Origin of the sequence: Dactylosporangium sp. CA-139114 (assembly GCF_050955725.1) — a bacterium.
Taxonomy (GTDB): Bacteria; Actinomycetota; Actinomycetes; order Mycobacteriales; family Micromonosporaceae; genus Dactylosporangium.
In genome coordinates this window covers 4,716,116-4,772,475 of record NZ_CP192080.1, presented here as the reverse complement: position 1 = coordinate 4,772,475, position 56,360 = coordinate 4,716,116, and the positions used below count along the sequence as shown (strand labels likewise).

Here is a 56,360-nt window from a genome sequence, read left to right as displayed (position 1 = left end):
GACCATCGGCGCCCCCAGCAAACGGTCCCTCATCGCCTACGACCACTGAGCCTTCAAGGCATCAATCATCTAGGCCGTGGCCTTGCACCAGGGGGACCGCCGTGCCGCGGGACTGGGCCCGCGGGCGCTGCTCGACCAGCATGAACTCGCCGCCGGTGTAGTCGGTGCCGTACCCGCTCAGACCGATCACCACCTGCAGCGGGAAGACGAGCTCGCCGTAGAGGTCGCGGTGCAGGGCGTTCCAGTCGCCGGACTCGTAGCGCAGCAGGATCGCGGTCGAGCGGCGCTGCCCGGCCTCGTGGCACATCGCGGTCCACTCGTCCAGGGTGTTGGGCCACGGGGCCGGCCGCCGCAGGCGGGCGGCCCAGTCGCGGGCGATCGGCAGCAGCTGCGGGTACAGCTGCTGCCGTAGTTCCTCGATCAGCGTCGGGTAGGGGCGCCGGAAGTATTTGTAGCGGCCGGAGCCGAAGCGGTGGCGCGCCATGTCGACGGTCGAGCGGAAGTGTTCGTCGTGCTCGAACAGCGCGGCGAGCTCGCGGCAGTCGGCGTCCTCGAGCAGCCGGCCGATCGGCGCGCAGGCGACGTCGTCGAGGTCTGCGGAGATGGTCACGTCCCCATCGTGTCGCGGGCGGGGACCTGCTGGCATGCGGGAATCAGACCTTGCATCGGGGCGGCTGGCTCGCGCAGGGTGCGCCACGAGCCAGCTCGCGACCGGCAGGACCAGTCAGCGAGGCGGGCACCCTAACAATCACGACCGACGGGCTCGTTCGGGGTTCGGACCGCCGGGTGCGCGCGGAGCATGATGACCTGCGACAGCTCGTCGGCGGACATCGGCGGGACCATCCCCGCGTGCGCGGGGACCACGGGTCTGCTCATCCGCGTCCACGGGGGCGGTCCGGACCGTCCCCGCGTGCGCGGGGAGCACCGGAGGACGTCGGCGACCATGAGCAGCCGCGGGGGACCATCCCCGCGTGCTCGGGGACCCCTCCCACGGCACCGTCGGCGTGCTGCGCACGTCGGGACTATCCCCGCGTGCGCGGGAAGCACCGCTTGTACTCGGCCCGGCGGGTGAGCCGGTCCGGACCATCCCCGCGTGCACGGGGAGCACACAAGGTCGGTATTGATGTGCGTCGTGGTGTGAGGACCATCCCCGCGTGCGCGGTGAGCACTACCGGCTGGTTTGGCGGATGGCGATCTCATGCGGACCATCCCCGCGTGCGCGGGGAGCAGGCGCCGTCCTCCTCCCCGAGGAGCGCGAGCACCGGACCATCCCCGCGTGCGCGGAGAGCAGATCTCCTCGTCCTGGAACGCCGCGTCCACGATCGGACCATCCCCGCGTGCGCGGGGAGCAGCTTCGGCGTGAAGACCGGCTCGCCGTGCTCGACCGGACCATCCCCGCGTGCGCGGGGAGCAGCTGATGTGCACCTGAAGGGCCAGGTCACGGATGGGACCATCCCCGCGTGCGCGGGAAGCAGGTACCCGTCGTGGCCCTGCTCGACCATCCAGGTGGACCATCCCCGCGTGCGCAGGGAGCAGGACGCGCTCGAGGGCCAGATCACCACGGCCGCCGGACCATCCCCGCGTGCGCGGGGAGCACAGGGCCTGAGCCCGGTCGAGGCCACCCGGCAGCGGACCATCCCCGCGTGCGCGGGGAGCACGGGTAGGGCGTGGCGGCCAATCCCAACTGGCCGGGACCATCCCCGCGTGCGCGGGGAGCACGTCGAGGTCAGCGGCACCGCCGGATTCTGGATAGGACCATCCCCGCGTGCGCGGGAAGCACCCGTCTTCAAGCCCGGCGGACGGAACGTCGTCGGGACCATCCCCGCGTGCGCGGGGAGCACCGACTCCAATCCACGATGAGGGTGAATGCGGGCGGACCATCCCCGCGTGCGCGGGGAGCACTACCCGGTGCTGCCCGTGCCGGTGGAGCACCGCGGACCATCCCCGCGTGCGCGGGGAGCACATCTCCGCGCCGGGCTGAAGGCCGAAGTCGCGGGGACCATCCCCGCGTGCGCGGGGAGCACGGAAGCAGGATGACTGGACCGCCGCGAGCGCGGGACCATCCCCGCGTGCGCGGGGAGCACCTGTCACCTTTCCAGTTTCTCCTAACGTTCGGAGGACCATCCCCGCGTGCGCGGGGAGCACCCAGGTGCTCCATCTCTCTACGGGCGCTTCCGGGGACCATCCCCGCGTGCGCGGGGAGCACAGGTCGACGAGGTGCTCGGCGTCGTCCTGCCACGGACCATCCCCGCGTGCGCGGGGAGCACAGGTCGACGAGGTGCTCGGCGTCGTCCTGCCACGGACCATCCCCGCGTGCGCGGGGAGCACCGCCGTCTACAGCCACAACCACGGCGGCGTGTGCGGACCATCCCCGCGTGCGCGGGGAGCACTCTCGGGCGTTGGCGGGCGAGTTCATCGACCTCGGACCATCCCCGCGTGCGCGGGGAGCACGGCGCCAGGGTCCGGGACACCCTCCGCGAGCAGGGACCATCCCCGCGTGCGCGGGGAGCACAGGGACCGTCGGAAGCCCGTCCAGTGCAGCCCGGGACCATCCCCGCGTGCGCGGGGAGCACTGACCGCCCCGCAGGGCGCCGACTTCCACGCCCGGACCATCCCCGCGTGCGCGGGGAGCACTGGTCGTCGGCTGAGCCGATGGCCGATGTCGAAGGACCATCCCCGCGTGCGCGGGGAGCACCGTCTTCCTCGAGGTGCCCGGCAAGGGCCACTTCGGACCATCCCCGCGTGCGCGGGGAGCACCCACTCACGAGTACGACGACGATGGCCGCCTCAGGACCATCCCCGCGTGCGCGGGGAGCACTCGGCGCGGTCGCCGGCGTAGAGGCGGATGACCGGACCATCCCCGCGTGCGCGGGGAGCACCCAACCGCGCAGCGCTCGGCTCGCCCTCGGCGCGGACCATCCCCGCGTGCGCGGGGAGCACCGGCGATGCCGCGCTGAGCACCTCGGCGACCGCGGACCATCCCCGCGTGCGCGGGGAGCACATCCGCTGCTCGGTCAGCAGATACCGGGCGGCCGGACCATCCCCGCGTGCGCGGGGAGCACACCACCAGCTGGCCCGGCCAGCCCGAGCCGCTCGGACCATCCCCGCGTGCGCGGGGAGCACACTTCTTGACCTGCGGCGCAGAAGATCAGCTTGGCTCTTTTTCTTCACTTTGCCTCGACGCTGGGTGGGGGCGGCGACCGAATCGGCGGCGCCGGGCTGCCTTGCTCCAGCCCGATGGCATCGCCGCGTTGTAGATCGGGTCGGCGGGCCGTCGGATGAGGGTGATGCCGTCCAGGTTCACCGGCGTCCAGTGGTGGTCGTGTACCTCGAATGAGAGTCGCTGTTCGCCGTTGGTCTGGTAGAGCATCAGGGCACGCCCCGGTCCGGCCATGTCGATCACCCGTGACCACAGCCTGCGACGGACGCGTGTGCTGACGTGTCCGATGTACACACCGGCGGAGATCTCCAGGAGCCATTGGGTCAGGTGGCCGCGGAGGCCGGGTGGGCACGCGGTGAGGATGATGACGGTCATCAGAAGTCGACATCCTCTGCGCCGCCTGCATAGTTTCGGCCGGCGGGTATCTCGATGTCGTTGTCGTCCCACAGCCTCAGCGCGTCATCTTCGTCGATCGTACCGGTTGGCTGCGGTTGCAGGAGCAGTGCTCGAATGTCGCGGACGCAGCGGGTGAGGATCGCGCCGTCGTGGACGCGGTCGCGGACTGCGCGGCGGGTGTCCGCGCCGATGTCGGCGGAGTCGCTGGCGGCGACGTCGAACGCGACTGGAATGGTGATGTCGGCCTTGTACAGGTCGGCGATGTCGTAGACGAAGGCTCGCTCGTGTCCGGTGTGGACGAAGCCGAGGCCCGGTGCCGCGCCCAGCGCGACGATGACAGCGTGGACGATGCCGTACAGGCAGGCGTGAGCGGCGGACAAGGCCTGGTTGATCGGGTCGCCGGCGGCGAAGTCGTCGCGGTCGTACTCGCGTTGGTTCCATGGCAGGCCGGTCCGGGCGGCGTGCTCGCGATACGTCCGGCGTACTCGCGCGCCTTCCTTGCCGCGGAGTTGCTGCATGGTCAGCTTGCTCGTGTCTTCTCCCGGGAACCGCATCGCGTACATGCTGCGCGCCACGGCAAGCCGGCGGTCGCGGTGGCTTACCGCCGTGGCTTGAGCGATCAGCAGCCGGCTGGAGGCGGCGAGGGATCTGCCGTGGGCGTAATAGCGAACGCCCCGCTCGCCGACCCAGACGGCGGTGGCGCCGTGGTCGGCGAGCAGAGCTATGGCCTGGTGCGTGACGCTGGTACCAGGGCCGAGGAGCAGGACTCCGATGGTGGCGGCCGGGATGTGGATGATGCCGCGGTCGTCGGTGGCGGTGATGGCGTTGCTGTCGCGGTGGATGACGGCGCGTTCGAGGTAGATGAAGCTGATCCGGTCCTCGGCACGGGTCAGGTCGGGCAGGTCTGCCGGTGGGACGCCGGGGATCTGCATGGTCAGGTTGCTGGGGCGATGGTGAGCAGTCCGCAGCCGTAGGCCTTGGCGTGGCCGATGCCCTGGCTCAGCGCCTGCCGGAAGGCCTCCGGGTCGGTGACGTCGAGGACACCGTCGAAGGTGGCGGTGGTGAGGGTGACGGTGCTGGTGCGGCGTTTGAAGGTCAGCGTCTGGCGGCGGCGTACGACGACGTTCGGCTGGCCGTCGTGCTGCGCGCCGATGGTGAAGCCGCATCGCGTCGCACGGTCGAGCAGCCACTGGATCTGCTCGGCCGGTCGCAGGCGGCCGAAGCGCTGGGTGTCGGTCGAGGCGGGGGTTTTGCGGCCGTTGTGGACCGGGTTTGCGGTGAGCCGGAATGCCCATCGCTGGCCGGGCTGGAGGGCAGCGAGGAGCCCGTCGTAGGCGCGCGTGGTCCACGCCTCAGCGGTACCGAGGGCGCGGGCGCCGGCCTGGTCGACGATGTGCGTGAGGTCAGGGCGGCCGGGACTGACGAGGTAGAGCTGGACGGTGCCGTCGGCGGTGGTGTCGAGGCGCCAGAGTGCGCGGGCACCGGGACGGTCGTGGTCTTCGGGGTTGGTGAAGGCCGCACGGACCGCGGCGTGCATGGCCTGTGGTGAGGCGAGGAGTTTGCGGGCTCCTCGGCGCGCGGTGTCGATGGTGAACCGTGTCAGGTACAAGGTCAGCCTCCCAGCAGGCTCAACGGGTCGTGTTCGGCTGTGTCGGCTCGTGTGCTGTCGGAGTTGGTGATGGTGACGTGGCTGCGGTGGACGGCCCGCCACGTGTGCTGCCGGTGCGCCGGGTCGAAGCTGACCGGCACATCGGGAATCGTCTCGTCGATCGGCTCGCCCGGGCGGGCGTCACGGATGACTTCGAGCCGGACGGTGTTCGCCGCACGTTGGCGGTACCAGTCGGCAGCCAGCCAGGGCCAGGTGGTGAGTGCGTCGTCGAGCGTCGAGTCGTGGACCCCGAGGCTGACCGGGCCGCCCGGCGGGAAGCTACGGCGGCCGAGGTAGAGCGGAAAGTGCGGGCGGTGCAGCGCTTCGTCGAGGCTGGTGAGCAGCCGCAGGTCGCCTCTGACGGCAGCGAGGAATGCCGCGTCGGCGAGGTAGAAGCGGTAGGTGAGTGGTGCGGACTTGCCGTCGGCGGTGTGCGCGGTCTGGAAGTCGCGCATGATCCGGCCCGGCTGGTCGAGCCGGACGCCGAACTCGAGGCCGAGAAGGTCGGTGAGCGGCTCGGTGCGCCGGATGCCCTTCGCCGCGGCGAGCAGGCCGATGACGCCGCTCTTGGTCGGAGCGATCTCGGTGTTGCGGCGGGCGAATCGGCTTCCGGCTCCCCACGCCTGCATCGGCCCCGCGAGGCGAAGCAGGAGCACGCTCATGCCGGTACGCCGAGCGCCGCGCCGACCTGCTCCCCCACGCTCGTGACGAGTGTCTGGAACGGAACGGCCTCGGCGATGTCCGCGAGTGCGGCGGTGTTGTCGCCGACATGGGTCACCCAGCTGCGTACCGGCTGTTCGCCGTAGGCAGTCTCGACGTCGCGGACGTGCGTGGCCAGCGCGGAGGCGGCGAGGCGGATCCGCCCGGCGGCGTCGCTCGCGCCGATCGGCGTCTCGAACGCCCCGACGAAGTTGATCGGCTGGGTGTCGCGGACGCGGACGAGCACCGCATCGGGCAGCGTCCGGTGCGCGAACGTGTTCTGTTTGCCGGTGGGCACGCTACGGGCGAACGCGGTCACGAACGCTTCGACGGCGGCGCGGGTGGCTGCGGCGTCTCCGAGGGTGTCGAACAACGCGTCCACGTTGATGGTCGCGTACCGGTAGAGGGTCGAGGAGTTGAACTCGACGGTGCCAATCATGCCCGCCCCGGTCTCGGCGGCGTCGTGCTTGCGGTCGTCGACGGCGGTGAAGTAGTCGTACTCGTTGTCGACGGCGTGGACGCTGATGGCGTGGGCGACCTGGCAGGCGGCGTCGACGTTGATGTCGGCCATGTCGGCAAGCATCCGGCCGAACATGGCGATGTCGACCGAGTGGTCGGTGTTCGCCAGCTTCTTCAGCGTCGACTTGTCGAGGGTGCCGCCGGCGCGGGTCGTCTCGACGGTGTAGGCGGCGATGTTGTCCAGCTGGCGGCGGCTGAGGAACAGCAGGTAGCTGGACTCGGCGTCTTTCGTCTCGCCCTTCTTCTTCTCGACCTTGGCGAGGCCGGCCGCGACGAGCGCCTCGGCAGCCAGGGCGGATGACGTGGCGCCGTCGCGGTCGGGGTCCAGGGCGGCGATGCGGGCGGCGAGGGACTCACCGACCCGTTTGGTGCGTTCGCCGAGTTGCGAGGCGTCGAGCAGGTCGCCGAACGCGAGCCGGACGGCGCGCTTCCAGGCCTGGCTCGATACCCGGGCCCGCCGGACGCCGCCGTACATGGCGGTCTTCGGTGAGCCGGTGTCGTCGCGGTTGAGGTTGCTGGGCGGCACGGTCTGCAGAATGTGCAGGTCGATGATGGTGCGGTTCATGCGGAGCGCTCCTCGGGGTTCGTGGTCGCCGGCTGGTCGGTGCCGTTCTCGTTCGGCTGGCTGCGGAAATACTCACGTCCCCAGATGGCTTGGATGTCTGGGCGACGTTCTGGCTTGCGGAGTTTGCGCAGGTCGTCGGCGATGAGACCGTAGTCGAGCGGGATCTGGTGCTCCCGCAGCATCGCGACGAGGCCGCGAAGGTGGTAGATGCTCTCGGGGTAGGTGCTGGCAGTGCCGAGGGCCGCGAAGCGGCGGCGCACGCCCTCGGGCCCCGTGCTGGCCCGTGCGAGTCGCGCCAGCGCCTGCCCGAGGCCTTGGCCATTGGTGTGCATCCGTTCGCTGCGGGACTGCTGGTGCAATGCGAACAGGGTGATGGCGTCGTGGACGGCGTACTCAGTGTCGGCCGGGATGGCATCGTCGGCCGGCCGGAAGCCGAGGAGGTCGTCGGGAACGGCGAGGTGGGTCGCGAGGGTGTAGTCAAATCCGGGGGTTCGCCCGACGCCGCGGCGGAGCCGGGCAAGGGTGCTGACGGCCTCTGGACGGGGCGGCTGGCGCAGGACCTGTTCCTGTAGCGCCACAACGACGCGCGCGACGTGGTCGCCGAGCGCCTCTCGGCGACGGCCGGATCTTCTCGGCGGTCCGGCGACTGGTTGGTCGGTGGCCGTCGTCATGGCCGTACCTCCTGTGGCTGGGTCGGGTCGCGCTGAGCGGGGATGTCTGCCGCCATGGGCAGTGCGCGCGCCAGGCCGGACCGGAACCACGCCTCGGCCTGTGAGCTCGAGTAGTGCAACTCCCGGCCGTTGCGGTCCTGCTGTACGCGGCCGACCCAGGCGGCGGGGCCGGCGGCGTCGACGAGTTCGCGGCCTAGGCGGGCGATGGCCCGGCGCACCGTGCGCTGCCAGGCGGCGCGTTCGGCCGCGGCGTCGCTGGAGGGCCCGAGTCCGGCGAGCCAGTGCCGGAACGCCCGGTCCAGGAGTGCGTAGCCGCGTTCGGCGGCTCGTTCGGCGGTACCGTCGTCGGTCGACCCGCCCGCAGCCCGGGCGAGGTTGGCGGCCAGGGTGCGCAGCACCTTGACGGCCTGCTCGGCGTCGGTGGCCGCGTCCACCGCGGCGGTCCGCAGCGCTGAGCCCTCGACCAGCACCAAGACGTTCATGGTCAGGGCGTCGCCGTAGACGTCGTCGACGACGGCCTGCTGCGTGCCGTAGGCCATGCCCGTGGCGCGTGAGCGGACCGAATAGGCGTCGGGAATCAGACCGGTGACGGTGAGCTGGGCGAGCCATTGCAAGACCATCGGTGACAGCCGCTGCGCGGGTTCGCGCTCGGGCGTGGGCGGTGGGAGGAGGGTTTGCAGGCCGCGCCACAGCGCTCGTGTGGTGTCGTGCGGCCGGGGCAAGTACACCGGCGTCCGCTTCTGCTGTTTCTCCCGGGCACCGCTGCGGCCCCAGACGCTCATCGGCTCCAGTAGGTGCCGGTCTTGCCAGTCGAACTGGTCTCCGTAGGAGATCATGGCTCCGGTGATGCCGTCACGGTCACCGAACAGCCGAAGCCGCCGCGCCTGCCAGGTGTAGAGGCTCAGCAGTCCACGGGGGCCGCCCGCAGCAGCCGGGTCCGCGGCGGCGCCGCGGGGTGGCAGTTCCCAGGCCGGTACATCGTGTTCGTCCTGCTGCCGCCAGCCCGGGGCGATCGGGATGAGATTGAGCAGCAAGGTCTCACGCAGCGTGCCGCCCTCGAGATGGACGCCGCCGAGGGCACCGGCCGGTGCGACACCGAGCGGCGGCTTGGCATACACCTTGCCGCCTTGGACCCGGGGATCACCGACGGCGCCGGTCTTGATGCCGGACGGGTCGTAGGCCTGGCAGTGCACGAGCCACCGGGCCGCTTCCGCCGGCGTGATGGATGCCAGGCCGCGTCCGGCCCGTGCGGTCAAGAACGGAAGATTGTTGGGGACGTCGGCGATCAGCCGTTCGAGGCCGAATTCACCGTCATTCGCCGCCCGCAGATCCGCGACCTGATAGAAGGGCTGCTCCGCGTGCAGCAGGTCGAACCGGTCACGGTAGGCGTCCAGGTACTCGGAGATGTCGTGCAGCGGCAGAGCCGGTTCCCGCCACAGTGCCTGCCAGCTTGCGATACCTGGCGGGCCGTCGGTAGCGCGGTGGAGGATGGCGAGTACAAGCCGCAGGATGGCGAACGTCTGGCTGGGCAGTTCGCAGGCGAGCATGCGAAGGTCCTGGGCCTGCTGGAACAGCTCAATCAGGCCGACGTCGCGTCGCCGGCCGTCTGTGTCCAGGGCTGGGATCCAAGGTTCGTCGATCAGGGAGAACGCTGGTCGTGGGGGGCTGGTCACGGCACCTCCATTCCGATGGCGGGTGTCAGGCGATGCGCGTCACGCGCAGGCCCTCGGCGGGGTCGTAGTGCAGGTCGAAACCGGAGACGGTGGCATGGCCGCCGGTGTCGATGTCGAGGACGAGCTCGCCGGCCAGCCAGGGATTGCGCTGCCAGGCGCTCAGATTGGTGCGCGATTCCAGGTCGGCGATGACGTCGTCGATGTGCTCGGCGGCGGTCATGGTGCGCGGCAAGGGCAGGGTGCACCGGGCGATCCGGCGGGGCAGGGGCCGCGCGGGCTCGTCAGCAGTCGGGACAAGTGTTCCGCCGTCGTGGAGCCACGGCGGGAGTACCAGGCCTTCAGCGGTGCGGACTAGCAGGAGGACCTCGAGGGTTTCGCCGTCGGTGTCGCGGACATGGCCCTGGGCGATGCGGTCGTCGGTGTTGCCGACGCCGCCGGAGAGCCAGTTGATGAGCGGGGTTCCGCGTTCGGCCGGTTCGGCGAGCCGGAAGGCCTTTGCCTTGTCTTCCTTGGCCGCGGTCGTGTCGGCGTCGCGTTGTGCGGCGGCGGTCATCGACGGTTGCCAGGCCGGGGGGCCGACCGGGGCTTCGCTGTAGGCGGCCTGGGTGAGGGGTGCGATGTCGGCAGGAAGGCGCAGCGGTATGCCGTCGAGGTGCGGCAGCAGGACCGCGGCGGCGCGGAGCAGGGTGGAGGGCTGGTAGACGCGGCGTGAGCCGGCGACGGGCTGTGGCGGTTCCTTGCTCCAGTCGGCGCCCGTGATCCAGCACGTTGGTGTCGTGACCCGGGGCGGGCGTCCGGCGCGTGGATGGCGGTGCAGGCGGCCGATGCGTTGCAGGATCAGGTCCACCGGTGCGAGGTCGGTGACGAGCAGGTCGAAGTCGATGTCGAGGGACTGTTCGGCGACCTGGCTGGCGACGACGATGTGCCGTTCCGGGCGGGTGGTGTCGCCGGGCGGGCCGAAGGCTTCACGGAGCCAGCGGTCTTTGGCGGCGCGGTCGATGGCCATGAATCGGGAATGCGCCACGGATACCGGTGTGCCGTGGCCGAGGGCTGCGCGCAGGGCATCGGCGGTCTGCTGGACCCGGGCGACGGTGTTGCGGACGATCAGCGCGCAGCCGCCGCCGGCGAGCCGTTCATGGAGGAGCTCCGCGAGGGTGGCGGGGTCGTCGTCGAGGCGGCGGAGGTGAACCTCGGTGTCCCGGCCGGAGCCGGCGCAGCTGGTGGCGGTGGCACCGCGTTCGACCGTGGAGACGGTGACGAGCGGATAGCGCAGATCGGTGCGCTGGGCGGCGTACCGGTCCGTGACGGGTTTGCCGCGGTCGCGCCAGGTGGGTTTCGGGGGCGGACCAAGCCGGCCGTGGTCGTAGGCTTCCATCAGGGCAGCGCGCCGCTGGGCGGGCAGGGTTGCGGACAGTACGACAACGGGGACGCCATAGCTGCCGAGCCATTCCAGGGCCCGGTCGAGGAACTGAGCCATGTAGACGTCGTAGGCGTGGGCCTCGTCGATGACGACGACTTTCCCGGCCAGGCCGAGATGGCGCAGTACGAGGTGCCGGCCACGCAGTGCGGCGAAGAGCAGCTGGTCGATGGTGCCGACGACGAAGCTGGACAGCATGGTGCGTTTGGGGCCGGCCAGCCAGGTGTGGACACCGATGTCGGCGCCGCCTTCGTCCTCGGCGATGCCGCTGGGCAGCGCGGTGTACCGCAGTCGGTCGAATGCTGGGTTCAGGGCGGCCTTGCCGTGGGCGAGGCGGACGTCGCGGTTGCCGCGGCCGGGCTCGGCGTCGGGGAGCCGGCGCAACCAGGCGAGGATCCGGCCGAACATGGCGTCACTGGTGGCCCGGGTCGGGAGCGCGAGGTAGCAGCCGGATGCGCCGGTCCGCCGGGCGAGGATCTCGACGGCGGCGAGCGCGGCTTCGGTCTTGCCCTCCCCCATGGCGGCCTCGACGATCATCATGCCGGGCGTCGGCATGGTTGCGGCGAGCTCGGCAACGGTTCGTTGGACCGGGCGTGGGGTTGCACCTGGCGGGAGGTCAAATCGGGCGGCGAACATGGTGGCCAGGTCGGCGGGTGGTACCGCGGGCCGCCACGGTTCGGGCAGGTCCAGGATTTCCCAGCCGGTGTGCAGGCGGCCGGTGTCATCGCGGTCGAGCAGGTATGGGAAATAGCGCTCATTGCTGGCGATCCAGTCGGCGACGATGACGAGACCGGTCAGGGCGGCCTGGACCGGCTGCGACAGCGGTGCGTCCCGCCATTCTGTGAGGCGGCCGCCGGCGCCGGTCCGGTCGGTCATCCAGGTGAGCAGTTCCTGCTGTACCTGCTGCCAGGGTGAATCGCCGAGGAGATGCTTGCGGAGGTTGACGCCCTGGATGAGTTCGTGGGTGGGCGGCACGCCATGGTGGCCACCGACGACCACGGCGTATGGGTGCGGATTCTCCCAGTCCTGGCTGCGAAGCCAGTCGGCGAGGATGACGTGCCCGGCGACGGCGTGCGGGGCGAGGTGCCGGTCGGCCTGAATCTGCGCGGGACGGTAGGTGAGGCCGTGGTCGCGCATGCGTGCGGCGTAGGCAGCCGCCTGGACAGCGAACGCCGGTGTCGCCTTTCCGATGTCGTGGACGCCGGCGAGCCAGGCGGCGAGTGTCCGGCCGTCGGCGGCACCGCCGGGCAGTTCCTCCGCGATGAGTGTTTTGACGGCGGGGCTGAGCCAGTGGTCCCAGAGATTCGCGGCGACGTCGGCGGTGTCGGCGAGGTGCCGCCACAACGGCAGCCAGCCGACCGGCGATGTGCCGGTGCGGTCGGTCTTGCCCCAGACCGAGCGGGTCGCATCACTGAGCGGGGGCCTGTTCATTCTTCTGCCCCTGCGAGTGCCGGCAGGAGCGTGCTGGGGGCGCCGCTGTGGGACAGGTAGACCACGTCGCGGGCCCGGGTCATGGCGACGAACAGCAGGCACCGCTCGCGTTGCAGATCCTGTTCGTGGGCTTGGGCGTCCTCGGCCCGGGGTGTGACCGCGGTCAGCGCGGGCAGCACAGTGGCGTCGAGGCCGACGACGGCGAGGCACTGGAACTCCAGGCCCTTCATGCGGTGCATGGTCGCGACGCAGACGCCGTCGGTGCCTCGCCGGTCGTCGGCGACATCGATGTACGCCTCCTGGAGCACTTTGGTGATCGTGGCGACGAGGCTGTTGGTGCGGGCGGCGACCCCGATGGCGTGCGGCTCGACGCCCTGGTCGATCCACGTGCCGACCCGTTCGATGAGCGCGTCGAGCTCGCCGTCGCGGTCGGTATGGGCGGTCAGGGTCGGCGCGCTGCCGCGGGTGACGGCGTGATAGCCGCGCAGCGTGTCGTCCTCGTCGTCGAGGCCGACGACGGTCTGCCCGTTGAGGATGTCGACCGCGTAGCCGAGGATCTCGCGGGTGGTGCGGTAGTTGACGGTCAGCCGGTGTGACCGGCCGCGGGTCTGGATGCCGAGCTGCGCCAACGACACTCGGTTGTCGTAGATGCGCTGGTACGGGTCGGCGAGCAGGAACAGGTCGTCGGGTCCGGGCGGCACGAGGGCCCGCAGGAGTCGCCATTGGGCCGGATGCAGATCCTGCGCCTCGTCCACGACGACGTGTCGGTAGGACCGCGGTGTCCGGGTCACGATGTCGGCGGCCTCGTCAGCGAGCTGAAGGTGGGTCCGCAGGCCGCGTCTGGCGAGCTGTTCGACGGCGTGCTGAATGGCGGCCCAGACCTGCGTGCGCTGGGGCGCCCGCAGCGTGTCGCCACGGCCGGACCGCACGGTGCCCAGGTACGCCTCGACATCGGTGAGCCCGCGGGCGAGGATCACCTGCTCCCATTCCCGCCGCAGGAACGCGGCGCTGTACTTGGTCACCCGGCCGGCCCGGTTGACGTAGGTGCGGCCTGCGGCGGCCTCCGCCCAGAGCGGATCGAGCACGTCCTCGCCGGCCACCTTGACCTTCCGCGTGGACGCGACGATGTCGTAGGCGAGTTTGTCGATGCTGATGACGTCGATGCGGCTGCGTACCGCGGGATCGTCCGTGAGCCGGTACAACTGCCGGTCCAGCGCCCCTGCGAGCGCCCGGGTGAAGGTGGTGAGCAGGACCTTGGAGCCCGTGTCGGGCAACCGCCCGGCCAGGAAGGTGGCCCGGTGCACGCCGGTGACGGTCTTGCCGGTGCCGGCGCTGCCCGTGATAAGCGCCGGGCCGCTGTAGTGCGCGCGGTAGGCCACGGCACGCTGCAAGGGGTGCAGGAAGACGCGCCACAGGTCGAACGGGCGCGCCAGGATCGTGGCGAGCTCGACCGGGCCTGAGACGAACATGATGCGGTCGGGGGTCCGGCGGGCAGCCGCGGTCAGATCGTCCGGATCGATGTCGCCGGCGTCCTGCCCGGCAAGGATCTGCTCCGCAAGTTCAGCGCCTACCTCGGCGGGGGACATGCCTGACGCCAGCCCGGTCAGGACGGTCGCCTGCACGTCCGGCAGAAGTCGGCACAGTGCTTCGACCTGCTGGTCGCCGTTGACGCGGCGCACGAGCGGGATCAGTTCGGGATCGATGCCGAGTCGCTTGAGGTCTGCGGTGGATGTGCCGTCGAACGTCCCTCCGGCGGCTGCGTCATCGGGCAGGGTGCGGGCGAACTCCTCGATGCCGGCCTGGTCGCGGACCTCGAGTACGCCGAGCGCCTGGTTGACCGTGAATGTCCGGCTGATTGCGTATGCGTTGGCATCGTCGTGCGGTAATACGTCCTTGAGCAGGTACCTTGCCCCGCCGAGGGCCACCACGATGCCCCGCCAGAACCGCGAGATCCGGATGGTGCGGACATTCGGGTCGCGGGCACCGGCCAGCTTCTCCAGGTGCAGCCCCGCATGGGTGTGCTCGGCGAACTTCCGGATCGCGGCGTCGACTCCGTGCTGCACGGAGCGTTCGAGTCTTGCGTAGCGGCGCAGGAACTCCGCATCGATGGCCAGCTCAGCCATACCACCCTCCCCCGCTGGCGTTGCGTGACATCTGCGGCGGTCATCATATTGTGAACACCGACCACAAGCAAATGGCTTATGGCTAGTCTTCACGAAATCCTCGGCTGCGTCGAGGGCCCAAACGGCCGGGTGATTCCGGCTGCCGCCGCTTCGCTACACTCGCCGAGTGCTGGCGGATGCGCTGCTCAACGACCGGTACCAAGTAGCCCGCCTGCCGTTCGCGCACACCGGCATGAGTGAGGTCTGGCCCGCCCAGGACACGCTGCTGGGCCGCCGGGTGGTCGTCAAAGCCGTTGGCAGCGCCACGGACGTGAACCTCATGCGCCGGTTCCGCCGCGAGGCGCGGCTGACCGCGCAGCTCAACCATCCCGGCGTGCCGGCCGTGTACGACCTGGGGCAGCACGAAGGGCGTCTGTATCTCGTGCTGCAGTACATCGACGGCATCACGCTCGATGACCTGATCGCCGAACACGGGCCAATGCCGGTCGCATGGGTAGCTGCGATCGGTGCGCAGATCGCGAGCGTGCTGATGGCGGCCCGACCGTCCGGTCTCGTACACCGGGATCTCAAACCCAGCAACATCATGGTCGAGCCGAGCGGCACGGTGAAGGTCATCGACTTCGGCATCGCGGCGATCCGTGGCGACCAGCGGTACTCGCGCATCACTCGCACCGGCGAGAGCGTCGGCACCTTCGGGTACATGGCACCGGAACAGGTATTCGACCATGCCATCGATCAGCGCACCGACCTGTACGGGCTCGGCGGAACACTGCACTACCTGCTGACCGCCGAACCGCCGTTCGACGACGACATCACCGCAGTGCTGGTCCATCGACAGCTGCAGGAGCCGCCGCCCCGTCCATCAGAACACCGTTCGGACGTCCCAGTCGCCATCGATGATCTGATTCACGCGCTGCTCGCCGCCGCGCCCGACGACCGGCCGGCCACCGCGGAAGAGGTCTACGACGTCCTGGCAGCGCACGCCGGCCCGCCCCCTCGTCTACCACGCGTCATCGCCGAGGGAGTCGACCCGGCGTTCGCATACGTGTCGGCCGCGACCGGCCGTCACACATCCGATGACGACACGGCCGCCGGTACTCCACCGCGCGAGTCCGACCTCCAATACACCACCGCCGAAGCACAGCAACGGATCGAACAGGGCGAGTATCGAGCGGCTGCCCGCCTGTGGCGGCAGCTCGCCGCCCGGCACCGCGACGAACACGGCCCCGCCCACCCGCTGGTCATCGACTGCATGGTGCAGGTTGCCCGCGCCCATGTTGCGCTGCGCGAGCCGGAGCGCGCACGGCGAATCCTCGACCGCCTGCTCCAAGATCGGCTACAGGCGGCCGACCCCGACGATCCGGTGATACGACAGCTACGGGACGAGCTTGCGCGGGTACCCCTTCCCAACTGAGGCCCGCACCGGGTCGCGGTCGATACAGACCGAGCGCGGATCACTGAAACGGCGTGGCAGCAGTACCGCCTTCTGCTCCGGGAAACAGCCACGACCACGGAAGGCCAGGGCACAGGTCTGCCCACGGATTTCGGTGGCCAGCGCCCGGCGCGCCAGCGGCGTATACAACTGGCAGTGCTTCAGCCAGGCCGCTTCCTCGCCGTGCGCATCGAACCCGCGGCCGCTGGCGCCGTGCCCGAACGCGTCGTGTACCGCCCGGAACATGTCGTTCTCGCCGTCGCTGAGGTAAGGATGCGGATTGCCGCTGGCAGCGCTCGCAAAGACGCGCAGCCGCCGGGCGCGGAGATCGTCCAGGAGTGATGCAGCGTCCGGATACGGGTCGTCATCGACGGCTCGGATCGTCATGCCGAGCCCGCCATACTCGATGCGGCCGATCAGGAAGTGGTACTGCCGCACGGTCTGTACGCTCAGCGCAGCGTATGCGTCGAAGGCACACGGGTCACGCGGCGGCGCGCACATGTACGCGTCGGCGATCTCCGCTCCCACGAACGGATCGAGGCGCACCCGCTCGTAGGGAACCGGGTCATGGCCAAGGCCGCCGAGTCTGCGGACCCCGTCAGCCAGATACGCAACGGCCTCGTGCGGCGGAGCCGGAGGTGGCAGCGTCGGTACGAACAATCGTGTTCATGGTCCTCCTTCAATCGTCAGGGCCGGACGGGCTTCGTGTCTCGCCCGGGTGGATTGCAGCACCGCACGGAACGACAACGAGCTCACGGCGCAAGGCTTCGCCGAGGATGCGGATCTCCGAGACTCGGCGGTCGTGCGCAAGCTTCGCGAACTTTCCGACTGTGGTGCTCCGACCTCGCCGCGCCATGGGCCTCTCCCCGCTCTCGAACGTCGCCACGCCAGCATACATCTGTGAACAGTCGCCACAAAGCAAATTCTAGTGGTACTGTTCACGCGTGAGTGAAGATCGGCACGGCCCGACCGGCGACGCCGCCCTGACCGCGAGCGGCATCGCCGAGCTCGCCGGCGTCGGCCGTGCGGCGGTGAGCAACTGGCGCCGCCGGTATGCCGACTTCCCCCCACCGACCGGCGGGACACCGGCCAGCCCCACCTTCAACGCCGCTGATGTCGAAGCGTGGCTTCGCCGCCAAGGCAGGCTCCGCCAGGTCAGCGCCGAGCAGCTCACGTGGCGGCATATCGAGAGCTACCAGCCCGCGGCCCAGATCGGTGATGCTCTCGGCATCACCGGGGCATACCTGCTCGCAGGTCCACACACCGGCACGATCACACCGAAGCAGCTCGTCACCCGCCTCCGGTCGATCGATCCCGCACTCGCCGCGGCGGTCCGGCGCATCATGCCCGACCGTTGGACGCCGCAGCTGCAAACACTGCTCCGGACGGTCGACACACTCGCACAACACCAGGATCCGGAGACCGCGTTCGAGTACCTGCACGGCCGGTACGTCAGCTCCGCCCAGTCCATGTCGGGGCTCGCCACCACTCCCGACCCCGTCGCGGAGATCATGCTCGACATCGCCGGGCCCAGCCCGCAGATCCTCGACTTCACCTGCGGAACAGGCTCAATCCTGCGCATCGCAGCCGACCGGGCACTACGAGCGGGCACCAGCATCGCATGCTTCGGCCAGGAGATCAGCCAGGACTACGCTCTCATCGCGCTCATCCGGCTGTGGTTCATCAAACTCCGCGCGAAGCAGCCCGCCATAACCCCCCACATCCATGTCGGCGACAGTCTCCTCGCCGACGCATACACGGCCATGCGCACCGACGTCGTCGTCGCAAACTTCCCGTTCGGCATCCACGACTGGGGCCACGACCGGCTCGCGTACGACCCCCGCTGGGTCTACGGCATGCCACCCCGCACCGAACCCGAACTTGCCTGGGTCCAGCACGCCCTCGCGCACCTCTCCCCCGGCGGCACCGCCGTCGTGCTCATGCCACCGGCCGCGGCCGTCCGCCCGGCCGGACGCCGCATCCGAGCCGAACTCGTCCGCCGCGGCGCGCTACGCGCCGTCATTGCCCTGCCCGCCGGCCTCATGCCGCCCGTCGGGATCGGCCTGCACCTGTGGGTGCTGGTCCAGCCCGATGAGCAAAACCCACCCACCGATCGACTGCTCTTCATCGATGCCGGCCACGCCGATCAATCGCTGCACGACGTCGTACCGGCCACGTGGCACGCCTTCCGTGAAGGCGAGCTCGCCGAAACACCGGGCCTCAGCGGCGCAGTGCCCGCCATTGCGGTGCTCACGGACGAGGTCGACCTGACGCCCCAGCGCTATCTACCGCCACTACCCAGGCCGGCGACCAATCCCGGCCAGATCAAGGTCGACATGTTCCACTTCGACCAGCTGCTCGTCGACGTCTCTCGAGAACTCCCCGCGGTCGAGCCGGCTAAGTCCGCGACGTTGAGCACCGCGCCGCGGGCAAGCCTCGCCGATCTAGTCCGGGCCGGCAGCATGACCATCCTGCGTGCCATGCCCCGCGGCCGTACGGCCACCGACAGCGCTGCACTCACCGTCGTGGACGTCATGGCCGGCACCGGGCCCAGCGGACATGTCGTCCCGGCCGCGGACCACGACGAGGCATCACCTCGGGTACAGGCCGGCGACATCCTCCTCCCCGTCGCAGGTCGCGAGGTCGTCGCTCGGGTCGCCACTGACGCGCAGGTCGGTGCGGCGCTCGGCCAAGGAATTCAGGCGCTGCGCATCGATCCCAGCCTCTTCGACCCCTGGTTCGTCGCGGGCCTGCTCGCCCGGGAGGACAACGTTCGCGCGGCCATCCGGACCTCCAGCGCCGGCGGTGGGACCCTCCGCGTCGACCTCAGGCGGCTCACCATCCCGGTGCTGACGATTCAGGAGCAACGGGTCTACGGGGAGGCCTTCCGCAGGCTGGACGTGTTCCGGCTTGGCCTTGAGCGGGCGGCGGCTGCGGGCGCCGCGTTGGCTCGCAGCATCGGAGAAGGACTCGCGTCGGGCGCGCTCCGCGTTGACGATCGCGACGACCAGTCACCGAACCGCCGCTAGGCTTTGCCTCCGGGGAGTGCAGGCGCAGCATCTGCACTATGCCGCCGAGCATGCGACCTATGCCCGCCCAAGGGCACAAGGAATTTCTCGGTGTCCAAGATCAGGGGGCAACTCCCCGCGACCCAGCGGACGCTGGTCTGACTCAAGCCCACATCCTGCGTGCACGAAACATCTGCACAGTTGCGGTCGACCTGAGCAGGTCAACGGACAATCCCCGTTACCGCCCCACGCGCACGAGGGGCTGGTGATCGCGGCGGCACCGTGACGCACGGGTCGGGATTGTTGTTGCGTGTACGAAGAGTACGGGTGCGAGGCGCGTGATTCCGTCGTTCATGGGTCCGCCCTCGCGCGCACGGTAACCGCTCACGGACGATCCAAGCGCTGGAGACGTCGACGAGATCAACTCGCGTACGGCGACAGTGCGCCTTGCCGAGACTGGAAGGTTCTTGCGCGCCCGGACACAGCATGGTCCAGGTCTGTCATCTAAGCGGGGATCACTGACAGGCTCTCGACCGTGATCGGCTTACCGCCGGGACCACCCCGTCTGCCCGGGGATCAACCGGCGTGGCACGAGATGCTGACGCCAGGACCATCCCCGCCTACGCAGGGAGCACCTGCCGACCGTCCGCTCGGGTGCAGCAGCAGGGGGCCATCCCCGCGTACGCGGGAGCACCGGGCGAGGATCTCGCCCAGGCACTTCGCGGTCGGACTATCCCCGCGTACGCCGGGAGAACGACGAGATCAGCAACGTCGCCCCGCTGACCTCGGGACCATTCCCGCTTACGCGGGGAGCACAGTTCGGGATCCGGTTCACGGACTCCAACCAGAGGACCATCCCCGCGTACCCGGCGAGCACTCACGGGTCGCCGGGTACGGGTCCCCGTGTTCCGGACCATCCCCGTCGTCGAACGGCCGCGCAGCGCGTTGCCGGACCACCCCCGCGTGCGCGGGGAGCACGGTACCGACCGGCACGGCCCAGGTCGCGCTCGAGGACCCCCCGCGTGCGCGGGGAGCACTCGGCCATCAAGTTGACGAGGCCGCACAGCTGCGGACCACCCCAGCGTGCGCGGGCAGCACGTTCCAACCGTGAACAATCGCCGCCCACATCACGGACCACCCCCGCGTGCGCGGGGAGCACTCGGTGTCGTCGACCTCGGTACGGGAGTCCTTGGGACCACCCCCGCGTGCGCGGGGAGCACGCGAGGCACGCGCCGCAGGTCGGCTCCCCCTCGGGACCACCCCCGCGTGCGCGGGGAGCACACCCTCGCGCACGAGCGCGATTACGTGCTGCCGGGACCACCCCCGCGTGCGCGGGGAGCACTGGGCCCTCTTCGTTGCATGGGGGCGTGGTCCAGGACCACCCCCGCGTGCGCGGGGAGCACTGGCGCGCCTACGGCAAGCCGATCGTCGCTGCGGGACCACCCCCGCGTGCGCGGGGAGCACCGGATCTGGCTCGGGAAGGGCGACGGCTCCTTCGGACCACCCCCGCGTGCGCGGGGAGCACCCGGCTCGGGTTGCGGAGGCCCCGTGGGTGACGGGACCACCCCCGCGTGCGCGGGGAGCACCGAGGTTGCCCGTCTCGCGGGCGGGGCCGGCCGGGACCACCCCCGCGTGCGCGGGGAGCACGGGTCGGCCTCGGCGATACGCCGGTTGAGCTTGGGACCACCCCCGCGTGCGCGGGGAGCACGTACCTTCGGCTTCTGCGGAGCGCTCAGGGGAAGGACCACCCCCGCGTGCGCGGGGAGCACGTTCCACAGCCCGGCGACCGTGTTGAACGCAAAGGACCACCCCCGCGTGCGCGGGGAGCACGTCCCGCCCACCTTCGGCCACTCCGCCGCGAACGGACCACCCCCGCGTGCGCGGGGAGCACTTGGCCTGCGCATTCGCAGCGCCGTTTGATTCAGGACCACCCCCGCGTGCGCGGGGAGCACCTCAACCTGAGCCCCTGCCGCGACAAGCGGTGCGGACCACCCCCGCGTGCGCGGGGAGCACGGGAGCGCGGCGCCGGGAAGCAGCTGGCCCGCCGGACCACCCCCGCGTGCGCGGGGAGCACGAGGTACGGGACCGCATCGCGAAGGCCCAGGCGGGACCACCCCCGCGTGCGCGGGGAGCACCGCATCCACGCGCTGCGCGGCGACCTGCACGGCGGACCACCCCCGCGTGCGCGGGGAGCACTAGGTCTCGGCCCCGCACATGAAGCACAGCACCGGACCACCCCCGCGTGCGCGGGAGCACGGGCTGCAGCAGGCCGAGCGGGAGCTCGGGTCGGGACCACCCCCGCGTGCGCGGGGAGCACGGCCCGGGAGCGCGTGGCGATGCGAGCGTCGGCGGACCACCCCCGCGTGCGCGGGGAGCACGTCGCGAAGCGCTCGTACGCGCCGTCCAGCTCGGGACCACCCCCGCGTGCGCGGGGAGCACTGCCGGCGTCGAACCCGCCGCCGTCGCTGGCGAGGACCACCCCCGCGTGCGCGGGGAGCACGCCTGCGCGTACCCGGCGGACCCGGGCTCGCTGGGACCACCCCCGCGTGCGCGGGGAGCACGACGTGACGGCGAACGACACGTCGGCGAAGTGGGGACCACCCCCGCGTGCGCGGGGAGCACTAGCACGACACCCGCCAGTCGTGGCGCCAGAACGGACCACCCCCGCGTGCGCGGGGAGCACGAGCCACACGACCCGCACCGCATCGTCGGATCGGGACCACCCCCGCGTGCGCGGGGAGCACGGCCTCATCGCCGGCGACGTCGCGATCGAGTCCGGACCACCCCCGCGTGCGCGGGGAGCACCCGAGAGGTACCACGCGGCGCTCTGGCTGCTGCCGGACCACCCCCGCGTGCGCGGGGAGCACTCCTGCTTCCAGCCCAGGATCAGCATGAGGCTGGGACCACCCCCGCGTGCGCGGGGAGCACATGACGGTGTCGTGCGGGTCGAGGTCGTCGACGGGACCACCCCCGCGTGCGCGGGGAGCACGACCTTCCAGCCGCTGCCGAGCTCGCCGCGCCAGGACCACCCCCGCGTGCGCGGGGAGCACGAGGTGGGGGTTGGCGACACGGTGCCGGGCGGCCGGACCACCCCCGCGTGCGCGGGGAGCACCCGATACCGACCGCACCGGCGATGAGGCCCGGGGGACCACCCCCGCGTGCGCGGGGAGCACGCTTCGCCGGGCGCGTGCGCCTTGACGACGCCGGGACCACCCCCGCGTGCGCGGGGAGCACTACTTCCAGGGCGACCCGCGCGGCTCCGAGGAAGGACCACCCCCGCGTGCGCGGGGAGCACGCCGGCGATGGCGGCGACCTCGCCGACGTCGAGGGACCACCCCCGCGTGCGCGGGGAGCACGACTAGTCGGAGAGTGACGCCGCCCGTGGGTGGGGACCACCCCCGCGTGCGCGGGGAGCACGTCGCTGAGTTGCTGCGGAGGAACCCGGGCAAGGGACCACCCCCGCGTGCGCGGGGAGCACCGTCGGGTGCCCGCGCCGCCACGATCAGCTACCGGACCACCCCCGCGTGCGCGGGGAGCACCCCGGCACGAGGATGCGGCCGGTCAGCTCCTGAGGACCACCCCCGCGTGCGCGGGGAGCACGAGTCCGACACGCCGATGAGCGCCGCCGCTGCCGGACCACCCCCGCGTGCGCGGGGAGCACCCTCGATTTGCTGCTTGGCCTGGTCGTAGGCGAGGACCACCCCCGCGTGCGCGGGGAGCACTCGCCGCGGCCGGTTGCGGGCCGGCAGTTGCCGGGACCACCCCCGCGTGCGCGGGGAGCACACTTCTTGACCTGCACCGATGAAGATCGACTTCACCGATTTCGTTCACTAGCAAGTTGTGACAGATCGTCCGAAGGCCGGTCAAGCGTAGAGCCTTGTTTCGCCTCGGACGATCCTAATGCCTTGCCGGCAGGACGAGCGACGGCCCGGCCGGATCGCTCACACGATCGACCGTAGTCGCCAGGGTTGCGTAGACGTCCTTGCCGACGAGCGGGGACACATTCTCAAGACTCGTGCGGCCGTGGCGAACGCCACGGCCGACAAACTCGACTCGAGCGCCATTGCCGCGCGGCATGCGATGCCCGCGGCTCCGGCGTCGTCACGGCCGGGGCTCGCGGAACGGGCGGACCATCGCGTCGAGCAGCGAGTGCTGGTCGTCGTCGCCGCCGAGGTGCCACGTGAAGGCGCCACGCAGGCCGTGCTCGGCGGCGAAGGCCGCGCGTTCCTCGATGGACTCCGCGTCCTCGTAGGAGACGAACGTGCGGGTTTCCGGATGGTACAGCCATGGCGAGCGGGCCTCCGGGTGCCGGTGGCGCTCCCAGGCCGGATCGGGCAGCAGGTCCCGCGCGATGTCCCGGTAGTCGCCGACGTGCACGGCACCGGCCTGCGGCTGGAACAGGCCCGGCGGCTCCGCGCGGAAGCCCCGGCCGTAGAACGGCACGCCCAGCACGAGCTTCTCCCGCGGCACGCCCTGGCTCTCGTAGTAGCCGACGGCGTCGGCCACCTCGGGCAGCGCGGCGTTGAAGGTCGCGATCGGAGAAAAGACGGTGCCGAAGTCGTACGTCATGAGGCACACGAAATCGAGCAGCCCGGCGAACGCCTCGAGCTCGTAGCTCTCCGCCGGGTCGTAGGGGCCCGCGGACTGCAGGCGCCCCGCGGGCAGGGCGGCGGTCAGCAGCCGGTCGGGGCCGAGGCGGTCGCGCAGCTCCCGGGCGAGCAGGGTGGCGTTGCGCCGGTCCTCGGGGCGGTGGACGACCTCGGCCGGGCCGCCGGAGACCGGGAACTCCCAGTCCAGGTCCACGCCGTCGAAGCCGGCCGCCAGGGTCAGGCACTCCTCGGCGAACGACGCCCGCGACGAGGCCGTGAGCGCCGCGTCCGAGAAGCCGTCCGCGCCCCAGCCACCGACCGAGAGGACGACCTTCAGGTGCGGGTGGGCGCGGCGCAGGTACGCCAGGGTCGCGGGCGCGGCGGGCGGCAGGGTCAGGTGGCCGTCCTCGATGGTGGCGAAGGCGTAGAAGAGGTGGGTCAGGCGATCGGCGGGGATCGCCTCGATCGGGCCCGAGTAGTAGTAGCCGCCCAGGACGGTACTCGTCGGCATGCGGTGCTCTCCCTGGTCGTGCGGGGGTTCCGTACACCGACAGCGTACGGAACCCCCGCGGCCGGCTCAGGTGACGGCGAAGACGGTCAGCACCGCGGCGTGGTCGGACGGCCAGGCGTCGCCCGCCGGGTTCGACTGCGACGGGGTGCCCTCCCGCAGCGTGTCCGAGGACAGCACGGTCAGCGGCCCGCGGTAGTGCACGAAGTCGATGCGGTCCTGCGGCTCGGGCTCGCCGGTGCGGGAGTCGTAGCCGGTTCCAGCTCAGCACCCGCACCTGCGGGACGAGCACGCCGGACTGCACCCGGATGGTGACGGTCGCGGTCGCGGTGCCGCCGCTGGTCGTGGCGCGGATGCCGACGGTCGCGGTGCCGGCCGCGGCCGGGGTGCCGGTGATCGCGCCCGTGGCGGAGACGTTCACCCGACGGGACGGGCACGACGGCGACGAGCACCGCGAGCACGACGAGGAGGAGTCTTCGCACAGGATCTCCCGGGGATCGATGTTCGGCGATCACCGTGATCCTCGGCGCCGCCTCGCCTCGGGCGCAATGCATGGCCAGCCGGACTGTCGATGAACGCTTCATGAGCGCGCCCGGTTGCCGACTGTCGGTTGATCGACTTCGAGCGGACCGCCGGGGCTTCGACCGACATCATGGTCGGCCATGTGGTTGTTGATTTCCCTCGGGGTGATCGTGATCGGCACGAGCGTCACCGTCAGCGGCATAAAGCGCATCAACAGTTCCCGGAAGTTCCGCGCCCGGGCGGTCCGCGTCAACGGCATGGTGATCGACAACGCGTGGCGGCGGGTCGACGGCAGCGACCTCGCGATGCCGGTGTTCGACTACCGCACCCGCGAGGGGCACCCGATGCGCGCGACCGAGCAGGTCGGCACGAACCCGCCCCGCTACCGGCCCGGGACGCCGGTCGTCGTGCTCTACGACCCGGCCGAGCCGTACCGGGCCCGGCTGGAGGGCATGGCCGCCGCGACGAATCTGCTGAACGGCGTGTTCGTCGTGGTCGGTCCGATGGCCGTCATCGGCGGCCTGATCACCCTGGCCATCAACCTGATGCTGTGACACGCCCGGCTCCAGCGGTCCCGGCGGACGGCCACCGGGACCGCTGCGGCCATCGTTCAGCGAACACCCAGCTCCGCCGCCAGCGTCGACGCGGGTGGACGCGGTACATGGGTGTTCACCGTGGAGCAGGCGGAGAAGGTTACGCCGTCACCGGGCCCATCTCGATCCGGTGACTGGCGCCCTGCTCGGTCGCGGCGGCGGCGATTTGCTGTAACGCGGCCACGTGGCGGCCCAGCGCGGCGCGGCCGGTGGTGCTCAGCCGGATCCAGGTGCGCTGCCGCTTGCCGGCGGTGCGCTTGTCGACCTCGACGAACCCCCGCCTCGCGAGCGTGGTGACCTGCTTGGACAGCGCCGAGTCGGACATCTCGACGGCGTCGCGGACGAAGCCGAACTCGGCCCAATCGGTTGCCGCCAGCAGCGCCACGATCGAGAAGCGGGTCGGATCGAGCAGGCTCTGCTCCAGCCCGTCAGCCGCCCTCTCAGCCGCCATCGCGCCTCATCTCCCCATGTTGCCGGTAAGCCTGTTCGATGATCCAGGGCATACCCAGCGCGAGCAGCGGGCCGACGACGACCCCGGTGATCGTGTGGCTCCAGTGCGAGTGGATTCGGTCCGTCAACTGGTGCAGGGCGAACTCGACGGCGCCGATCGCGACGACCGCGCCGGCGGTCACCACCGAGACGCCGGTCGGCGGCCGGCCCCGTACCGACGCGCGGTAGCCCAGTGCGGCCCCCACTGGGCGGTGGCGAACCGAGAGCGCGAGGGCCAGCAATGCGACGATCACGCAGAGGCTGATCAGCCAGGCGGCCCGTGGAAACACGTCCTCAGCGAATCCCACGGCCAGGAACCACATGCCCGCGAGCCACCACGTCCTGCGCGGCGCTCGGAAGCGCAGCGCCTGATGACGGCGTGCGGTCAACTCCCGCAGGGCCCGCGCCGCCTGCTGGGGCGTGGGCTCATCGTCACGCGGAGGCACGTTCGGCGGCATTGTCGGGGGCTCTTTCGGATCTTTCGGCGGCACGCTCGCTCTCCCTCCGCAGGGTCCGCAGGATCAGCCACTGGTCACACCAGATACCCACCGGCACCACCACGAGCATGATGAGCCCGACCACGAGGTGGTGGTGCGGGCCGGCGTAGAGGTGGCCGAGCAGCACGCCGAGCAGACTACGCAGCACCGCCAAGCCGAAGGCGAGCAGCCGCGTGCGGGGCGAGCGCAGCACGGCCCGGGTATAGCGCATACGTCGACGCAGCACGCTGACCCAGAGCACGAGGTGCAGCAGCAGGATCCCCAGCGGCACCAGCCGGCGCGCCGGGCTGCCGCTCGGGAACTCCTGACTGATGTCAAAGCTGGCCACAAGCACCCCGGCAAGCACCAGGTACCACACCGGGAAACCCTGGATCCGCTGGTCCGGCCGTTCGGCAGTGGCTGTCACCCCGACATCTCTCCCTCCTCGTCGCTGACTTTCCTGCAAGGAAAGGTAGTCCTCATTTTCCGCTCAGGCAAGTGAGACGCCGCTCGGTCGCCGGTCACGGCACACTGCCCGGGCGGATGGGGCGCTTCCGTAGGCGATCACCACCAGGTGCGCCTCTGTCGTGCGCCAGGCATGGCCCTCGCACGGTTGGCGTCGGCAATCACCGTGTGCGGCCTGACCGTGAAGTGCCCTACGAAGTCCTTATTGGACAGTGCGGACCCGGTCAGCGCGAGCCGGCAACCGAGACATGGCCGAACTGCCCAGAGAATCGCTATTGATCCCCAGGTCGTAAACCGGGGCGGGGTCAACAGTTCCATACCCGCCCCGGCGACTCGGGCCCGGCGGACATCGCTTCCTGGGTCAGCCGCGGGTAGACCGAAGAGAGCGCATCGAATGCAGACCATCGCCAGTAGAGCGGCGGCCGGCCCCGACGTCAGCCTCGCCCGGCCCACGGTGGCCGTCCGCCGCGCTGCCCGCTCGGGACATGAACCGCCCCCGGCCCGCACGTCGCCAAGCCGGCCCGACGCGAACGGTTCCAGTGCAGGCGTTGCACGACGCTCAGGCAGCCAGGCTCCACGCCAACAACCCGTAGCAGTCCCGTCAACACCTCGGCAGCGCCTCCGGCGACACCATCAGTTGGTCAGAACCCCGTCTCCCGGAAGCGACAGACGCCGTCCGTGCCGTCATGCCGCCCAGACATCGACTTCGGAAGCTGCGGAATACCGCACGGTTCGAAGACATGCGCTCCACCGGTCGAATGGAGCGGAGCATGGCAGGTATGGCGACGGAGCAGACCGGGATCACCGACGACGACACCTCGCCCGTGGCACGACTGCGCCGGGCCGAGCTGACCGCCGCGCACACCGAGGCCGCCGAGGCGGCGGCCACCGCCCGCGAGGCGCAGGCCCGCGCCGAGGAGCGCCGCCTGCTCATTGACGAGCTCCGGCGGCAGCTCGCCGCCGCCCAGGCGAGCGAGGCGCCCGTCGCCGCGGACGCCAAGGGGAGCTGGCTGAGCCGACGGCGCTGAGCCCTGCCCGCAGGCAACGGAAACGCGCCCGGGACACGTCAATCGTCGTGAGAGGAATGGGAGGGCCGATGCAGCACGATGCCGAGCCTGGTCCGCCGGACGACGATTTCGACCGGGGCGCGACGGAGGAGCTGGAGCAGTGGGCGCGGCGGCTGCTGGCGACCTGCGACGCGGTGACGCTGCTGCGGTGCCTCGCCGAGGCCGACCCCGATCCGTTCGCCCGGGGCCCGCTCGTCAAGGTCCGGACCGTCCGGCGGGTGATCACCATGCCGGGCGGCCGGCTCGTGGCACTGGAGTTCCCGGCGATCCGGCGCCGCCGGTACGGGTGAGTCAGCGTGCCCGGGGTGGCCGAATCGGCCGCTCCGGGCACGCGCGAGCGCCATAATCCAGCCATGCGGGTGCTCTTCGACGACACGGTCCGGGTCCATTACCGGCAGCTCTACGTCGAGAGCCGCGAATCCGGAACGCGCGGCCCCAGCGACCCGACCGAGGCTTTCGGCATGCACAACGGAATGTGCGGCGCCGACATCCCCGGGTTCCTGTTCCTGCGCACCGGCAAACACAGCGGCTACATCGCACTCCGAATAGAACGGCACGACACCGAACCGCGGCCCGACGATGTCTGGGAAGACATCGTCGAGGCATCATTCCGCCCCGCCACGGCTACCGTGCAACTCATGCAGTGGGCGGGGGAACGACGGTGGCCGCTCGAGCTCGAACAGCAGCACTACCGGGTCCGGTACCACGCTTACGGCATGGACTTCAGCGAGGAGGGCTTCGACGAACCCGAAGAACCCGACGAGCACTATCTGCTGCAATTCTGGCCCGCACGCCCCGAGCCGGACCGAGTCGTGCGCCAGCAGTCGAGAACGGCCGGGCAATGCAACACCGACATGCCGTGGTCCCCGAGACGCGGCCGAGACTCAGAGTCCTAGACGGCAGTGCCTCCTTGGTGCACTGCGCGTCGGCGGCTGAAGACGCGCGCCGACTCCACCGCGCGGGATACCGAGCAGAGCAGCCAAGAACGGCAGGAGATCGTCGAAGGCTGCGATGCGGACGGTGCAGCCGGCATCGCGGGGCGACACTATCTGCCGGTACGGCCCGACATGACTGGACATGAGCGCCAACTTGGGGGCGGGTACGAGTTCGGGGTGATGTGACCACGACCGCGCTCGCGTGGGGCGCCGAGAGCTTCGACCGCGGCCGGCACCACAGCGACCGGCGCGGCGGGGTTGATCACCAGTCGCGCCACGCACCGGCCGCCTCGTCGACGCCGCGGCGTTCCAGCAGGGCCTCGACGTCGATGCCGGCGTCGGCCAGGACGTCTTCGATGTACTCGCTCAGCTCCTCCCGCGTCATGGTCTCGATGTGATGGTCGAACGCCGAGTCGACGTCGTTGAGCGCTTCCACGACTCGTTCGACCGCGGCCCACACCGCCTCGTCCGTCGGCGGCCGCAGGCCCGCGACCTCCCGCTCGTACGCCTCCAGGGCCGCGTCCACCGCGGCGACGAACGCCGGCGGGAAGAACGTCAGCGCATATGCCTCTTCCCGCGGCATCGTCCCGGCGGCGACCGCCGCCTCCTGCTCCGCCGTCTCTCGCCGCCACCGATGGGTCAACCGCTCGATCATGGCGACAGCGTAGGCGGCGACGGCGACCACGACGAGCCCGCCGAGGCGATCCAGGTCATGTCCGGCGTTGCCGTTCGCGGGCGGCGAAGTCGTCGAGGATGGTCTCGGTGGCGGTCGCGCCGAAGCGGGTGGCGCCGGCCTCGTGCAGGGTCAGCAGCGTGTCGAGGGTGCGGACGCCGCCCGCGGCCTTGACCTCGACGGACGGGGACACCGTGGCCCGCATGAGCCGGATGTCGGCGAGGGTGGCGCCGCCGGGGGCGAAGCCGGTGCTGGTCTTCACGAAGTGCGCGCCGGCCCGCTCGGCGAGCCGGCAGCCGGTGACCTTCTCGGCATCGGTGAGGTACGCGTTCTCGAGGATGACCTTCACGGTCCGGCCCTGGGCGGCGGCGACGACCGCGGCGATGTCGTCGTGGACGTAGCCGGCGTCGCCGTCGCGGAGGCGGCCGATGTGCAGGACCATGTCGATCTCGTCGGCCCCGGCCTCGACGAGCGCGCGGGCCTCGGCCGCCTTGACGGCGGTCGTGGTGTCGCCGTGCGGAAAGCCGGCCACCGTGCCGACGAGCACGCCGGTGCCGGCGAGGGCGGTCACGGCGAGCGGGACGTCCGACGGGCGGACGCAGACCGAGGCGACCTCGCGCCGGGCCGCGATCTCGCAGCCGTGCCGGACGTCGGCGGTGGTCAGCTCGGGGCGCAGCAGCGAGTGGTCGATCATCTTGGCGACGTTCATGCGGGTGCCTGCACGTCGAACGTGACCCGCAGGGCATAGCGGGAGCCGACATAACGGCTGATGGTGTACTCCAGCGGCGCCGCCTGCTGGTCGACGATGCGCCTGGTTTCCACGAGCAGCGGTTCGGCCTCGGGCACCTGCAGCCGGCCGCCGTCGGGGCCGGCCGGCTGGGCCGTCAGGGTCGAGGAGCCCAGCGTCGGGCGCAGCCCGAGACCGTGCAGCGCGCGGTGCAGGGACCCGCCCTCGAGGTCGGCGTCGAGCAGCGCGGTCAGGTGGGCCGGGAAGCAGGCGTACTCCACCGCGAGCGGCGTGCCGTCCGCCAGGCGCACGCGGACGATCGAGACCACGCGGGGGGCGGGCGCGGTGAGCCCGAGCGCCTCCGCCTCCTCGCCGGACGCGGCCCGGACCTCGGCCTCGATCAGCCGCGACGAGGGTGTGCGGCCCCAGCTGCGCACCTGGTCCTGGAAGCTCATCAGGGTGCCGGCGGCGCGGGGTGCGGGCCGCTGCCGCACGAACGTCCCCCGGCCCTGGATCCGTTCGATCAGCCCGTCGGCCTCGAGCGCGTTGAGCGCGGCCCGCATGGTCATCCGCGCGACGCCGAACTCCTCCGCGAGCACCGCTTCGGCCGGCAGCGCGTCACCGGGCCGGGCCCCGGCCAGGCGCGTTCGCAGCTCCCGCTCGATCCGCACGTACAGTGGCGCCTTCAGCACACGTCCTCCAAGTCATCTAGACAACCTAGATGTTGGCATGGTCGCGCGGGAGCTGTCCAGGTGCCGGCCCGGTCCGGGTCAGGAGGCCGCGGGCGAGCGGTACGAGACGCCGTGCGAGTCCTCGCAGTGCGGGCCGTCCATGCTCGCCTCCCGGCCCGTGAACACGGTGGGGCCGGTGCCGGCGTGGTCGACCTGGAGCGTGCTGTGCGTGAGGCAGTACTCCCGCCGCAGCATGATCTCGATGGCGGCGCGCACGGCGTGGCAGTCGCGGCCCGCCGTGACGAGCACGTGGGCCGACAGGGCCGGCTCGCCGGAGGTGATCTCCCAGACGTGCAGGTCGTGGACCTCGACCACACCGTCGACCGCGGCCAGCCGCTCCCCCAGGGCGGGCGGGTCGATGCCGGTCGGGGCCGCCTCGAGGAAGATGCGCCCGGACGCGCGGATGAGCCCGATCCCGGCCTTGAACATCAGCGCCACGACCACGAGGGTGGCGATGGGGTCCGCCCGGGTGAAGCCGGTCAGCACCATGACGAGCCCGGCCGCGGCGGTGGCGATGAACGCGAACAGGTCGTTGAGGATGTGCTGGAAGGCGCCCTCGACGTTGAGGCTGGACCGGTTCGCCCGCGACATCGCCCACGCGGCGGCGACGTTGACCACGATCCCGGCGAGCGCGGTGACGAGCACGAGCCCGCCGGCGACCTCCGGCGGGTGCATGAGCCGGCGGATCGCCTCGAAGCCGAGCCAGCCGCCAAGGATGATCATCGTGAGGCCGTTGGCCTGCGCCGAGAGGATCTCGGCCCGTTTCAAGCCGAAGGTGTACCCCCCTTTCGGCGGCCGCGCCGCCAGCCGCATGGCCACGAGCGCGAGGACGATCGCGCCGGCGTCGGTCAGCATGTGCGCGGCGTCGGAGAGCAGGGCGAGGGACCGGGCGAGGAGCCCGACGACGACCTCGCCGGCCATGAAGACCCCGATCAGGCCGAGCGCGAGCGTGAGCCAGCGCCGGTCGGCATCGGCGGCCACGCCGTGACCGTGGCCGTCGTGCCCACGACCAGTGTGCTCATGGCGCTGCTGACCATCGTGCTGGTGGCCGTCATGCTCGTGGTCATGACGCTCGGTGTCGCTGCTGCTCATGGCAAGCGGCCTCTCGTGACCCGGGACCTCGACGTATGCGCGATGCCGCATATGTCACCACCGTACTCTCCCATAACAACGCACGCTGGAGGCAACGGCGACACCCGCGGGAGGCGGCTGACCGAAAGGCGTCTCCGGCTCGAACGTCGAAGGACCGTAGTAGTACGGTACCGAGGCTCGATGCTGAATCTTGAGGAGTTGCCGTCATGGCGAACGGTGGCCCGCGGCGCCTGGCCGCGTACAGCGCGGCGATCGCGGCCGGCCTGATGGCCACCCTGCTGCCGGCCGCCCCCGCGTCCGCGCACGTGAAGGTCAGCGCGGACAAGCCGCACGCGAGCGCCCGGAACGTGACGATCACGTTCACCAGCGAGGGTGAGTCCTCGCGGGCCGGCATCAGCGCCGAGCGGGTCGCGCTGCCCGACGGCATCAAGATGGGCGACGTCGAGCTGGTCGACGCCCCGCAGGGGTGGTCGTTCAGCGCCGGGACGGAGGGCTACACGATCTCCGGCCCCGCGCTGAAGCCGAAGGCCGACGCGGTGCACACGATCCGCATCGCCCAGTTGCCGGCGGCGGCCCGCATGCTGGCCTTCAAGACGCTGGAGACGTACAGCGACGGCAGTGTCACCCGCTGGATCGACCTTCCCGAGGCGGGGAACCCGCAGCCCGAGCACCCGGCCCCGGTGCTCATGCTCCAGCCGGCCGCGGCGGCCCCGGGTGCCGCCCCGAGCGCCGCTGCCAGCGCCGCGGGAACCGAGCCCGCGGCCGGGAGCCCGACGCCGGTCGCCGCGAACCAGGACACGGGCAAGAACACCGCGGGCACGGTGACGGCGATCGCGCTCATGACCGTGGCCCTGCTGGTCGTCGCCGGCGTCCTGGTCCTCGTCGTGCGCACCCGCCGGCGCCGCACCGCCCCGTAGAGCCCACCCTCAACAGCTCCCGCACACCCCGGATGCGCGAGCGGGGCCGGCAGGACGTGGGCGCCGTCAAGCCTCCACGGGCGGGTCCACCGTGGCGGCGATCTCCCGCGGCACCGGCCGGGCGCTGATCAGCAGCAGGCAGCCCGCGGCGCTGATCACCCCGCACAGCAGCAGCGCCGCCCGGTATCCGAGGGTCTGCGCGGCCGCGCCCGCGACGAGCCCGGAGATCAGCGATGCGGTGATGAACGCGTTGCCGAAGAGCGCGGTCGCACGGCCGGTGGCCTCGGGCATCAGGTCCTGCATGTACGTGATGCCGAGCGCGTTGACCGCCGCGATGGCCACGCCGCGGGCCACCTGGGCGGCGAGCAGCAGCGGCAGGCCGGCGGTGGCGGGGACCAGCGCGAAGTACAGCACGAACAGCAGCATGCCCAGCAGGAGCACCCGCTGCTGGCGCACCCGGGCCGGCAGCAGCATCAGGCCGAGCGCCGCCGGGATCTCCGCCACGGCGCACACGCTGGCCAGCAGCCCCACGTCCGCGCCGGGCCGCCCGAGGGTGCGTGTGACGTACAGCGGCAGCGCGACCGAGCCGGCGCACATCGCGGTGTTGAACAGCGCGAAGCTGGCCGCCACCAGCAGCACCGGCCGCGGCAGCCGCGACGGCGTCCGCGGTCGCGGCTCGGTCCGGGGGGTCACCGGCCTCGCGCCCAGCAGCAGCAGCGGCGCCGTGATCACCGCGAACGCCAGGGCCGTCAGCAGCAGCAGGCCGCTGTACCCCCGCCACGCCAGCGCCGCCGCCCCGAGGATCGGGCCGACGGCCCAGGCCAGCGAGAACGCCGAGCGCAGCGCCAGGGTTCCGCGGCGCGCCGCTTCGCCGGAGGCGCGGTCCAGGTGGGTGCGGGCCAGCGCGAACACCTGTGAGAAGGCGGCCAGGCCGGCGCCGAGCAGTCCCGCCCCGATGAGCAGCAGCAGGGCGTAGCTGGTGGTCGTGCTCAGCGCGAGGTACCCGGCGGCCGGCGCCAGCACGGCGACCACCGCGGGCCACCGGCCGGCACCGCGGTCGAAGCGGCGGCCGAGCCAGGGCGTCACGAGCAGTCCGCTGACGGCGATGACGGACAGGAACACCCCGACCCGCAGCGGCGACAGGCGGGCCCGGTCGGCGCCGAACAGCACCAGATACGGCCCGATCATGGAGTCGGCGACGCCCAGCAGCAGGACGCAGACCAGCAGGTGGGGCAGCTTCGCCTCGACCACGCGCCTCGCGCCGAAGACCATCTGCATCCACATCCCTGGATCGCGACGGCAGCACCACCCGCCGCGGACGCTACCGGCCCGCCGGGGTCCCGTCACCACAGCCCGGCGCCGCGCGATGACCGCGCCGGCAAGTCAGCCGGTCACCGGCGAGCCGCGCACCCGCAGACGTTGCAAGTTTCCCGGCCGCGGCACCGTCGGCCTGACCGCGACCACCGCCGTGCGGCCGGGCCGCGCCTATCGGCGCCGTTCGTCCGAGCCGCGCACCTCCGCGTCGATGACGCGCTGGTCGGCCTCCCGGTCACGCTCGTTCGCGTCCCGTTCCCGCACGTCGGCCAGGGCGGCTCGCCGGTCGGCCCGCTGCTCCCGCTCGACGATGCGCCGGCTCCGCTCGTCGAGGTGCCGGTCGCGTTCGTCGGCCAGCGCGCCCCGCCGCTCCAGCGCACCCTCCTGCACCGCGGCCACGGTGCGCCGGCCTTCGAGCTCGATGTCGCGCTGGTCCGCGGCGGCGTCACGCGCGTCGGCGCGCGCCTCGCGTTCGTCGGCGACTCGCTCCCGCGCCGCGACGAGGTCCTCGCGGCGGGTCAGGTCAGCGGCCTTTTTGCCCGGTTCCACAACCCAGAAGTCTAGGCGCCGCCGACGGCCGTGGCCATCACCGGACGGCCGCGCGGATCAGCAGCCCAGCTGCAGGCGGGCCTTGAACCGCAGCGTGCCCGCGGGCACGTCCTCGTCGCACCGTACGGTGCCCACCTCGATGTTGTCGAAGGTCGTGTACGCCTGCGTGCCGAGACCGAAGACGGTGTACAGCGGACCGTACGGCGGCAGGTTCTGGCGCACGCAGCGGAACGAGGTGAACGTCCCGGAGACGGCTCGCGTGCCCTTGTAGAGGCCGTAGTACCCGGGCTGGTTGAAGGTCCAGCGCATGCTGGTCGTCTCGGTGTCGGTGCTGGCGGTGGTGCTCTGCACGGAGAAGCCGACCTTCGCCGAGACCTTGGCGAAGACGGCACCGGCGCTGCTGCTGATCTCGACGCTGGCCCCGATCGTCGTGCTCACCGAGTTGACCTTCGTCAGGGTCTCGGTGCGCTCACCGGTCGTCCCGGCCGCGATGTTGATGCTCATGAAGTGCGTGAGCGTCGGATTGACCTCGGCGGCGTTGATCTCGTACCAGATCTGGTCCGCCGTGCTCGCGTTGCACCAGTCGCGGGGCGGCAGGACCAGGCCGGCCCGGGCCGGGGTCGCGACCGCCATCGCCGCGATCAGGGACGCGGCCGTCACGACGGCGGTACTGCGGGCGAGCCGTGACCGCGAGAGGGAAACCTTCACCGAGCCTCCTACGCCGGGCGGGTACGAGGCAGTATGGATGACCGACGATGCGTCACGCACCGGTGCGATCGTGCGGCATGCGCGAAACCATGCACTCCGCGCGATTGCGGACCTTCAGACGGTGTCGGTGGAAATGGCGTCGCGCAGGTCGCAGCGGAGCCCGTCGTCGCCGCGATGGAGCGGTACCCGGCCACGGTGGCAGATCGACGCCGTCAATCCGCCACCGTGGCCAGGCAATGCCGCGATCGACCTCAGTTCACCACCTGAGATAGATGGACTTGGACACCGTGTAGAAGTCCAGGGCGACGGCTCCTTGCTCCTTGAACGCCGCGTTGGACGAGTCCTTCAGCCCCCCGAAGGGCACGTTGGGCTGGTTTCCGGTGGTCGTCTCGTTGACCTTCACGGTGCCGGCCCGGACCTCGTCGGTGAAGGTCTGCGCCGCGGCCAGCGAGTTCGTCAGGATGCTGGCGACCAGGCCGTACCGGCTGGCGTTGACGCACGCTATGGCCTCCTCCAGGCCGGAGACCTCCACGACCGCGACCACCGGGCCGAACACCTCCGTCTCGAAGATGCGCGCGTCAGGCCGGAGGCCGGTGAGGACCGTGGGCTCGAAGAACGGCGGGGCCGCGGCCCGCGGGGTGTGCCGGACAGCCCCTTGCCGTACTGCCGTGTCGACGATGTCCGCGACCCGTTCGTGCGCGGCCGTGCTGACGAGCGGGCCGATGTCCGCCGACGGGTCCGTGCCGTCCCCGAGCCGCAACGATCGGGCCCGGGCCACCAGCGCCTCCACGAGTGACGCCGCGATGCCCGCAGTGCAGTAGACCCGGCTGGTGGCGGTGCAGGCCTGGCCGGTCAGCCCGAACGCGCTCCGGGCGATCACGTCCGCGGCCGAGACAGGGTCCGCGTCGTCCAGGACCACGGTGGCGTTCGATCCACCCAGCTCCAGCTGGACGCGGGCCATGCGCTGACCGCACACCGCGGCGACGTGCCGGCCGACCTCCGTGGAGCCGGTGAAGCTGATGGCATGCACGCCCGGATGGGCGACGACGGCGGCTCCGATCGTGCCGCCGTCGCCGACGAGGACGTTGAGCACGCCCGGAGGCAGTCCGGCTGCCTCCAGGAGCTCGGCGAGCAGCACGCTCGGGCCCGGTGCTTCGAGGGCGGGCTTGAGGATGACGGCGTTGCCGGCGACCAGCGCCGGTCCGGCCTTCCAGGCGGGGATCGCGAGGGGAAAGTTCCAGGGGGTGATCAGCCCGACGACGCCCAGCGGCTCCCGCCGGGAGGTGATTCTCAGGTTCGGTTCCAGGTTGGCGAATTCCTGGCCCGCGAGGCGCCACCCTTCGGCGCCGAAGAAGGAGAGATAGTCGATGGCGCGGTCGACCTCGGCCCCGGCCTCCCGGAGCGTCTTGCCTTCCTCGAGCGTGATGGTGGTCGCGAACTCGCCGCGGCGCTGCGCGAGCAGTGCCGCGGCGCGGCTGAGGACCTCGCCGCGGCGCGGGGCGGGAGTGCGCTGCCAGGCGTGCTGCGCGTCGGTGGCGGCCTTGACGGCTGCGTCGACGTCCTCGACGCCGCACAGTGACACGTGCGCGACCACGTCCCCGGCCGGGCCGTGCAGCATGCGGGTGCTGCCGCCGACCCGGTTGCCGTTGACACGGCCCGCGATCACCGACGTGTTCGACGTGCGATCCCGGACGCTACTCACGGCCGGGGTCGTCCTCTTCGAGAATGTGTCCCAGGACTTCGCGCACGTGCGCGCGCATCGCGGTCTCGGCGCCGTCCGGGTCCTGGTTGGCGATCGCCTCGGCGACCGTGACGTGCAGATGGGCCGACGCCGCTTTGAAGCCTCGCTGCACGGGCCTGATGTTGCGCAGCGTCTGGGCGAGGTCGAGCGCGTTGCGGGCGTACCGCTCGAGGTGGCTCGAGCGGGCGGCGCCGACGATCGCGAGGTGGAATTGCGCGTCGAGGGTCCGGAACTCGTTCGCCTCCCTGTTGTCGGCCGCTTCGAGGCTGCGGTTCGCCAGCTCGAGGATGGAGCCGGACTGCTCCTCGGAGCGCCGCTGCGCCGCCAGCCTCGCGGTCATCCCCTCGAGGCATTCACGCACCTCGAACGCCTCCGCCAGCGCCGGCTTCGACGGCGTGGCGATCCGGATGCCCTGCGGGTGCACCGAGACCAGGCCCGCTTCGGTCAGATGGATGAGGGCCTCCCGCACCGGCGTGGCGCTCACCCCGCACAGCTTGGCGATCTGCGGGATCTTGAGGTCCATGCCCGGGGCGAGGGTGCCGTCGACGATCGCCTCTCGGAGCAGCGCCGCCGTGCGAACCGTGAGGTTCTGGTGCCTTGCCAGCGGAACAATCCCCGGCGAGGAATCGTCGGCCTTCACTGTTCGTCCCTTCCTGTGGCCCTGGAGCAATATCTCATACGTCATTGCGCCGCCGACAAGACTGTCCGCGGCAGGGTGGTCAGGAACCGCGTCGCGTCCTGCTCGACCGCCAGGATGTCCGTGCAGCCGACGGCCCCCAGGCCCGGGACCCTCAGCGTCGGCAGCAGATGAAACACCATGCCGACCTCGATCGGGCGCGTGTCGCCGGCGCGAATGTCGAGGACGTCGCCTTCGCCGAGCCCCGGCGGGTAGGAGATGCCCATGCTGTAACCGCCGCGGTTCGGCCAGTACGCGGCCGGGAACTCCGCCTCCACCAGGGATCGGCCGGCCCGGTCGACCTCGCCGATCGGCACTCCCGGCCGCGCGGCGGCGCGCATGGCCTCGCCGGCGGCCGCCGAGAGCGCGACCATGTCCCGGAGCTGCCCGGTCGGCTCCCCCCGCGTCACGGTGCGGGTCAGGACGCCGTGATACCGGCCCTTCGAGGCGCAGACCTCCATCCGCAGCGGCTCCTGGTCGCCGATCGATCGCTGCGCATGCGTCGAGTGGGTCACGAGCGAGCTCACGCCCGGCACGATGTAGGCCGGCGATCCGGTGTACTCGCTGCCGCTGCGGGCGAGGGTGGCGAGCACGGCCGCCGCGACGTCGCTGTCGGTCTCGGCGGCGCGAAGGCTCTCGAGCCCGGCGGTGATCGAGCCCTCGGCGAGCCCGGTCGCCCGCTGGATCAGTGCGATCTCCGCGGCCGACTTGCGCGCACGGTGGCGCTCCACCAGGCCGGACGCGTCGATCAGGTCGGGTAGCTCGCCCCGCAGCTGGTCGTAGTACAGCGGCGGCAGGAACAGGCTGCGCCGGTCCACGCCGTTGCGCTTTCCCGCGAGCCCCGCCTGCCTGATCGCCGACAGCAGGGTGGGGATCGGATCGGTCAGGGCCTGCACCTCGATCGGGACCGTGTCCGAGATCCACGGCAGGTCGGGGACGTTGACGCGTTCGGTGTTGCGCACCACGAACCGGACGTCGCCCTCGGCCGGCACGATCAGGCACTGGAAGATGTGGTAGCCGGGCGTCGTGTAGCCGGTGAGGTACGTGATGTTCTCCGGACCCGTGACCAGCAGCGCGTCCATGCCCCGCTCGGCCATGTCCGCCCGCACCGCGGCCAGCCGCGCGCCGTACTCCTCGTCGGTGAAGTACCGATTCATTGCGTTGTTCCTTTCCCAAACGACAGCTGGTTGGTATCGGCGAGTTCCTCGAGGGCGGCCGACAGCCTGCCGAGTCCCTCCTGCAGCTCGGGCCGCGGTATCGAGAAGGTGAGCCGGCCGAACACCGGGTTCCCGAACCGGCCGTTGTGCGCGATCGAGACGCGGGCCCGGGAGGCCCATGCCTCGAAGAAGGACAGCTCCTCGCCGTGGGCGATGCCGAGCTCCTCCGGGACGAGCTCGATCAGCTGGTAGATGGCGCCGGACGGCTTGACCGTGCGGATACCGCGCCACCGGCCGACCGCGCCGTGCGCGAGGTCTCGCAGCTCCTGGTGCCGACGGACGTCGTGGTGGTCCTGCGGCGTGCCGCTGAGCGCGCCCAGGGCGGCCCACTGGCTGATCGAGGACGCGCAGTTGCACAGCGATGCGTGGACCCGCCGGGCCTCGTCGATGACGGCCTTCGGCCCCGCGGCGTAGCCGACCCGCCAGCCGGTCATGCCGTAGGCCTTGGAAACACCGTCGATGGTGACCGTCCGGGCGAGGATCTCGGGCCCCAGCGAGCCGATGCTGTGCGCGGCTCGCCCGTCGTACACGAACCGGGAGTAGATCTCGTCGCTCAGCACGATCGCCGGGCTGTGGTTGACCACCACGTCGGCGAGGGCGGCGAGTTCAACGGCGGTGTACACCGCGCCGCTGGGATTCGCCGGCGAGTTGAGCAGCACCACGCTCGTCTCGTGGTCCAGGGCTTCGCGCAGCTGGGCTGCGGTGAGCTTGTAGCCCGTCTCCGGTGTCGTCGTGACGCCGGCGAGCCGCCCGCCCAGCTGCTCGACCTGGCCGCGGTAGCCCCCGTAGTACGGTACGGGCACCACGACGTTGGAGCCGGGCTTGACCAGTGCGCTGAGCACGCAGAACACGCACAGCTTGGCCCCGGCGGCCACCATGATCTGCGAAGGGTCGTAGGCGAGGCCGCGCTCGTGCAGGGCCCGGCTGATGGCTTCCCTCAGCGGTGCGATGCCCGCCGCGCCGACGTACCTGGTGTCGCCGCGGCGGATCGCGTCGACGGCCGCGGCTGCCGCCGACTGCGGGGATTCGATGTCGGGCACACCGGTTGCCAGGTCGATGGTCTTCATCGGGTCACCCGGCCGACGGAACGTCTGGGGTCGAGACCTCGTCCTGTGTCCCGGAGGTGTCGCGAAGGACCCGGGCGGCCGCGTTGTAGCCCGGGATGCCCGTCACCGTTCCGCCGGGCCAGACGCCCGAGCCGCACAGATACAGGCCTTGCACCGGCGTGCGGTAGCGGGCGAGGCCGGGCGTCGGGCGGTTGCCGAACATCCCGAGCGGCGTCATGTCACCGTGCAGCTGGTGCCCCTCCACAAGCCCGTACTCGCGCTCGAAGTCGACGGGGCTGAAGGTTCGCTGATCGACGATGATGTCCTTGATGTTCGGGATGAACTCCTCGATCGTGTCGATGCAGTTCGCCGCGAACTTGTCCTTCGTCTCCTCGTCCCACGTTCCGGAGGCGAGGCGGTAGGGCGCGTACCAGACGTTGACGCTCATCAGGTGGCGTCCGGGTGGGGCGAGGCTGGGGTCGACGACCGAGGGGGTCAGCCCCAGCAGTTTGGGGCGCCTCGACGGGTGGCCGTACTTGTAGTCGTCGTAGGCCTCCTCGAGGTATTCGACGGTCGGCGAGTAGCGGTACTGGCAGGCCGCCAGCTGCCGCGCCTCCTCGTCGGAGGTGGCCGACCGGTGGATCGGCATGCCGTCGAGGGCCAGGACGAGCTTGAATGCCCCACCGGCCATGCGCAGGTCGCGCAGCCGGTCGGCGAGGCCGGTCGGGATGAGCGCCGCGTTGTCCAGCAGGCTCAGCAGTGTGGTCTTGGGGTTGATGTTGGACAGGACGGTCTGGGCCGTCACCTCGTCCCCGGAGGAGAGCACGACGCCGGTCGCCCGCTCCCCGGCCGTCAGGATGCGCTCGACCCGGGTCTCGAGGCAGATCTCCACGCCCCGCGCCTCCGCCGCCGCGCGCATGGCCTCGGCGATCGTCCCCATGCCGCCCCGGGGCAGGCCGGTCGAGCCGCGCACCATGTGGCGGCGCGGATCGTCGGCCGTCGTGTTCCCGCTCACCAGCGACAGCGGGCGGCGCAGGAGCCCGATCGGCGACCCGGGGGTCGAGGGCGCGACGTTGCCCGCGCTCATGGACAGGCTCGCCAGCAGCGCCTTGAGATGCGGACTCGACAGGCGCCGGTCCAGGAAGTCCTGGATGCTGCCGAAGAACACCTCGGCGAACGCCGCCTCGTCGTCCGGTGTGCGCATCGATGCGGCCAGCTCCGCGAGGCTCGGCGGATCGTCGAAGACCGACACGCCGAGCTTGCGCGCGAAGTCGTTGAAGAACTCGATGACCCCGAAGTAGGCCTCGACGTCCTTGGGGGCCAGCGCGTGCAGGTCGGCCTCGGTCCGCTTCCGGTCCCGCCAGCCCTTGAACGACCGCCCGTCCGCGAGCGGGAAGACCATGGTCGGATCGGGCCGGTCGAAGGTCACCCCGAAGTGCTCGAGCTGCATGTCCTCGAAGATCCGCGGCTCCAGCGCGCTCGGCGTGTTGGTGATCGTGCCGCGGTACCCGGGGAAGAACTCCACCGGCGCGCAGAGTCCGCCGGCCTGGGCGCGCTGCTCGACGATCAGGACCCGGCGACCGGCGGCGGCCAGGTAGAAGCCGGCGACAAGACCGTTGTGACCCCCGCCGACGATCACGGCGTCGTAGTGGGTGCTTCTGGGCTTCATCACGCCTCCATATTCGATATATCGCACTCGGGCGACGCCGACTCGATCAAAGGACCGATGGCTAGTTCGAGAAGCCCGCCCGGGACAGGAACGCCTTGAGGCCGTCGGCCTGCGGATCGCGGAGCAGCCGGCTCGGGGCGCCCGACTCGACGATGCGCCCGTCCTCCATGAACACGATCCGGTTCGCGACTTCCTCGGCGAACCGCAGCTCGTGCGTGACCACGATCATGGTCATTCCGTCGGCCGCCAGATCCCGCATGACGTCGAGCACCTCCCCCACCAGTTCGGGGTCGAGCGCGGACGTCGGCTCGTCGAAGAGGATCAGCTTCGGACGCATGGCCAGCGCCCTCGCGATCGCCACCCGCTGCTGCTGGCCGCCCGAGAGCTGCCGTGGGTACGCGTCACGCTTGTGCGCCATGCCGACCCGCTCGAGGAGCTCGACCGCGAGCGCGACGGTGTCGGCGCGCCTGCGCTTGAGCACCCGCAGGGGGCCCTCGATGACGTTCTCCAGCACCGTCATGTGCGGGAAGAGGTTGAACTGCTGGAACACGATGCCGACGTGCCGCCGGTTCACCGCGGCCTTGCGCTCGGAGAGCTCGACGAGCGTGCCGTGCGACTCCCGGTAGCCGACGTACTCGTCGTCGACCTTGATGATGCCCGAGTCGACCGACTCCAGGTGGTTGATGCAGCGCAGCAGCGTGGTCTTGCCGGACCCCGACCTTCCGATCAGGCAGACCACCTCCCCCTTGCCGACGTCGAGGTCCACCGACTTGAGCACTTCGTTGGCGCCGTACGACTTGCGTACACCGCGGATCGCGACAAGAGGCGTCATCCTCGCACCACCTTCCGCACCATGCGACCACCCGCGAGCACACGGCCGATGCGCGTCGCCCCGGGGCGAGCGACACCCTTGCCGAAGATCCGTTCGATGTAGATCTGCCCCACCATGAGCACCGAGGTGCAGAGCAGGTACCACGTCGAGGCGGCGAGCAGCAGCGGGATCGGCTGGAAGTTCCGGGAGAAGATCTGCTCCGAGACGTACAGCAGGTCGCCGAGCGACAACACACTGACCAGCGACGAGTACTTCAGCATCCCGATGATGTTGTTGAAGGTCGGCGGGATGATGACCCGGACGGCCTGCGGCAGCACGATCCGGCGGAACGTCTGCCATGGCGTCATGCCCAGGCCCATGGCGGCCTCGGTCTGCCCCCTGTCGATGGACAGCAGACCCCCGCGGACGATCTCGGACATGTAGGCCGCCTCGTTGAGGCCGAGCCCCAGCACGCCGGCGACCATCGCCGAGATCAGCGCGTTCGTCGGCCAGCTGTGCAGGTCGGGACCGAACGGGATGCCCAGCGTCACCTTCGGGTACAACGCGCTGAGGTTGTAGAAGAAGATGAGCTGTACCAGGGTCGGTGTGCCCCGGAAGATCCACGTATAGAACCAGGCGAAGCTCGACAGGATCGGGTTCCGCGACATCCTGCACACGGCGATGACGACCCCGAGCACGATGCCCAGCGCCATCGCCATGGCGGTCACTTCCAGGGTCAGCAGGAGTCCGCTGAGGATCGCCTCGCTGAACAGGTACTGGGCGAAGACGTCCCACCGGTACGCATCGTTGGTGATCATCGAGACCACCATGCGGACCACGAGCAGCAGCGCGATCACGACCGAGACCCAGCGCCAGGGGTGGCGCTGCTTGACGATGCGCAACGTGTCCGGCGCCGCCGACCCGAGGTCCCGCCGATCGGTCGTAGCACTACTCATGCCGGTGCCACTCGTCGTCGGCCTGGAGCCACCGCGTGGTACCACCTGCCTTCAGCGCCATCTGGGTGAAGCTCTCCTCCTCGCTGATGGAGCCGTGCCAGTGGTGCGCGTGCGCCGGGATCACCATCCAGTCGCCGGGCAGGAGCTCGTGGACCTCCCCTTCGACGGACACCGCGCCCCGGCCGCTGACGGCATAGAGCACCTGGTCGACGCTGTGCACGTGGGGCAGGGTGCGCGCCCCGGGCGCGAAATAGACGCCGGTGACATCGGTGCCGGCCTCTTCGCCGTGGCGGAAGAGGTCCTTGCGGGAGACCGCCCCGGCAAAGCGTTCCGGCTCGTCGGCCAGCTCGGCCTCGACCGGATCGAAGTGCTTCGGCCGCATCATGTGTGCCTCCGTTCAGTGAGTGTCAAAGACCTCTTGCAGGGATCCGATGTAGGCGGCGGTGGCCCGCCGCTCCGCATCGGTGGGCCGGTCCGGGTCCTGCGCCGCGGGCGCCGCCCCGAACCTGAGCAGGCAGGCGAGCAGCAGCATCCGGGCCTTCGTGGCGCTGAGGTTGCTGCCCGCGACGAACGGCGCCGGCGTCGTGCCGACCGGGTCCTCCGGCCGGCCGCGGCCGCACCAGACGACGGGGAACCCCGAGTACACCGCGGCCGACAGGGATGACTCGACCGCGCGGCTGGCCCATCCGTTGGGGGCGATGCCCTCCAGCACGAAGCCGGCGAGGCCGTGCCGCTCGACGTTGTGCGACACGGCGTCCTTGACGCCGAGGTCCGCACAGCCGCACGCGCCGCCCTGGATGCCGTACCTGCCGTACACGACGATGTCCACGACCGGCAGCACCTCGGGGGCGAGCCGGCCGCTGCTGTCCTTCACCTGGACGAGCCGGCTGCCACCGGCGCCGTCCAGCGCGCGGACCTCGCGGGGCAGCTCGGAGATGCGCACGGCCGAGTCGCGGGTGTGCCGCCGCAGCGGCCGGTACTCCAGCCGGATCGGCCACCGGGTGGTGCAGGTGGCCACCGGGCCGCCACCGGCGTAGCCGCCCGGACGGCCGGCCACCTTGTACGCCCCGCGGGCCGTGCGGACAACGCCGTCGGCGACCAGGACGGCACCCACCGCGTCTCCGCGACCGTCCAGGTTCCACGCCTGCGAGACGATGTACCGCACGCCGTCGACGAGGTTCTGCCCGCCGTCCGATCCGATCGAGCGATGCAGCCGCTGAGCGACCTGACCCACGATGGGCTTGCCGGTGTCGATGAGCAGGCCGAGCCAGTACAGCGTCTCCTCGATCACCGGGCTGCCCTCGAGCCACTGCACCCCCGCGACGTCGGGCGCGCCGACTATCTCCTGGACCTTGTTGGTGATGGTCATGAGCGTGCCGATGTCGGGCTCGGCGCGGCTCTCCCAGGCGCCGTAGGGAAAGTAGTCGACGCCGAGGACCTCCGGCGCGTCGCCGCCGGTGTATCCGGCCGGCGGGCCCGCACGGAAGTGCCGGTACCGGGCCAGCCTGCCGAGCGTGCCGGTGCGGCCCGCCTCATCGGTCCAGAGCGCGTCCAGCTCTTCGTACAGGCGCTCGGCCGACGGGAAGAAGGACTGCTCGGCGGGGCCCGCGCCCGCCGGCAGCGGCAGCGCCACGAGCTGCCCCCGGGCCAGCGTGACCGTGCGCCCGGCCTTGTCCGTCGCACTGTTGAGGTGCTCGTCGATCGGGTGGCCGCTGTGGCCGACGACCTCGATGGAGACGTCCTCGCCCAGGCGCTGCGGAACCAGCGCGGCGGGGTCGGCGCCCATGGGCGGGGTGTTGAGGATCGTCGCGGTGGGACCCGCGACGACCGCAATCACCGGAAGGGAAGCCCCGTCAGGCTGCGTGCCGGGGTGGCTGTTCATCGCGCGGACCCCTAGTTGGTGCCGGCGTTGACGACCGCTTTGTCAGAAGCGATGCCCTGGACGTTCCACTTCTCGAGGATCTTCTTGTAGGTGCCGTCATCCATCAGCTCCTGCAGCGCGGCCTTCATCGCGTCGCGCAGCTCCGGCTTGCTCTTGGCGACCGCGATTCCGGTGTAACCGCCGGCCATGCGCGGCTCCCCGAACAGCTTGAGCGCGCTGCCGGCCTGCTTGACCGCATACGCGGCCGGCGCCGTCGAGGCGAACACCGCGTCGACCCGCTGGCTGGTCAACGCGACGACCGCCTGCGGGTTGCTCGGGTAGATGGCGGACTCGATCGCCGGCTTGCCCGCATCCGCGCACTCCTTCTTGGACAGGTCCTCGATGATCAATGCCTCGGCGCTGCCGGCACCGACACCGACCCGCTTGCCGCACGGGATCGGGTCACCCTGGTAGTCGCTGCGCGTGATGAAGGACTGGGAGACGCGGTAGACGTCGAGGATGTCGACGGCCTTCTGGCGCTCCTTCGTGTCCAGGAAGCTGATGCCCGCGTCGAAGCGGCCGGCCTCGATGCCGGTGATCACGCCGGTGAACTTCGTCCGGGTGAAATTGATCTTCAGCCCGAGCTTGGCCGCGATCGCGTCGAGCATCTCGGCGTTGTAGCCGATCACGTCCTTCTCGTTGGTGTCGAGGAAGTTGTCGGGCGGGAAGTCGCCCGAACCCGCGACCTCGATCGTGCCGCGTGCGGCGATGTCGCTGGGTACGAGGTTTCGCAGGCTGTCGTTGGCCGCCACATCAGCGGCGGGCTTCTTGGCGTCGCCGCCGCCTCCGCAGGCGCTCACCGTCGCGAGAAGAGCCAGGGCCACAGGGATGAGAACACGAGATCGCTTGCGCGTGGAGAGGTTCATAGCGCCTCCAGAAATACGTGATGCGGCGTACGCTATGCGATATATCTCTGCGCGGCAAGAGTCTGAACGTCTGTGAAAAGCCCTGGTCCTCGCCGTGTGACGAGGCGGCCGCCGGCGAGGTGCCGGCGGCCGCGTCGCGTGGGTCAGCGGTGGGGCTTACGCGGTGGTGCAGGCGGAGCCGTTGAGGGTGAACCCGGACGGCTTGGCGGTGTTGCCGGTGTGGGTGGCCTGGAACCCGATGTCCGTGGAGGCGCCGGGGGCCAGGACCGCGTTGTAGCCGGCATCGGTGGCCGTGACCCGGCCACTGGACGGGCTGTAGGTGGCGTTCCAGCCGCCGGTGATCGTCTGTCCACTGGGGAGGGTGAAGGCCAGCGACCAGTGGTCGATGGTCGCGGAGCCGGTGTTGGTGATGGTGATCGTGCTGGTCAGTCCGTTGTTCCAGGCGCTGATGGTGTCGGCGATCCGGCAGGCGCCGGTGCCCGCGGACGGCGGTGGCGACGAGACCGGCGGCGATGACGCCGGCGGGCTCGACACCGGTGGTGTCGACGAGGGCGGCGGGCTGCTCGCGCCGTCGAGCCCGAGGAAGGCGATGGCGTAGGCGAGCTGTCCGGACATGGGCAACTGATGGCCGACGCCGGCGATGCTGATCCCCTCGACGGTCGCCTGGGTGCCCGTGTTCCCGTACCTGGTCCGGGTCCAGCTGGACTGCGGGTGGTCGGTGAACGCCGGGGTCTGGCTCAGCCCGTTGAGGTTGGTCCACTGTTTGAGCTCCTCGCCGAAGTTCGGGTAGGCGAGGGTGGTGTCGGTGGTCCCGTGCCACAGCTGCATCCGCGGGTAGCGGCCGGTGTAGCCCGGGTACATGGCCCGGGCCTGGTCGCCCCACTGCTGCGCCGTCTTGCTGATCGTGCCGCCGGAGCATTGGCTGTTCCACAGCGACCCGTTGGTGGTCGCGAAACAGCCGGCCGGGACGCCGGAGAATGCCGACGCGGCGGCGAACACGTCCGGGTACTGCGCGGCCAGGACGTTGGTCATCATCGCCCCGGACGAGAAGCCGGAGACGACGATCCGGGCCGCGTCGATCGGGTAGTGCGAGCGGGCGTAGGCGACCATCGACATGATGCCGGTGGAGTCGCCGCCGCCGTTGCGCTTCAGCGCGGCCGGGGTGGACACGTCGAAGCAGTGCCCGTCGCGGGTCGCCTCCGGCAGGACGATGATGTACCCGTACCGGTCGGCGGCGGTCACGTAGTCGTGCCCGTTGCCGTTGAAGATGCCGCTCGCCGAGCCGCCGCAGTAGTGCACGAGCACGAGCAGCGCCGGGCGGGACGCCAGCCGGGCCGGGACGTAGATGTACATGCCGAGGTTCGTCGGGTTGTTGCCGAAGCCGGTCACCTGGGTCATCCCGGCGGCGAGCGCGGGTGCGCCGGGCAGCAGCAGGGCCGTGAGCCCGGCGGCGAGTGCTACCGCCGCGGCGAGCAGCAGCCGGGAGATACGTCGCATGGATCCGTCCTTCGTGCTCAGGCGGCGGTGCAGCGCAGGGCGGGCGCGCCGGGGCTGCCGCTGACGGTGCCGAGGAAGCCGAACTGGGTGCTCGCGGCGGCGCCGAGCACGCCGTTGTAACTGACGTTGCGGGCCGTGACCGCGGCGCCGGACGCGGTGACCGTCGCGTTCCACGCCTGCGAGACCGACTCGCCGCCCGTGAACTGCCAGGTGACCGTCCACGACGTGATCGGCGCCGACCCGGCGGTCACCGTGACCGCGGCCTGGAACCCGCCCTGCCACTGCCCCGTGACCGCATATGTCGCGGTGCACGTCTTGCCGCCGCCGCTCGACGCGGACGCGGACGCGGACGCGGATGCGGACGCTGATGCTGATGCGGAGGGCGAGGCGGTCGGGCTCGCGGTGCTGCCGATGCTGCCCGGCACGGAGCGCAGCGCGGTGTACCAGGTGGCGGCCATCTTGTCGTAGCCGCCGGCGGTGGGGTGGATGCCGTCGGTGAGGTCGGCGGCGCTCAGCGCGGCGTGCATGTCGACCAGGTGGACGTGCTTGCCGGCGCCGGCCTTGCTCTGCACGATGCCGGGGATCGCGGCGTTGAACGTCCGGGCGGCCGCTTCCTGGCCGGCGTTGGCGAGCGGGATGATCGTGGCGACGAACACTTCGGCGGTGGGCGCCCCGGCCGTGATGTGGTCGATGAGCGTCGACAGCCGGCCGGGGGCGCCGCTGACGTTGTAGTTCTGCAGCACGTCGTTGGTGCCGATGTGCAGCAGCACGGTGTGCGGGTTCGAGGTGCGCAGCCAGCCGGCGATGTTGGCGTCGATCTGGTCGATGCGCCAGCCCGGGTGGCCCTCGTGGTCGTGGTCACCGAGGGCGGCCGGACCGTTGAACTGCGAGCCGACGAAGTCGACTCGGTAGCCGCCGGCGTTCACCCGCTGCCACAGGCCGATCCGGTAGCCGCCCGGCACCTGCGTGCCTTCGGTGATCGAGTCGCCGAGCGGCATGACCCGCACGCCCCCGTTCGACTCCGCGCCCACGGGACCGGTCGACAGGATCGTGGCGGCCGCCGCGAGCACGGCGGTCAGCGCCACCCCGGTCACCAGTCGATGCAGAGGCTTCATGCGCCCTCCAGGAGACGATGCTGTTAGCGCTAACAGTGCGTCGCCGACGGTCGCAGAAATGCGGATTGCCTTCAAGTCGGCATCCACGTCCGCCAGTGTTAATCAGGCGCGTTCGGATGTAACTTTCCAAAGCCGTGAAGCGCGACCTCAGCCGCCCACGGCCCGTAACGCTTTTTCGGAAACGTCATTCCATGGCATCTGGACGGCGCCCCCAACCGCTATTCGAATCCGCACGGTGTCATGGACGCATTCGGGCAGCACTACCGGACCGAGGGCTTACCGCCGTTCGCGCCGCCGCGGTGCGACGATCTGGGGTCTTCGCAGATGTCGTGGACATTGTGCGGCACCGCTCCTTCGGTATCGCCCGGCAGATGCCGGTCGACGCGTCACCCCGCATCGGCGGAAAGCAGCACCGCAGCACCGTCATCGACGTGCTTGTGGAACCCGACCATCCGTCGACGCGCCCACGACGCCCTCAACCGGCTCGACTGAACGCACGCACACCGGGCCCGCGTCATGCAGGCCCGGCGCAGCGCGCGCTCAGCGGGTCACCGGATCCACGGTCACGCCGAGCCACTGCCGGTCGAGCATCGGCATCCGGGCGATCCGGACGCTTCGGTCGGCCACGTCGATCCGGCGGGGATGGCCACGCCGGCCTTGGGGATTGAGCATCAGCAGCCTGACCGGCGCCTGCCGGGCATCCAGCGCGCCGATGAGCGCAGCTCCTGTGCATGGGGAAAGGCGGTGGCGATGACGGCTTGTGCGCCGCCGGCGCCTCGACGAGGACGCCGGAGGTGGCCTCGAGACGACGATCCGCCGCCGACCCGGCGTATCGATCGAGGCGGGTCAACGCTACTCACCGCAGCACGCGGCCGAGCGGGTCAGAACGAGCCGGTTCGCGTATCGCTGTACGGCGCGAGCCGCGCGCCGACCACGTGCCGGAAGTTCAGCAGCAGCGTCGAGGTCTGCTCGTCACCGAACCGCGACACCGTCAGCGGGTGCACGGACTCCTCGGCCATCCACGTCGTGAGCTGCTCCAGCGACAGGTCGGTCCCGTGCACACGCAGCACGAGTTCCTTCTCCCGGCCGACGGTGAGCAGATACAACAAGCACGTTGGCGGCTCGACGATCATGGCCCAGGTCCCTTCGGCGGATCGCGGCACCGGTCCACCGTCTACAGTGGATGATCCGTCACAGCGCCGGTACATCCGTCCGATGGGCGGCACACCTTCACGGTACATCGGCGGACCGGAGCCGGTCGACCGCGCCGAGCCACCGGGTCGACGACGTCGCCCGCGGCCTGCTGGTCATCTGCCGTGAGCCGGACCCGCCGCCGGACCTGCTCCGCCTCGCCGAGCGGTACCTCGCGTTGCTCAGTGGGCCGGACTCCGCCGGCCGAGCTCGTGCCCGGCCTCCGGCCACGGGTCGTCGCAGGGTACGCGCGCGTACAGGCGTAGGCTGAGCCCGCGGCCCGTCGTCATGCGGCCGCACGTGGCCGGGGCGACTACTCCTTCTCGCCTTCACCCGCCGCTTCCGCGGCGCAGGTTCGGAGGTCTCTGCCCAATGCCGGTCGTGCAGTTCAAGCCCAGGCCCGATCGTCGGCGCGCCTCGACAGGTGCGGCGAGTGTGCAGTCGGCCGGTGCGACGATCCACCCGATCGGCGTCCAGGCCGTGGTCCATGCGCTGCTGGCCGCGGCCAACGCGGCCGGGTTCGCGCCCTCGATCCTCGAGAGCCAGCCGTGGCGGTGGCGGCTGACCGGCAACACGCTGGCCCTGCACCTCGACCGCACCCGCATCGACCATGACGTCGACGTCGACGGCCGTCTGGCGATCATCAGCTGCGGGGCGGCCCTGCACCATGCCCGGATCGCGCTGGCGGCGGCGGGCTGGCGGCTCACCGCGAACCGCCGGGCCGACCCCGCCGACCCGGACCGGCTCGCGTCGCTGCGGCTCGAGGAGCGCTCGCCGGCCGAGCCGGAGGATGCGCCGCTCATGGGCAGCATCCCCCTGCGCCGCACCGACCGGACGCCGGTCACCGGCGCGCCGATCGCAGCCGGGCAGCTCAAGGCCGTCACCGCCGCGGTGCGGGCCGAGGAGACCTCGCTCCACGTGCTCTACCCCGACGAGGTGCTCGAGCTTGCCCGGGTCGCCTCCGGTGGCCTGCCCGTGGCGTCCGGGCCGGCGGACCGCTCAACCGGCGCGGGGCCGGCGGGCCTCGCCGATGGCCGCGGGGCGACGTTCGCGCTGCTGTACGGCCACACCGACGAGCCGGAGGACTGGCTGCGCGCGGGCGAGGCGCTGTCCGCCGGCTGGCTGACCGCGACCGCCGCCGGAGTCTCCGTCCTGCCCCTCAGCGCGGCCGTCGAGGTGGTCGCCACGCGACAGGCGGTCCAGGTGATGATCGGCTGCGTCGGCTACCCGTACCTGCTGCTGCGCCTCGGCCGCGCCACCGTGGCGCCGTCCGGCCCGCGCCGCGCACCGGCCGCCCAGACCATCGATCGACGCTGACATCCCGGGGCTCGCGGTGCCGCCGCCGGTGCCACGGCCACCCCCGAACGCGGACCCGAGGGCGGTGGAACGGCACGGCGCATGCGATGAGGCACGACATCGCATGCGCCGCACCGGCTTCGGGTCAGGCCGTCGGGCCCATCTTCGTCAGGCGCGAGTACAGCTCGGGCCGCCGATCCCGCAGGAAGGGCCGCTTGCGCCGGGTGCGGTCGATCAGGCTCAGGTCCACCTCCGCGACCGCCAGGCCGTCGGCGCCGTCCGCCGCCTGGGCCAGCACGTCGCCGTCGGGGCCGTAGACGGCGCTGAGGCCGAAGTAGTCCTTGGCGCCCTCCTTGCCGACCCGGTTCGAGCAGATCACGAACAGGCCGTTGAAGACCGCGTGCGCGCGCAGCTCCAGCAGGAAGACCTCGCGCATGGGGGCGCTGGCCGAGGCGACCGGCACGCACAGCACCGAGCCGCCGCGCAGGGCCACGATCCGGCTGAGCTCCGGGAAGTGGCGCTCGTAGCAGATGATGGTGCCGACGCCGGTCTCGCCGGTGTCGACGACCTCGGGCTCCGAGCCGCCGGGCTGGAAATAGAACTTCTCCGGGAAGCCGTTGGAGAAGGGCAGGTGCGACTTGCGGTACACCGACTTGAGCTCGCCGGCCACGTAGGTGCAGGCCGTGTTGTAGTACACGCCCGGCACGTCGGCGGCCTCGAAGATCGACGAGACGATGGTCATGTCGTGCCGCCGCGAGCGCTCGGCGGCCATCTCGTTCGAGGGCCCGTCGATGCGCTCGGCCAGCTCGAAGTAGTCGAGGTCCGGCTCCGGCTGGACGAACGGCACCGCGAAGAGCTCCGGCAGCAGCAGGATCCGGGCGCCCTGGCCGGCGGCGTCGTCGATCAGGCCGGCGGCGCGGCCGATCGTCTCCTTGCGGTCGTGGGAGGCCTGCAGTTGCAGCGCGGCGAGTTTCACGCGGGGACCCTCTCGTGGGCGGCCTGGGTCAGGCCGGTGATGGACACCCCGGACCGGGTCTTGTACCGCTTGTTCACCGAGATGAGCACGGCGGTCAGCGGCTCCAGCTGACGGGCCAGCCGCAGCCGGCCCGCGTCGACGCCCCGGCCGCCGGTCACGTCGGCGGCCAGGCCCATCACGAGCTCCTTGGCCTCGCGGTCGTCGCCGCACACCAGGACGTCCTCGTGGCTCAGGTCCGCGTCCGGGTCGAGCAGCAGCGGGGCCGAGAGGTGGTGGAACGCGCCCACCACCGTGGCGCCGCCGGCCAGGGAGGCGGCCTCCTCGGCGGCGCTGCCCGCGGGGACGTCGAGGCCGAACGGGCCCTGCTTGTCGAAGCCCAGCGGGTTGACGCAGCTGATGACGATCTTCCCGGCCAGGGCTGCGGCCAGCGACGACACCAGCTCGGTGTGCCCGTCGTAGGGCACGGCGAGCAGCACGACGGGGGCGGAGGCGGCCGCGTCGAGGTTGGACGCGCCGGTGACGGCCCCGGCCACCCGGCGCGACTCCACGGAGCCGATCTCCAGCTCGTGCCCCAGCTCCACCGCGGCCGACGAAGCACGCGCAGCGTCCCGGGAGCCGAGCACGACGGTGTGTCCGGCGCGCGCCAGGCGGTAGGCCAGGCCGCGGCCCTGGGGACCGGTCCCGCCGATGACGGCGATCGTGGTGAGGCTCATGCCTTGGCCGCCTGCGCGAGCCGGGTGAGGGTCTGCTCCTTGTCGCCCAGCGTCGAGATGATCGGGCTGCGGACGCCGGCCTCGTGGTACGACATCAGCTTCTCGAACACGTCGTCCGTCGAGCCACAGGCGGTCACGTTCTGGACCAGGCTGTTGGGGACGAGCTGCATCGCGCGCTTGATGTCCTCGGGGGTCGCGGGCCAGCCGGCGATCTCCTGCAGCCGGTCGACCAGCTCGCGCTCGACGCCGCAGTGCTCGGCGATGTGGGGCTGCTGGCACAGGTACAGCGTCAGGAAGGCCTTGCAGGCGTCGATGGCCTCCTGCGGGTCGTCGTCGTTGATGCTGCACGAGACGATCTGGGTGAGGTCGATCGACGTCTTGCCGTCGGTGCGCTTGGCCAGGCCGCGCTCGATGGCGGCGTTCGCGCCGCCGAGGTACGACGGCGGCAGCAGGAAGTCCATGTGCACGCCGTCGCTGATCTCACCGGCGAGCTCGAGCATCTTCGGGCCGACGGCGCCGATGTAGATGGGGATGTCGACGGGCTTGTTCTCGCGGTACATGCTGTCGAACCGCACGCCGCGCATCTGCACGAAGTCGCCCTCGAAGTCGACGAGCTCGTTGCGGAAGAACGACTGCAGGACGGTGATGTACTCCCGCATCGACGCGAGCGGCTTGACGAGGGGCTGTCCGACCTTGGTGGCCAGCGGCTCCCACCAGGCGCCGATGCCCAGGATCGCGCGGCCGGGCGCGACCTCGTCGAGGGTCTTGAAGGTGACCGCCATGAGCGCGGCGTTGCGGCTCTTGTTGTTGACGACGCCGGTGCCGATCTTCACGTTGCGGGTCCGGCTCGCGATGATCGCGGCCGGCACGATGCCGTCGCGGGCGAGGCGCCCCTCGGCGACCCAGACCGACTCGAAGCCGTTCTGGTCGGCGAACTCGGCCTGCCAGTAGGTCTGCTCGAGGCTGAGCCGCTCGCCGACGTGGATGCCAAGAGGGATTTTCATCGTGGTGAGGCTCCGTTCAGAAGAGGTTCGGCGCGCCGCGGTCGGCGAACTGGCCCCGGCCCGCACTGCCGGAGAACGAGCCCGACGCGTCGACGAGGTGGTCGCCGCGGGAGAGGACGTGGACCGGCTTGCCGGTCACCCGCATCCCGTCGTAGAGGTTGTAGTCGGTGCGCATGTGGGTGCCCTCGGTCGTGATGACGTGGTCGGCCTTCGGGTCCCACACGACCAGGTCGGCGTCGGCGCCGACGGCGACGATCCCCTTGCGGGGGAACAGGCCGAAGAGCTTGGCCGGCCGGGTCGAGACCAGGTCGACGAAGCGGCAGGCGTCGAAGCGGCCGCTCGCCACGCCGCCCTCCCAGAGCACCATGAGCCGGTCCTCGATGCCGGGCACCCCGTTGGGCACCTTCGGGAAGTACCCGGGGCTGCGCAGCTTCTGCGGGGGCAGGTCGTCGGGCTGGTGCAGGCAGAAGCCCGCGTGGTCGGTCGCGACCGTCGCCACCGCGCCGGTGACGAGCGCCTTCCACAGGCCTTCCTGGTTGCTGCGCTCGCGGATCGGCGGGGAGCACAGGTAGGCGGCGGCCTTCTCGCCCAGGCCCGCGTAGTCCTCGTAGGCGACCTGCAGGTACTGCGGGCAGGTCTCCGCCCACACCCGGCGGCCGTCGGCCCGGGCCCGGCTGATCTCGTCGGCCGCGGCGGCGCTGGAGACGTGCACGACGTACAGCGGCGCCCCGACGGACTCGGCGAGCACGATCGCGCGGTGCACGGCCTCGGCCTCGGAGTCGTGGCCGTGGGCGGTCGCGTGGAAGTGCTCGGCCGTGTCGCCGCGCTCGATGAGCAGCTGGGTCTCGCGGGCCACCATGTGCCCGTTCTCGGCGTGCACCATCGGCAGCACGCCGAGCTCGCGGGCGAGGTCGAAGCCCTCCAGCAGCTCGCCGTCGTCGACCATCTGGGTGCCCGGGTAGGCCATGAAGAACTTCCAGCTGGCCGCCCCCTCGCCGGCGAGCCGGCGCAGGTCGTCGAGCACGTCGGGCTGCTGGACGCGGGGCGGGACGATGGCGTGCAGGCCGAAGTCGACGACCGAGCGCTCCAGGGCCGCGTCGCGGCGGCGCAGGTACGTGTCGTAGAGCGACCGGTCCGGCTCCTTCTTGACGAAGTCCAGGATCGTCGTGGTGCCGCCGTGCGCGGCGGCGACGGTCCCGGTGTAGAAGTCGTCGGCCGTCCTGGTGGTGAACCCGTCGATCGGGTACTCCAGGTGCGTGTGCGCGTCGATCCCGCCCGGGATGACGAGCATGCCGGTCGCGTCGATCACCGTGTCGGCGGTCCAGTCCGAACCGATACCGAGCGCGACGATCCGGCCGTCGCGCACGAGCACGTCGGCGCGGATGGCCGCGTCGGCGTTGACGACCGTACCGCCGCGAATCAGTGTCGATCCCATGGCAATCTCTCCAGTCAGCCCTGGTAGTGCTCGTCGGCGAGGGCGAGGACCTCGTCGAGCACGCCGAGCGCCAGGTCGATCTCGGCGGCGTTGATGACCAGCGGCGGGGTGAGGCGCAGGACGTTGAAGTTGGCGGTGAGGTACACGCCCCGCTCCATCGCCGCCTTGAGCAGCCTGCCCACCGGGGCGGCCGCGGGTCCCTTGGCGTTGAACGGGACGAGCGGCTCCTTGGTCGCGCGGTTCTTCACCAGCTCGACGCCGTGGAAGAGGCCGCGGCCGCGGATGTCGCCGATGCTCGGGTGCCGCCCGGCCAGCTGGGCCAGGCCGGCGCCGAGGCGCTCGCCCATCGCCCGCGAGTTGTCGACGATGCCCTCGTCCTGCATGATCCGCAGCGAGGCCACGCCGGACGCGCACGCGAGGGGGTGACCGGCGTAGGTCATGCCGCCCCAGAACATGTTCGTCCGCAGCCACTCGGAGATCCGCTCGTTCACCGTCATCGCGCCGAGCGGGACGTAGCCCGAGTTCAGGCCCTTGGCGGTGATGAGGATGTCGGGCGTGACGTTCCAGTGGTTGCAGGCGAACCACTCGCCGGTGCGGCCGAAGCCGGCCATCACCTCGTCGAAGATCAGGATGATGCCGTACCGGTCGCAGACCTCGCGCAGCGAGCGCAGGTATCCGTCCGGCGGGTAGATCAGGCCGTTGGTCCCGGTGACCGGCTCGACGATGACGGCGGCGACGGTCTCGGGGTTCTCGTACTGCAGGATCTCCTCGAGGTGCGGCCCGCCCGAGCAGACCGGGCACGGGTCGGGGTGTCCGGCCGGGCAGCGGTACGTGTACGGGTCGAGCATCCGCACCACGCCGCTGATGCCCGGCTCCGCGGCCCACCGGCGCGGGTCACCGGTGAGCGACATCGCACCGGCGGTGGCGCCGTGGTACGAGCGGTACCGCGCGACGATCTTGTGCCGGCCGGTCACGTGGCGGGCGAGCCGCACCGCGTTCTCGTTGGCCGCCGCGCCGCCGGTGGTGAAGAAGCTCATCTTCAGGTCGCCGGGGGTCAGGTTCGCGATCATCTCGGCGAGCTCGGCCCGCGAGCGCTCCGCGAAGCCGGGGCCGATGTAGCACAGCTCCTCGGC

51 protein-coding genes, 1 pseudogene and 3 CRISPR repeat arrays (2 of these 55 running past the window's edge) are annotated in these 56,360 nt (G+C 71.1%); of the genes and pseudogenes, 10 read left to right on the top strand and 42 right to left on the bottom strand.

Annotated elements, in window-relative coordinates:
* Positions 1-49, top strand: a pseudogene (locus tag ACQP2P_RS21650) (IS982 family transposase); it begins 837 nt to the left of the window's first position.
* A gap of 12 nt (positions 50-61) precedes the next feature.
* Here ACQP2P_RS21650 and ACQP2P_RS21645 read toward each other — a convergent pair.
* The 10 genes from ACQP2P_RS21645 to ACQP2P_RS21600 form a co-directional block, all read right to left on the bottom strand.
* A complete protein-coding gene (locus ACQP2P_RS21645) occupies positions 62-610 on the bottom strand; it encodes a 2OG-Fe(II) oxygenase (protein WP_433618600.1) in 549 nt (182 codons plus the stop codon).
* 348 nt (positions 611-958) lie between these two features.
* Positions 959-3,123: a CRISPR direct-repeat array (repeat unit 28 nt; unit sequence GGACCATCCCCGCGTGCGCGGGGAGCAC).
* A 25-nt stretch (positions 3,124-3,148) separates the two neighbouring features.
* A complete protein-coding gene (gene cas2e / locus ACQP2P_RS21640) occupies positions 3,149-3,535 on the bottom strand; it encodes a type I-E CRISPR-associated endoribonuclease Cas2e (RefSeq protein ID WP_433618598.1) in 387 nt (128 codons plus the stop codon).
* The gene (gene cas1e, locus ACQP2P_RS21635; RefSeq protein ID WP_433618597.1) at positions 3,535-4,488 is read right to left on the bottom strand and encodes a type I-E CRISPR-associated endonuclease Cas1e; all 954 of its coding nucleotides are present in this window, start codon (positions 4,486-4,488) and stop codon (positions 3,535-3,537) included. Before cas1e ends, cas2e begins: the two co-directional genes overlap by 1 nt.
* Before the next feature lie 2 nt (positions 4,489-4,490).
* A complete protein-coding gene (gene cas6e / locus ACQP2P_RS21630; protein ID WP_433618595.1) occupies positions 4,491-5,165 on the bottom strand; it encodes a type I-E CRISPR-associated protein Cas6/Cse3/CasE in 675 nt (224 codons plus the stop codon).
* Positions 5,166-5,167: 2 nt separating this feature from the next.
* The gene (gene cas5e / locus ACQP2P_RS21625; RefSeq protein WP_433618593.1) at positions 5,168-5,866 is read right to left on the bottom strand and encodes a type I-E CRISPR-associated protein Cas5/CasD; all 699 of its coding nucleotides are present in this window, start codon (positions 5,864-5,866) and stop codon (positions 5,168-5,170) included.
* On the bottom strand, positions 5,863-6,987 hold the full coding sequence (cas7e, locus tag ACQP2P_RS21620; protein ID WP_433618592.1) for a type I-E CRISPR-associated protein Cas7/Cse4/CasC: 1,125 nt from the start codon (positions 6,985-6,987) through the stop codon (positions 5,863-5,865). Before cas7e ends, cas5e begins: the two co-directional genes overlap by 4 nt.
* Positions 6,984-7,658 (bottom strand): type I-E CRISPR-associated protein Cse2/CasB, encoded by a 675-nt coding sequence (casB, locus tag ACQP2P_RS21615; RefSeq protein WP_433618591.1) that lies wholly within the window; start codon positions 7,656-7,658, stop codon positions 6,984-6,986. The genes cas7e and casB overlap by 4 nt, the downstream gene beginning before the upstream one ends.
* A complete protein-coding gene (gene casA / locus ACQP2P_RS21610; protein ID WP_433618590.1) occupies positions 7,655-9,331 on the bottom strand; it encodes a type I-E CRISPR-associated protein Cse1/CasA in 1,677 nt (558 codons plus the stop codon). Before casA ends, casB begins: the two co-directional genes overlap by 4 nt.
* Positions 9,332-9,356: 25 nt before the next feature.
* The gene (gene cas3, locus ACQP2P_RS21605) at positions 9,357-12,179 is read right to left on the bottom strand and encodes a CRISPR-associated helicase Cas3' (RefSeq protein ID WP_433618589.1); all 2,823 of its coding nucleotides are present in this window, start codon (positions 12,177-12,179) and stop codon (positions 9,357-9,359) included.
* Entirely contained in the window at positions 12,176-14,302 is a 2,127-nt protein-coding gene (locus ACQP2P_RS21600; protein WP_433618587.1) for a UvrD-helicase domain-containing protein, read from the bottom strand. The genes cas3 and ACQP2P_RS21600 overlap by 4 nt, the downstream gene beginning before the upstream one ends.
* A 166-nt stretch (positions 14,303-14,468) precedes the next feature.
* Here ACQP2P_RS21600 and ACQP2P_RS21595 point away from each other — a divergent pair, with 166 nt between their 5' ends.
* Positions 14,469-15,716, top strand: coding sequence for a protein kinase domain-containing protein (locus tag ACQP2P_RS21595; RefSeq protein ID WP_433618586.1), 1,248 nt, complete (start codon positions 14,469-14,471; stop codon positions 15,714-15,716).
* Here ACQP2P_RS21595 and ACQP2P_RS21590 read toward each other — a convergent pair.
* On the bottom strand, positions 15,678-16,394 hold the full coding sequence (locus ACQP2P_RS21590) for a hypothetical protein (protein ID WP_433618584.1): 717 nt from the start codon (positions 16,392-16,394) through the stop codon (positions 15,678-15,680). The genes ACQP2P_RS21595 and ACQP2P_RS21590 overlap by 39 nt on opposite strands.
* A 284-nt stretch (positions 16,395-16,678) precedes the next feature.
* Between ACQP2P_RS21590 and ACQP2P_RS21585 the strand changes: the two genes are divergently transcribed.
* Positions 16,679-18,763, top strand: coding sequence for an N-6 DNA methylase (locus ACQP2P_RS21585; protein ID WP_433618583.1), 2,085 nt, complete (start codon positions 16,679-16,681; stop codon positions 18,761-18,763).
* 928 nt (positions 18,764-19,691) lie between these two features.
* A CRISPR array of direct repeats spans positions 19,692-20,938; the repeat unit is 28 nt; unit sequence GGACCACCCCCGCGTGCGCGGGGAGCAC.
* A 92-nt stretch (positions 20,939-21,030) separates the two neighbouring features.
* Positions 21,031-22,525: direct repeats of the CRISPR family, unit length 28 nt; unit sequence GGACCACCCCCGCGTGCGCGGGGAGCAC.
* Between the two features lie 318 nt (positions 22,526-22,843).
* Here ACQP2P_RS21585 and ACQP2P_RS21580 read toward each other — a convergent pair.
* Complete coding sequence (locus tag ACQP2P_RS21580; protein WP_433618581.1) at positions 22,844-23,842, bottom strand: glycoside hydrolase family 18 protein; 999 nt, start codon at positions 23,840-23,842, stop codon at positions 22,844-22,846.
* A gap of 66 nt (positions 23,843-23,908) precedes the next feature.
* Positions 23,909-24,043, bottom strand: a complete 135-nt coding sequence (locus tag ACQP2P_RS21575; RefSeq protein ID WP_433618579.1) for a hypothetical protein — start codon at positions 24,041-24,043, stop codon at positions 23,909-23,911.
* 104 nt (positions 24,044-24,147) lie between these two features.
* On the opposite strand from ACQP2P_RS21575, the gene ACQP2P_RS21570 reads away from it, so the two are divergent.
* Positions 24,148-24,414, top strand: a complete 267-nt coding sequence (locus tag ACQP2P_RS21570; protein ID WP_433618578.1) for a hypothetical protein — start codon at positions 24,148-24,150, stop codon at positions 24,412-24,414.
* Positions 24,415-24,501: 87 nt separating this feature from the next.
* On the top strand, positions 24,502-24,915 hold the full coding sequence (locus tag ACQP2P_RS21565; protein WP_433618576.1) for a DUF3592 domain-containing protein: 414 nt from the start codon (positions 24,502-24,504) through the stop codon (positions 24,913-24,915).
* A gap of 139 nt (positions 24,916-25,054) precedes the next feature.
* On the opposite strand, the gene ACQP2P_RS21560 is transcribed toward ACQP2P_RS21565, so the two are convergent.
* From ACQP2P_RS21560 to ACQP2P_RS21550, 3 genes are read right to left on the bottom strand one after another with little or no spacing between them, the layout of a single operon-like run.
* Entirely contained in the window at positions 25,055-25,405 is a 351-nt protein-coding gene (locus ACQP2P_RS21560; protein ID WP_433618575.1) for a transcriptional regulator, read from the bottom strand.
* On the bottom strand, positions 25,395-25,901 hold the full coding sequence (locus ACQP2P_RS21555; RefSeq protein ID WP_433618574.1) for a hypothetical protein: 507 nt from the start codon (positions 25,899-25,901) through the stop codon (positions 25,395-25,397). The genes ACQP2P_RS21560 and ACQP2P_RS21555 overlap by 11 nt, the downstream gene beginning before the upstream one ends.
* Positions 25,876-26,346, bottom strand: a complete 471-nt coding sequence (locus tag ACQP2P_RS21550) for a hypothetical protein (protein ID WP_433618573.1) — start codon at positions 26,344-26,346, stop codon at positions 25,876-25,878. Before ACQP2P_RS21550 ends, ACQP2P_RS21555 begins: the two co-directional genes overlap by 26 nt.
* Before the next feature lie 817 nt (positions 26,347-27,163).
* Between ACQP2P_RS21550 and ACQP2P_RS21545 the strand changes: the two genes are divergently transcribed.
* From ACQP2P_RS21545 to ACQP2P_RS21535, 3 genes are all read left to right on the top strand, one after another.
* Positions 27,164-27,412 (top strand): hypothetical protein, encoded by a 249-nt coding sequence (locus ACQP2P_RS21545; protein WP_433618571.1) that lies wholly within the window; start codon positions 27,164-27,166, stop codon positions 27,410-27,412.
* A 68-nt stretch (positions 27,413-27,480) separates the two neighbouring features.
* Positions 27,481-27,741 carry a hypothetical protein gene (locus tag ACQP2P_RS21540; protein WP_433618570.1) on the top strand — a complete coding sequence of 87 codons (261 nt, stop codon included), beginning with the start codon at positions 27,481-27,483 and terminating at the stop codon, positions 27,739-27,741.
* 63 nt (positions 27,742-27,804) lie between these two features.
* A complete protein-coding gene (locus tag ACQP2P_RS21535; RefSeq protein ID WP_433618568.1) occupies positions 27,805-28,347 on the top strand; it encodes a hypothetical protein in 543 nt (180 codons plus the stop codon).
* A 301-nt stretch (positions 28,348-28,648) separates the two neighbouring features.
* Here ACQP2P_RS21535 and ACQP2P_RS21530 read toward each other — a convergent pair whose 3' ends face one another.
* The 4 genes from ACQP2P_RS21530 to ACQP2P_RS21515 all read right to left on the bottom strand — a co-directional run bounded on the left by ACQP2P_RS21530 (position 28,649) and on the right by ACQP2P_RS21515 (position 31,498).
* Positions 28,649-29,041, bottom strand: coding sequence for a DUF5713 family protein (locus ACQP2P_RS21530; RefSeq protein ID WP_433618564.1), 393 nt, complete (start codon positions 29,039-29,041; stop codon positions 28,649-28,651).
* 55 nt (positions 29,042-29,096) lie between these two features.
* A complete protein-coding gene (gene deoC, locus ACQP2P_RS21525) occupies positions 29,097-29,768 on the bottom strand; it encodes a deoxyribose-phosphate aldolase (protein WP_433618562.1) in 672 nt (223 codons plus the stop codon).
* Positions 29,765-30,478 (bottom strand): GntR family transcriptional regulator, encoded by a 714-nt coding sequence (locus tag ACQP2P_RS21520; protein WP_433618561.1) that lies wholly within the window; start codon positions 30,476-30,478, stop codon positions 29,765-29,767. Before ACQP2P_RS21520 ends, deoC begins: the two co-directional genes overlap by 4 nt.
* A gap of 78 nt (positions 30,479-30,556) precedes the next feature.
* Positions 30,557-31,498: a cation diffusion facilitator family transporter gene (locus ACQP2P_RS21515; protein ID WP_433618560.1), complete on the bottom strand. Its 942-nt coding sequence runs from the start codon at positions 31,496-31,498 to the stop codon at positions 30,557-30,559.
* 317 nt (positions 31,499-31,815) lie between these two features.
* Here ACQP2P_RS21515 and ACQP2P_RS21510 point away from each other — a divergent pair, with 317 nt between their 5' ends.
* Positions 31,816-32,526, top strand: a complete 711-nt coding sequence (locus ACQP2P_RS21510; RefSeq protein ID WP_433618558.1) for a DUF1775 domain-containing protein — start codon at positions 31,816-31,818, stop codon at positions 32,524-32,526.
* 66 nt (positions 32,527-32,592) lie between these two features.
* On the opposite strand, the gene ACQP2P_RS21505 is transcribed toward ACQP2P_RS21510, so the two are convergent.
* The 17 genes from ACQP2P_RS21505 to ACQP2P_RS21425 all read right to left on the bottom strand — a co-directional run bounded on the left by ACQP2P_RS21505 (position 32,593) and on the right by ACQP2P_RS21425 (position 49,775).
* Entirely contained in the window at positions 32,593-33,804 is a 1,212-nt protein-coding gene (locus tag ACQP2P_RS21505) for an MFS transporter (RefSeq protein ID WP_433618557.1), read from the bottom strand.
* A gap of 207 nt (positions 33,805-34,011) precedes the next feature.
* Positions 34,012-34,389: a hypothetical protein gene (locus tag ACQP2P_RS21500; RefSeq protein WP_433618556.1), complete on the bottom strand. Its 378-nt coding sequence runs from the start codon at positions 34,387-34,389 to the stop codon at positions 34,012-34,014.
* Positions 34,390-34,446: 57 nt separating this feature from the next.
* Positions 34,447-35,097 (bottom strand): hypothetical protein, encoded by a 651-nt coding sequence (locus tag ACQP2P_RS21495; protein ID WP_433618555.1) that lies wholly within the window; start codon positions 35,095-35,097, stop codon positions 34,447-34,449.
* Between the two features lie 256 nt (positions 35,098-35,353).
* The gene (locus tag ACQP2P_RS21490) at positions 35,354-36,799 is read right to left on the bottom strand and encodes an aldehyde dehydrogenase family protein (protein ID WP_433618554.1); all 1,446 of its coding nucleotides are present in this window, start codon (positions 36,797-36,799) and stop codon (positions 35,354-35,356) included.
* Positions 36,792-37,508 carry a GntR family transcriptional regulator gene (locus ACQP2P_RS21485; protein WP_433618552.1) on the bottom strand — a complete coding sequence of 239 codons (717 nt, stop codon included), beginning with the start codon at positions 37,506-37,508 and terminating at the stop codon, positions 36,792-36,794. Before ACQP2P_RS21485 ends, ACQP2P_RS21490 begins: the two co-directional genes overlap by 8 nt.
* 11 nt (positions 37,509-37,519) lie before the next feature.
* The gene (locus tag ACQP2P_RS21480) at positions 37,520-38,671 is read right to left on the bottom strand and encodes a M24 family metallopeptidase (RefSeq protein ID WP_433618550.1); all 1,152 of its coding nucleotides are present in this window, start codon (positions 38,669-38,671) and stop codon (positions 37,520-37,522) included.
* Complete coding sequence (locus tag ACQP2P_RS21475) at positions 38,668-39,798, bottom strand: aminotransferase class I/II-fold pyridoxal phosphate-dependent enzyme (RefSeq protein ID WP_433618548.1); 1,131 nt, start codon at positions 39,796-39,798, stop codon at positions 38,668-38,670. Before ACQP2P_RS21475 ends, ACQP2P_RS21480 begins: the two co-directional genes overlap by 4 nt.
* A gap of 4 nt (positions 39,799-39,802) precedes the next feature.
* Positions 39,803-41,446 carry a phytoene desaturase family protein gene (locus ACQP2P_RS21470; protein WP_433618547.1) on the bottom strand — a complete coding sequence of 548 codons (1,644 nt, stop codon included), beginning with the start codon at positions 41,444-41,446 and terminating at the stop codon, positions 39,803-39,805.
* Positions 41,447-41,507: 61 nt separating this feature from the next.
* Positions 41,508-42,278: an amino acid ABC transporter ATP-binding protein gene (locus ACQP2P_RS21465; RefSeq protein WP_433618545.1), complete on the bottom strand. Its 771-nt coding sequence runs from the start codon at positions 42,276-42,278 to the stop codon at positions 41,508-41,510.
* Entirely contained in the window at positions 42,275-43,213 is a 939-nt protein-coding gene (locus ACQP2P_RS21460; protein WP_433618543.1) for an amino acid ABC transporter permease, read from the bottom strand. The genes ACQP2P_RS21465 and ACQP2P_RS21460 overlap by 4 nt, the downstream gene beginning before the upstream one ends.
* Positions 43,206-43,598, bottom strand: coding sequence for a cupin domain-containing protein (locus ACQP2P_RS21455; protein WP_433618542.1), 393 nt, complete (start codon positions 43,596-43,598; stop codon positions 43,206-43,208). The genes ACQP2P_RS21460 and ACQP2P_RS21455 overlap by 8 nt, the downstream gene beginning before the upstream one ends.
* 12 nt (positions 43,599-43,610) lie before the next feature.
* Entirely contained in the window at positions 43,611-45,050 is a 1,440-nt protein-coding gene (locus tag ACQP2P_RS21450; RefSeq protein ID WP_433618540.1) for an asparaginase domain-containing protein, read from the bottom strand.
* 56 nt (positions 45,051-45,106) lie between these two features.
* Positions 45,107-45,934, bottom strand: coding sequence for an ABC transporter substrate-binding protein (locus ACQP2P_RS21445; RefSeq protein WP_433618538.1), 828 nt, complete (start codon positions 45,932-45,934; stop codon positions 45,107-45,109).
* Positions 45,935-46,156: 222 nt separating this feature from the next.
* Positions 46,157-47,497 carry an extracellular catalytic domain type 1 short-chain-length polyhydroxyalkanoate depolymerase gene (locus ACQP2P_RS21440; RefSeq protein WP_433618537.1) on the bottom strand — a complete coding sequence of 447 codons (1,341 nt, stop codon included), beginning with the start codon at positions 47,495-47,497 and terminating at the stop codon, positions 46,157-46,159.
* 17 nt (positions 47,498-47,514) lie between these two features.
* The gene (locus tag ACQP2P_RS21435; RefSeq protein ID WP_433618536.1) at positions 47,515-48,612 is read right to left on the bottom strand and encodes a cellulose binding domain-containing protein; all 1,098 of its coding nucleotides are present in this window, start codon (positions 48,610-48,612) and stop codon (positions 47,515-47,517) included.
* Between the two features lie 540 nt (positions 48,613-49,152).
* Positions 49,153-49,284: a hypothetical protein gene (locus tag ACQP2P_RS21430; RefSeq protein ID WP_433618534.1), complete on the bottom strand. Its 132-nt coding sequence runs from the start codon at positions 49,282-49,284 to the stop codon at positions 49,153-49,155.
* Positions 49,285-49,493: 209 nt separating this feature from the next.
* On the bottom strand, positions 49,494-49,775 hold the full coding sequence (locus ACQP2P_RS21425; protein WP_433618532.1) for a hypothetical protein: 282 nt from the start codon (positions 49,773-49,775) through the stop codon (positions 49,494-49,496).
* A gap of 463 nt (positions 49,776-50,238) precedes the next feature.
* Between ACQP2P_RS21425 and ACQP2P_RS21420 the strand changes: the two genes are divergently transcribed.
* On the top strand, positions 50,239-51,120 hold the full coding sequence (locus ACQP2P_RS21420; protein WP_433618530.1) for a nitroreductase: 882 nt from the start codon (positions 50,239-50,241) through the stop codon (positions 51,118-51,120).
* 124 nt (positions 51,121-51,244) lie between these two features.
* Here ACQP2P_RS21420 and ACQP2P_RS21415 read toward each other — a convergent pair whose 3' ends face one another.
* The 5 genes in view from ACQP2P_RS21415 to ACQP2P_RS21395 are tightly spaced (at most 16 nt apart) and all read right to left on the bottom strand, a layout consistent with a single transcriptional unit that may run on beyond the window.
* Positions 51,245-52,075 (bottom strand): carbon-nitrogen hydrolase family protein, encoded by an 831-nt coding sequence (locus ACQP2P_RS21415; RefSeq protein ID WP_433618528.1) that lies wholly within the window; start codon positions 52,073-52,075, stop codon positions 51,245-51,247.
* Complete coding sequence (gene npdG / locus ACQP2P_RS21410) at positions 52,072-52,788, bottom strand: NADPH-dependent F420 reductase (RefSeq protein ID WP_433618527.1); 717 nt, start codon at positions 52,786-52,788, stop codon at positions 52,072-52,074. Before npdG ends, ACQP2P_RS21415 begins: the two co-directional genes overlap by 4 nt.
* Entirely contained in the window at positions 52,785-53,792 is a 1,008-nt protein-coding gene (locus ACQP2P_RS21405) for an LLM class flavin-dependent oxidoreductase (RefSeq protein WP_433618525.1), read from the bottom strand. Before ACQP2P_RS21405 ends, npdG begins: the two co-directional genes overlap by 4 nt.
* A gap of 16 nt (positions 53,793-53,808) precedes the next feature.
* Complete coding sequence (gene hydA / locus ACQP2P_RS21400; protein ID WP_433618523.1) at positions 53,809-55,227, bottom strand: dihydropyrimidinase; 1,419 nt, start codon at positions 55,225-55,227, stop codon at positions 53,809-53,811.
* A gap of 14 nt (positions 55,228-55,241) precedes the next feature.
* A protein-coding gene (locus tag ACQP2P_RS21395) for an aminotransferase class III-fold pyridoxal phosphate-dependent enzyme (protein WP_433618521.1) crosses the window boundary here: on the bottom strand, positions 55,242-56,360 show its 3' portion. It continues 249 nt past the right edge of the window; only the last 1,119 of its 1,368 coding nucleotides appear in the window; the start codon falls outside the window, past its right edge; its stop codon occupies positions 55,242-55,244.

What these genes read in the sequence shown, in the direction of transcription:
- cas2e (WP_433618598.1), bottom strand. Translation starts at nt 3,535, where the DNA reads ATGACCGTCATCATCCTCACCGCGTGCCCACCCGGCCTCCGCGGCCAC.
- cas1e (WP_433618597.1), bottom strand. Translation starts at nt 4,488, where the DNA reads ATGCAGATCCCCGGCGTCCCACCGGCAGACCTGCCCGACCTGACCCGT.
- cas5e (WP_433618593.1), bottom strand. Translation starts at nt 5,866, where the DNA reads ATGAGCGTGCTCCTGCTTCGCCTCGCGGGGCCGATGCAGGCGTGGGGA.
- cas7e (WP_433618592.1), bottom strand. Translation starts at nt 6,987, where the DNA reads ATGAACCGCACCATCATCGACCTGCACATTCTGCAGACCGTGCCGCCC.
- casB (WP_433618591.1), bottom strand. Translation starts at nt 7,658, where the DNA reads ATGACGACGGCCACCGACCAACCAGTCGCCGGACCGCCGAGAAGATCC.
- cas3 (WP_433618589.1), bottom strand. Translation starts at nt 12,179, where the DNA reads ATGAACAGGCCCCCGCTCAGTGATGCGACCCGCTCGGTCTGGGGCAAG.
- ACQP2P_RS21600 (WP_433618587.1), bottom strand. Translation starts at nt 14,302, where the DNA reads ATGGCTGAGCTGGCCATCGATGCGGAGTTCCTGCGCCGCTACGCAAGA.
- ACQP2P_RS21580 (WP_433618581.1), bottom strand. Translation starts at nt 23,842, where the DNA reads ATGCCGACGAGTACCGTCCTGGGCGGCTACTACTACTCGGGCCCGATC.
- ACQP2P_RS21570 (WP_433618578.1), top strand. Translation starts at nt 24,148, where the DNA reads ATGGTGACGGTCGCGGTCGCGGTGCCGCCGCTGGTCGTGGCGCGGATG.
- ACQP2P_RS21565 (WP_433618576.1), top strand. Translation starts at nt 24,502, where the DNA reads ATGTGGTTGTTGATTTCCCTCGGGGTGATCGTGATCGGCACGAGCGTC.
- ACQP2P_RS21560 (WP_433618575.1), bottom strand. Translation starts at nt 25,405, where the DNA reads ATGGCGGCTGAGAGGGCGGCTGACGGGCTGGAGCAGAGCCTGCTCGAT.
- ACQP2P_RS21555 (WP_433618574.1), bottom strand. Translation starts at nt 25,901, where the DNA reads ATGCCGCCGAACGTGCCTCCGCGTGACGATGAGCCCACGCCCCAGCAG.
- ACQP2P_RS21545 (WP_433618571.1), top strand. Translation starts at nt 27,164, where the DNA reads ATGGCGACGGAGCAGACCGGGATCACCGACGACGACACCTCGCCCGTG.
- ACQP2P_RS21540 (WP_433618570.1), top strand. Translation starts at nt 27,481, where the DNA reads ATGCAGCACGATGCCGAGCCTGGTCCGCCGGACGACGATTTCGACCGG.
- ACQP2P_RS21535 (WP_433618568.1), top strand. Translation starts at nt 27,805, where the DNA reads ATGCGGGTGCTCTTCGACGACACGGTCCGGGTCCATTACCGGCAGCTC.
- ACQP2P_RS21530 (WP_433618564.1), bottom strand. Translation starts at nt 29,041, where the DNA reads ATGATCGAGCGGTTGACCCATCGGTGGCGGCGAGAGACGGCGGAGCAG.
- deoC (WP_433618562.1), bottom strand. Translation starts at nt 29,768, where the DNA reads ATGAACGTCGCCAAGATGATCGACCACTCGCTGCTGCGCCCCGAGCTG.
- ACQP2P_RS21510 (WP_433618558.1), top strand. Translation starts at nt 31,816, where the DNA reads ATGGCGAACGGTGGCCCGCGGCGCCTGGCCGCGTACAGCGCGGCGATC.
- ACQP2P_RS21505 (WP_433618557.1), bottom strand. Translation starts at nt 33,804, where the DNA reads ATGCAGATGGTCTTCGGCGCGAGGCGCGTGGTCGAGGCGAAGCTGCCC.
- ACQP2P_RS21480 (WP_433618550.1), bottom strand. Translation starts at nt 38,671, where the DNA reads ATGAATCGGTACTTCACCGACGAGGAGTACGGCGCGCGGCTGGCCGCG.
- ACQP2P_RS21475 (WP_433618548.1), bottom strand. Translation starts at nt 39,798, where the DNA reads ATGAAGACCATCGACCTGGCAACCGGTGTGCCCGACATCGAATCCCCG.
- ACQP2P_RS21470 (WP_433618547.1), bottom strand. Translation starts at nt 41,446, where the DNA reads ATGAAGCCCAGAAGCACCCACTACGACGCCGTGATCGTCGGCGGGGGT.
- ACQP2P_RS21465 (WP_433618545.1), bottom strand. Translation starts at nt 42,278, where the DNA reads ATGACGCCTCTTGTCGCGATCCGCGGTGTACGCAAGTCGTACGGCGCC.
- ACQP2P_RS21460 (WP_433618543.1), bottom strand. Translation starts at nt 43,213, where the DNA reads ATGAGTAGTGCTACGACCGATCGGCGGGACCTCGGGTCGGCGGCGCCG.
- ACQP2P_RS21455 (WP_433618542.1), bottom strand. Translation starts at nt 43,598, where the DNA reads ATGATGCGGCCGAAGCACTTCGATCCGGTCGAGGCCGAGCTGGCCGAC.
- ACQP2P_RS21440 (WP_433618537.1), bottom strand. Translation starts at nt 47,497, where the DNA reads ATGCGACGTATCTCCCGGCTGCTGCTCGCCGCGGCGGTAGCACTCGCC.
- ACQP2P_RS21435 (WP_433618536.1), bottom strand. Translation starts at nt 48,612, where the DNA reads ATGAAGCCTCTGCATCGACTGGTGACCGGGGTGGCGCTGACCGCCGTG.
- ACQP2P_RS21430 (WP_433618534.1), bottom strand. Translation starts at nt 49,284, where the DNA reads ATGCTCAATCCCCAAGGCCGGCGTGGCCATCCCCGCCGGATCGACGTG.
- npdG (WP_433618527.1), bottom strand. Translation starts at nt 52,788, where the DNA reads ATGAGCCTCACCACGATCGCCGTCATCGGCGGGACCGGTCCCCAGGGC.
- ACQP2P_RS21405 (WP_433618525.1), bottom strand. Translation starts at nt 53,792, where the DNA reads ATGAAAATCCCTCTTGGCATCCACGTCGGCGAGCGGCTCAGCCTCGAG.
- hydA (WP_433618523.1), bottom strand. Translation starts at nt 55,227, where the DNA reads ATGGGATCGACACTGATTCGCGGCGGTACGGTCGTCAACGCCGACGCG.